General features: G+C 76.0%; 43 protein-coding genes (1 of these 43 running past the window's edge). 16 read left to right on the plus strand and 27 right to left on the minus strand.

Features of this window, described 5'->3' with window-relative positions:
* Positions 1–59: 59 nt before the first annotated feature.
* The 8 genes from AB0O40_RS06780 to AB0O40_RS06815 form a co-directional block, all read right to left on the minus strand.
* Positions 60–1,253 (minus strand): alkaline phosphatase family protein, encoded by a 1,194-nt coding sequence (locus tag AB0O40_RS06780; protein WP_365036391.1) that lies wholly within the window; start codon positions 1,251–1,253, stop codon positions 60–62.
* Between the two features lie 85 nt (positions 1,254–1,338).
* Positions 1,339–2,385: a galactokinase gene (locus AB0O40_RS06785; protein ID WP_365036393.1), complete on the minus strand. Its 1,047-nt coding sequence runs from the start codon at positions 2,383–2,385 to the stop codon at positions 1,339–1,341.
* A complete protein-coding gene (locus tag AB0O40_RS06790) occupies positions 2,382–4,271 on the minus strand; it encodes a class I SAM-dependent methyltransferase (protein ID WP_365036395.1) in 1,890 nt (629 codons plus the stop codon). Before AB0O40_RS06790 ends, AB0O40_RS06785 begins: the two co-directional genes overlap by 4 nt.
* Positions 4,268–5,452 (minus strand): nucleotide disphospho-sugar-binding domain-containing protein, encoded by a 1,185-nt coding sequence (locus tag AB0O40_RS06795; protein WP_365036397.1) that lies wholly within the window; start codon positions 5,450–5,452, stop codon positions 4,268–4,270. The genes AB0O40_RS06790 and AB0O40_RS06795 overlap by 4 nt, the downstream gene beginning before the upstream one ends.
* A complete protein-coding gene (locus AB0O40_RS06800) occupies positions 5,449–6,306 on the minus strand; it encodes an alpha/beta hydrolase (RefSeq protein WP_365036399.1) in 858 nt (285 codons plus the stop codon). The genes AB0O40_RS06795 and AB0O40_RS06800 overlap by 4 nt, the downstream gene beginning before the upstream one ends.
* A gap of 13 nt (positions 6,307–6,319) precedes the next feature.
* On the minus strand, positions 6,320–6,673 hold the full coding sequence (locus AB0O40_RS06805; RefSeq protein WP_365036401.1) for an acyl carrier protein: 354 nt from the start codon (positions 6,671–6,673) through the stop codon (positions 6,320–6,322).
* A complete protein-coding gene (locus tag AB0O40_RS06810; RefSeq protein ID WP_365036403.1) occupies positions 6,663–11,495 on the minus strand; it encodes a beta-ketoacyl synthase N-terminal-like domain-containing protein in 4,833 nt (1,610 codons plus the stop codon). Before AB0O40_RS06810 ends, AB0O40_RS06805 begins: the two co-directional genes overlap by 11 nt.
* Positions 11,488–18,339, minus strand: a complete 6,852-nt coding sequence (locus AB0O40_RS06815) for an SDR family NAD(P)-dependent oxidoreductase (RefSeq protein ID WP_365036405.1) — start codon at positions 18,337–18,339, stop codon at positions 11,488–11,490. The genes AB0O40_RS06810 and AB0O40_RS06815 overlap by 8 nt, the downstream gene beginning before the upstream one ends.
* 547 nt (positions 18,340–18,886) lie before the next feature.
* Between AB0O40_RS06815 and AB0O40_RS06820 the strand changes: the two genes are divergently transcribed.
* Together AB0O40_RS06820 and AB0O40_RS06825 are read left to right on the plus strand one after the other, a co-directional pair.
* The gene (locus AB0O40_RS06820; RefSeq protein WP_365036407.1) at positions 18,887–19,780 is read left to right on the plus strand and encodes a LysR family transcriptional regulator; all 894 of its coding nucleotides are present in this window, start codon (positions 18,887–18,889) and stop codon (positions 19,778–19,780) included.
* 164 nt (positions 19,781–19,944) lie between these two features.
* Entirely contained in the window at positions 19,945–21,108 is a 1,164-nt protein-coding gene (locus AB0O40_RS06825; RefSeq protein ID WP_365036409.1) for an Ig domain-containing protein, read from the plus strand.
* Between the two features lie 20 nt (positions 21,109–21,128).
* Here AB0O40_RS06825 and AB0O40_RS06830 read toward each other — a convergent pair whose 3' ends face one another.
* Together AB0O40_RS06830 and AB0O40_RS06835 are read right to left on the minus strand one after the other, a co-directional pair.
* Positions 21,129–21,725 carry an NAD(P)-binding domain-containing protein gene (locus tag AB0O40_RS06830; RefSeq protein WP_365036411.1) on the minus strand — a complete coding sequence of 199 codons (597 nt, stop codon included), beginning with the start codon at positions 21,723–21,725 and terminating at the stop codon, positions 21,129–21,131.
* A 42-nt stretch (positions 21,726–21,767) separates the two neighbouring features.
* On the minus strand, positions 21,768–22,607 hold the full coding sequence (locus AB0O40_RS06835; RefSeq protein WP_365036413.1) for an inositol monophosphatase family protein: 840 nt from the start codon (positions 22,605–22,607) through the stop codon (positions 21,768–21,770).
* A 158-nt stretch (positions 22,608–22,765) separates the two neighbouring features.
* On the opposite strand from AB0O40_RS06835, the gene AB0O40_RS06840 reads away from it, so the two are divergent.
* The 6 genes from AB0O40_RS06840 to AB0O40_RS06865 all read left to right on the plus strand — a co-directional run bounded on the left by AB0O40_RS06840 (position 22,766) and on the right by AB0O40_RS06865 (position 28,764).
* A complete protein-coding gene (locus AB0O40_RS06840; RefSeq protein ID WP_365036415.1) occupies positions 22,766–23,671 on the plus strand; it encodes a LysR family transcriptional regulator in 906 nt (301 codons plus the stop codon).
* Positions 23,672–23,807: 136 nt separating this feature from the next.
* Entirely contained in the window at positions 23,808–24,542 is a 735-nt protein-coding gene (locus AB0O40_RS06845) for a hypothetical protein (RefSeq protein ID WP_365036417.1), read from the plus strand.
* Between the two features lie 157 nt (positions 24,543–24,699).
* Positions 24,700–25,575 carry an alpha/beta hydrolase gene (locus AB0O40_RS06850; protein ID WP_365036418.1) on the plus strand — a complete coding sequence of 292 codons (876 nt, stop codon included), beginning with the start codon at positions 24,700–24,702 and terminating at the stop codon, positions 25,573–25,575.
* Positions 25,576–25,709: 134 nt separating this feature from the next.
* Positions 25,710–26,804 carry an ATP-binding cassette domain-containing protein gene (locus AB0O40_RS06855; protein ID WP_365036420.1) on the plus strand — a complete coding sequence of 365 codons (1,095 nt, stop codon included), beginning with the start codon at positions 25,710–25,712 and terminating at the stop codon, positions 26,802–26,804.
* On the plus strand, positions 26,801–27,469 hold the full coding sequence (locus AB0O40_RS06860; RefSeq protein ID WP_365036422.1) for an ABC transporter: 669 nt from the start codon (positions 26,801–26,803) through the stop codon (positions 27,467–27,469). The genes AB0O40_RS06855 and AB0O40_RS06860 overlap by 4 nt, the downstream gene beginning before the upstream one ends.
* A gap of 395 nt (positions 27,470–27,864) precedes the next feature.
* A complete protein-coding gene (locus AB0O40_RS06865; RefSeq protein WP_365036424.1) occupies positions 27,865–28,764 on the plus strand; it encodes an SGNH/GDSL hydrolase family protein in 900 nt (299 codons plus the stop codon).
* 49 nt (positions 28,765–28,813) lie between these two features.
* Here the strand turns inward: AB0O40_RS06865 and AB0O40_RS06870 are convergent, their stop codons facing one another.
* Positions 28,814–29,320, minus strand: coding sequence for an NUDIX domain-containing protein (locus AB0O40_RS06870; RefSeq protein WP_365036426.1), 507 nt, complete (start codon positions 29,318–29,320; stop codon positions 28,814–28,816).
* 162 nt (positions 29,321–29,482) lie between these two features.
* Between AB0O40_RS06870 and AB0O40_RS06875 the strand changes: the two genes are divergently transcribed.
* Together AB0O40_RS06875 and AB0O40_RS06880 are read left to right on the plus strand one after the other, a co-directional pair.
* On the plus strand, positions 29,483–30,838 hold the full coding sequence (locus tag AB0O40_RS06875; RefSeq protein ID WP_365036427.1) for an AMP-binding protein: 1,356 nt from the start codon (positions 29,483–29,485) through the stop codon (positions 30,836–30,838).
* Positions 30,839–30,954: 116 nt separating this feature from the next.
* Positions 30,955–32,355 carry a M1 family metallopeptidase gene (locus AB0O40_RS06880; protein ID WP_365036429.1) on the plus strand — a complete coding sequence of 467 codons (1,401 nt, stop codon included), beginning with the start codon at positions 30,955–30,957 and terminating at the stop codon, positions 32,353–32,355.
* A 174-nt stretch (positions 32,356–32,529) separates the two neighbouring features.
* Here AB0O40_RS06880 and AB0O40_RS06885 read toward each other — a convergent pair whose 3' ends face one another.
* The 5 genes from AB0O40_RS06885 to AB0O40_RS06905 form a co-directional block, all read right to left on the minus strand.
* A complete protein-coding gene (locus AB0O40_RS06885; RefSeq protein WP_365036431.1) occupies positions 32,530–34,203 on the minus strand; it encodes a VCBS repeat-containing protein in 1,674 nt (557 codons plus the stop codon).
* A gap of 350 nt (positions 34,204–34,553) precedes the next feature.
* Positions 34,554–34,922 (minus strand): hypothetical protein, encoded by a 369-nt coding sequence (locus AB0O40_RS06890; RefSeq protein WP_365036433.1) that lies wholly within the window; start codon positions 34,920–34,922, stop codon positions 34,554–34,556.
* Positions 34,923–34,994: 72 nt separating this feature from the next.
* A complete protein-coding gene (locus tag AB0O40_RS06895; RefSeq protein WP_365036435.1) occupies positions 34,995–36,281 on the minus strand; it encodes an LCP family protein in 1,287 nt (428 codons plus the stop codon).
* Between the two features lie 135 nt (positions 36,282–36,416).
* A complete protein-coding gene (gene alc / locus AB0O40_RS06900) occupies positions 36,417–37,586 on the minus strand; it encodes an allantoicase (RefSeq protein WP_365036436.1) in 1,170 nt (389 codons plus the stop codon).
* Between the two features lie 149 nt (positions 37,587–37,735).
* Entirely contained in the window at positions 37,736–38,152 is a 417-nt protein-coding gene (locus AB0O40_RS06905; protein WP_365036438.1) for a VOC family protein, read from the minus strand.
* A 253-nt stretch (positions 38,153–38,405) separates the two neighbouring features.
* On the opposite strand from AB0O40_RS06905, the gene AB0O40_RS06910 reads away from it, so the two are divergent.
* Together AB0O40_RS06910 and AB0O40_RS06915 are read left to right on the plus strand one after the other, a co-directional pair.
* Positions 38,406–38,948 carry an FABP family protein gene (locus AB0O40_RS06910; protein WP_365036440.1) on the plus strand — a complete coding sequence of 181 codons (543 nt, stop codon included), beginning with the start codon at positions 38,406–38,408 and terminating at the stop codon, positions 38,946–38,948.
* A gap of 199 nt (positions 38,949–39,147) precedes the next feature.
* Positions 39,148–39,501: a YrdB family protein gene (locus AB0O40_RS06915; protein ID WP_365036442.1), complete on the plus strand. Its 354-nt coding sequence runs from the start codon at positions 39,148–39,150 to the stop codon at positions 39,499–39,501.
* Positions 39,502–39,522: 21 nt separating this feature from the next.
* On the opposite strand, the gene AB0O40_RS06920 is transcribed toward AB0O40_RS06915, so the two are convergent.
* From AB0O40_RS06920 to AB0O40_RS06930, 3 genes are all read right to left on the minus strand, one after another.
* The gene (locus AB0O40_RS06920; RefSeq protein ID WP_365036444.1) at positions 39,523–40,308 is read right to left on the minus strand and encodes an SDR family NAD(P)-dependent oxidoreductase; all 786 of its coding nucleotides are present in this window, start codon (positions 40,306–40,308) and stop codon (positions 39,523–39,525) included.
* A 76-nt stretch (positions 40,309–40,384) separates the two neighbouring features.
* Entirely contained in the window at positions 40,385–41,068 is a 684-nt protein-coding gene (locus AB0O40_RS06925; protein WP_365036445.1) for an NAD(P)H-binding protein, read from the minus strand.
* A gap of 140 nt (positions 41,069–41,208) precedes the next feature.
* Positions 41,209–42,939 (minus strand): protein kinase, encoded by a 1,731-nt coding sequence (locus AB0O40_RS06930; protein ID WP_365036447.1) that lies wholly within the window; start codon positions 42,937–42,939, stop codon positions 41,209–41,211.
* Between the two features lie 285 nt (positions 42,940–43,224).
* On the opposite strand from AB0O40_RS06930, the gene AB0O40_RS06935 reads away from it, so the two are divergent.
* A complete protein-coding gene (locus tag AB0O40_RS06935; protein ID WP_365036448.1) occupies positions 43,225–45,096 on the plus strand; it encodes a M1 family aminopeptidase in 1,872 nt (623 codons plus the stop codon).
* A 96-nt stretch (positions 45,097–45,192) separates the two neighbouring features.
* Here the strand turns inward: AB0O40_RS06935 and AB0O40_RS06940 are convergent, their stop codons facing one another.
* From AB0O40_RS06940 to AB0O40_RS06965, 6 genes are all read right to left on the minus strand, one after another.
* Entirely contained in the window at positions 45,193–48,591 is a 3,399-nt protein-coding gene (locus tag AB0O40_RS06940) for a molybdopterin-dependent oxidoreductase (protein WP_365036450.1), read from the minus strand.
* A gap of 82 nt (positions 48,592–48,673) precedes the next feature.
* The gene (locus AB0O40_RS06945; protein ID WP_365036452.1) at positions 48,674–49,933 is read right to left on the minus strand and encodes an MFS transporter; all 1,260 of its coding nucleotides are present in this window, start codon (positions 49,931–49,933) and stop codon (positions 48,674–48,676) included.
* The gene (locus AB0O40_RS06950) at positions 49,930–51,159 is read right to left on the minus strand and encodes an ATP-grasp domain-containing protein (RefSeq protein ID WP_365036454.1); all 1,230 of its coding nucleotides are present in this window, start codon (positions 51,157–51,159) and stop codon (positions 49,930–49,932) included. Before AB0O40_RS06950 ends, AB0O40_RS06945 begins: the two co-directional genes overlap by 4 nt.
* A gap of 53 nt (positions 51,160–51,212) precedes the next feature.
* The gene (locus AB0O40_RS06955; RefSeq protein WP_365036456.1) at positions 51,213–52,325 is read right to left on the minus strand and encodes a peptidogalycan biosysnthesis protein; all 1,113 of its coding nucleotides are present in this window, start codon (positions 52,323–52,325) and stop codon (positions 51,213–51,215) included.
* A 115-nt stretch (positions 52,326–52,440) separates the two neighbouring features.
* The gene (locus AB0O40_RS06960) at positions 52,441–53,334 is read right to left on the minus strand and encodes a homocysteine S-methyltransferase family protein (RefSeq protein ID WP_365036458.1); all 894 of its coding nucleotides are present in this window, start codon (positions 53,332–53,334) and stop codon (positions 52,441–52,443) included.
* Positions 53,331–54,134, minus strand: coding sequence for a hypothetical protein (locus tag AB0O40_RS06965; protein WP_365036460.1), 804 nt, complete (start codon positions 54,132–54,134; stop codon positions 53,331–53,333). The genes AB0O40_RS06960 and AB0O40_RS06965 overlap by 4 nt, the downstream gene beginning before the upstream one ends.
* Positions 54,135–54,519: 385 nt before the next feature.
* Here AB0O40_RS06965 and AB0O40_RS06970 point away from each other — a divergent pair, with 385 nt between their 5' ends.
* Complete coding sequence (locus tag AB0O40_RS06970; RefSeq protein ID WP_365036462.1) at positions 54,520–55,029, plus strand: hypothetical protein; 510 nt, start codon at positions 54,520–54,522, stop codon at positions 55,027–55,029.
* A 5-nt stretch (positions 55,030–55,034) separates the two neighbouring features.
* On the opposite strand, the gene AB0O40_RS06975 is transcribed toward AB0O40_RS06970, so the two are convergent.
* Complete coding sequence (locus AB0O40_RS06975) at positions 55,035–55,430, minus strand: cupin domain-containing protein (RefSeq protein WP_365036464.1); 396 nt, start codon at positions 55,428–55,430, stop codon at positions 55,035–55,037.
* Between the two features lie 52 nt (positions 55,431–55,482).
* Here AB0O40_RS06975 and AB0O40_RS06980 point away from each other — a divergent pair, with 52 nt between their 5' ends.
* Positions 55,483–56,481 carry a helix-turn-helix domain-containing protein gene (locus AB0O40_RS06980; protein WP_365036466.1) on the plus strand — a complete coding sequence of 333 codons (999 nt, stop codon included), beginning with the start codon at positions 55,483–55,485 and terminating at the stop codon, positions 56,479–56,481.
* Between the two features lie 44 nt (positions 56,482–56,525).
* Here the strand turns inward: AB0O40_RS06980 and AB0O40_RS06985 are convergent, their stop codons facing one another.
* Positions 56,526–56,933: a MarR family winged helix-turn-helix transcriptional regulator gene (locus tag AB0O40_RS06985; protein ID WP_365036553.1), complete on the minus strand. Its 408-nt coding sequence runs from the start codon at positions 56,931–56,933 to the stop codon at positions 56,526–56,528.
* A gap of 227 nt (positions 56,934–57,160) precedes the next feature.
* On the opposite strand from AB0O40_RS06985, the gene AB0O40_RS06990 reads away from it, so the two are divergent.
* Positions 57,161–57,671, plus strand: partial view of an NADP-dependent oxidoreductase gene (locus AB0O40_RS06990; protein WP_365036468.1) — the 5' portion only. The gene runs 419 nt beyond the window's last position; only the first 511 of its 930 coding nucleotides appear in the window; its start codon is at positions 57,161–57,163; its stop codon lies off the right edge, out of view.

Genomic DNA, 57,671 nt, shown 5'->3' on the forward strand with positions numbered 1-57,671 from the left:
GCCCCGGGGCGGGGGCGGGGGGGTGGGGCCCGCCCCACTGGGCCTGGACTCGGTCCGGTTCAGAACCAGTTGACGGTGAGGTTGAAGGTGGTGGAGGCGGTGCGGGCGGCGGCGTCGGTGACCGTGACGGTGACCTGGACGGTGCCCGATCCCCAGGGTTTGCCGGTGATGCGGCCGGTGGCGGGGTCGATCGACATGCCCCAGGGCAGGCCGGTGGCCGCGTACCGCAGCGGTGCGGTGCCGCCGGTCGCGGTCACCTGGACCGTGCAGGACTGGTTGAACTTGCAGGCCTGGGGCCCCGGATCGGCCACCTTCGGATCCCCCGACGGCGGCTCGGTACCGCCACCCGTGCCGAAGACCTCGGTGATGGGCGTGGCGGTGGCGGCGTTGCCCGCGTGGCCGGTGCCGTACAGGTCCTCGAGGGTGCGTAGCAGGCTGTAGTGGTTGTAGGCGGTGGCGTACGTCCCCTGTTTGACGTCGGCGCCGTGGAAGACGGTGGCGATCTGGTTGGAGCCGAGGTAGTTGTCCTCGTCCCAGGTCACCACGAGCAGGCTGTGGTGGGTCTTCGCCCACTGGGCGTAGCCGTCGAGGTTGGTCTTGAGCCAGGTGTCGCCACTGCCCACCGCGCAGTCGTGCATGTCGTTGCACAGGTTCGGCACGACGAAGGAGACGTTCGGCAGGGCGGTGAAGTCGTTCTTGGGGAACTGCGCCCAGGTCTTGCCGGTGGTGAGCGGCACGTTCTTGAAGGCGAACCAGGGATTGTGCTTCTGGGCGTACTTGCCGCTGCTGCAGGTCGTGGACCCCTCCGCGGGAAGGTCCTCGTTGTAGCTGGCGAAGGTCTTGCCGGCGGCGATGACCTCCTGGCCCAGGTTGGCGGCCGTCATCGACTGGGCGGTGAAGCAGCCGTCGCCGGTGATCCCCTGGGTGCCGCCGGAGAAGAGGTTGAAGTAGTTGGGCTGGCTGGGGTGGGTCAGCGCCTTCATGCCCGTCAGGCTCGCGCCGCCGGCGGCCAGTTGGTTGACGTAGGGAGCGGCGGAGTTGCCGATGACCTCCCCGTACTGCTTGTTCTCGAAGACCACGACCACGACGTGGTCGTAGGCGGGCAGGGCGGCTGCGGCCGGGCGCAGGCCGGGCGCCCCGGCGGGCCCGGAGGCCATGGAGGCGCCCGAGGCGACCAGCGATGCGGCGGTGACCAGGCCGAGGGCGGCGAGTGCGCCGACGGCCTTCCTGGCCCGTGGGCCGGGGGTTCTCATGACGGTGTTCCCTTCGTCGCGGATGGGCGGACGGGCGGATGGGCGGATCGGATGGGCGGACGGGCCGTGGAGGTGCGGGCGGGGGTCAGTCCTCGCGCCGGGCGGCCCCGGTCACGGCGATGTTCAGGAACCGCGGGACCGGGCGGCACCGGGACCGGAACTCCTGGGCCACGGCGGCCCGGACGGCGCTCCGGCGGGGCGCGGGCAGCAGCAGCAGCACGCTTCCCGGCGGCCCGTCCCCGGGCGGCCAGACGCTCACCGCGCCGGCCCGGCGGGCGCTCTCCACCGCCCGGGCCAGGTCCGGGCCCCGGTCCGCCGGCTCGCCCCGGACGGCCATCAGGACCAGCCGGGTACCGGAGCCCGCCGGGTCGAACGGGACGTGCCGGCGGCCGCCGTCGGTGTGCAGCAGCGCGGTGCCGGGGCGGGCCCAGAGCACCGCCTCGCGCAGCGCCCGGTCGTCCCGGGGCGCGACCGCGGCCAGGATCCGGGCCACGGTGGCCCGCGGTACCGGCCCGGCGCCCGGCGCGTGCGCGTCGAGGGCGGCCAGGGCCACCGCGCAGTCGGCCGGTTCCGTCAGGGAGAGTCCGGCGGCCGCGGTCAGGGTGCCGTGCACGTGCAGGTCGGTGCCGCCGCGGCCGTGACCGGCCGCGGCCAGCGCCCGCAGCACGGCGTACGGGCGCCGGGCCCAGTCCGGTACCTCCGCCCCAGGTGCCCCCGTCAGGGCCAGGGCGCAGCTCTGCGCGGGGTGGCCGAGCGAGCTGAGCCGTACCGTGCCGTCGGTACGGGGCGCCGCGGCGGCGGCCACCGGCCAGCCCGCGGCGGCCACCAGGCCGGGGGAACCAAGGTGGAAGGCGTGCGGGGCGCTCCACACCGCGGTGGGCGCCCGCCCGTGGGCGGCTTCCAGGGCGTACGCCACCAGCCGGAAGAGCGGGTCCGCGGTGGCCCGCCGGGCGAGCGAGGACGGGTCGGCGGGGGCGGGCGGGGCAGCGGGTGGCATGGCGGGCGGGGCGGGGGCGGTGGCCGCGGACCCGCGTGGAGCCGTCCCCGCGGCCGCCGGCCCGGCCGGGGGCGTCGTACCGGTGGCCGTCCCGCCGGGGGCGGTGGTGCCGCCGGCCGCCCGGGCCGCGGTCACGGCCGGACCTCCGGCGGGGCGGCGGGGGCCTTGCGGGCGATCAGCCGGTAGGCGTTGCCGCTGTCGGTCCGGCGGGCGACGGCGCTGCGTACGGTGTCCAGGACCGCCGCGGCGGCGAAGCAGGGCAGGGCCGCCGCGCGGAGCGCCTGGCGGGTGCCGCGGCGGAGCCGGCCGGGCCGGCCACCGGCCGCGGCGAGGGCCCAGGGGCTGTCCGGGTCGGGGGCGAGGCGGTTGACGGTCAGGGCCACCGCGCCGACGAAGTCGTTGCGCTGGTGGGCCCGGCCGTGTTCCACCGCGATGACGTCGAAGCCGGCCTCGGCCAGCGCCCGGCGGAGGTTGGCGGCCGGGATGAGGTGCTGGTGCTGGGGCTGGAACCAGGGCAGCCAGCGGCCGCCGAGCAGCCGGGCCGCCCGCGAGGTGGGATCGGGCAGTTCGATCAGCAGGTGCCCGCCCGGGGCCAGCGCGGTGGCGGCCGCCTCGATCTCGGCGAACGGGTCCCGGGTGTGTTCGAGGTAGTGGTACATGCTCACGGCCTCGTACTGGCCGGCCAGCTTGGCCGCCAGTTCGGGGAACTGGCCGCGGTGGCCGGTGGTGACCCAGCCGCGCCGCTCGGCGGCCGTGACGCCGTCGCCCATGTCGAGCCCGTCGAAGCGGGTGGTGGGCCAGGTGTCCCGGGCCACCGAGCAGAAGTGGCCGTGCCCGGTCCCCACGTCCAGCCAACTGGCCGGGCTGGCATACGGTTTCAGCATCTCGGCGCGGGCCCGGTACGAGTCCCCGAGCCGGCCGAAGACCAGGCCGGCGCCCTCGCCGCCGCGACCGTCGTAGAAGTCGCGGTAGTAGAAGTCCAGTCCGTCCGGGGTGAGTCGGGGGTTCTGGAAGACGTGTCCGCAGGACCGGCACTGCTCGAGCGTGAAGCGGCCGGGCTTGCCCTGGAGGAGGTCGGGCACCCGCACCCGGACCTCCAGTTCCTCCGCGGCGCACCACGGGCAGTCGGCGCGGCGCGGTTCGAAGAACCGGTCGGTGCCGGCCGCCAGGTCGGCGGCGTACTCGGCGGTCCGGGCCGGGTCGGTGCCCAGGGCCGCCCGGACGGCGGCGGCGACGCGCACCCCGACGGCGGTGTGCAGGCCGGTGCGCAGCGAGCGGTACGGGCGGGCCGCGGTGGCCCGGCCCAGCCCGGCCGGGTGCAGGGGCCCGCCGGCGAGGACGAGGTAGGGCTGGGCCCAGTAGAGGGCGGCGGCCGCGGCCCCCCAGCGGCCGTGCCGGAGGGCTCCGGCGGCCAGCAGGGCCAGTCCGGCGAGCTGGGCGGCGGTCAGGGGGCCGGCGGGGAGTCCTTGGGCGAGCAGTTCGGCCACCCGGTGGTCCGGTGCGGGCGGCGGTGCGGTCAGGCCGGGGGCGACGGCCAGGTCGGTGTCCCCGGCGGCGTACTCCTTCAACGTGGCGGTCAGTGCCAGCAGTTCGGCGGTCTCCCGAGGGGTGTCGGGGTCCACCCCGGCCCGGTCCAGGACGTCCTCGGTGACCAGCAGCGCGTATCCGGCGCCGTGTCCGGGGGCCAGCCGGTCCGCCCGGTAGCGGGCCGGGTCGACGAGCCGCAGCAGGCCCAGCGCCCGCTCCGGGTCGAGGTTCCGGGGCAGCAGTTCCAGGACGCCCAGGCCGGCGTGGTCGGCGTGGGCGAGTGCCGCGGCCAGGGTCGCCTCGTCGACCCGTACGCCCGCCGCGGTGATCAGCCTGCGCGGGGCGGCGGGTGCCGGGGCTCCGGTGGTGGGCCGGGGCCCGGGGGCGGGCAGCACCGGCAGGGCGCCCAGGCGGCGCCGGGCGCGGAGGGTGCCGGCGGCGAGTGCGGTGAAGGCCGCGGCGGAGAGCAGGCGGCCGTGCGGTGCGGGTGTCATGCCAGTTTCTCCAACCGGTCGGCCGCGGCGGCGGCGCCGCCGGCCGCGGCGAAGGAGGCCTGGATCCGTCGGGCGGAGCGGCGGTGGCCGGGGTCGTCGAGGACGGCGGTGACCGCCTCGTACAGGTCCTGCGGGCGGGTGCGGCCGAACCGCAGCCGGACGCCCGCCCCGGCCGCGACCACCTGCTCGGCGACGATCGGCTGGTCGTCGCGGATCGGGGCGACGGCCAGCGGGAGGCCGTGTGCGAGGGTTTCGCACACCGTGTTGTGGCCGCCGTGGCTGACCACCGCGTCGAGGTGCGGCAGCAGGGCGAGTTGGGGCACGGCGGGCCGGAGCAGCAGGTGTCCGGGGACCGGTCCGGTGAGTGCGGCCGGTGCGGCCAGCACGAACTGGGTGCGGCGGCGCAGCCGTTCGGCCGCGCCCAGTACGGCGGCGTAGAAGCGGCTGCCCGCCTCCTGGTTGAGGGTGCCCAGCGAGACCAGGACCCGGCTGCGGTCCGGGTCCAGCCGCTGCCAGGGGAACTCCGCCGCCCGCCCGGGCCGGCCGCCGAGGGCGGGTCCGACGAAGGCGAAGTGGTCGGAGAACTGTCCCTGTGTGCCGATCAGTTCGGGGGTGGAGTAGACGATCACCAGGTGCGGGGAGAACCGCGGGTCCGGGCCGTCGGGGGCCTCTCCCAGGTCCGCGAGCAGGGTCGTGATCTGTTCCGTGACCCACTCCGCCACCTTGGGGAATCCGGCGAACGGCCGGGTGAACTCCGCCGAGGTGGTGGCCGAGGTGGCCCAGGGGATACCGGCCCGCCGGGCGGCCACCGGACCGGCCAGCGCCTGCTGGTCGGCGACGAGCACGTCCGGTGCGTAGGCGGCGACGGCCCGTTCGACGCCGGGCAGCATCGCGTGCGCCAGCGGTACCAGTGCCCGGCTCCACAGGAAGTGCAGCGCCGCCACGCCCCGCAGGTCCCGCCAGCGGTCGTGCAGGGCGGGGTAGTCGGTGGCCTCCTCACCCTGGCCGGGGCCGTGATCGCCGGCCGGGAAGAGCCGGGCCCGGGTGGGCAGCAGGTCGGTCAGGACCTCCGGCGGTCCGGTCCAGGCGGTCTGGTGCCCCCGGGCGGCCAGTTCGGCCGCGACCGCGAGGGTCGGGTTGACGTGGCCCGCCAGCGGCGGGACCACGAAGAGAAACCTCATGGCACCAGCACCCCCCGCTCGGCGGTCCGGGCCGCCTGCCGGACCGTGTCCAGGTGGCCCAGGACGGCGGCCCGGAGCACCCCGCTGGTCTCCTTGAGCACGTCGTGTCCGAGCCCCGGCAGCACCCGCAGCCGTGCGTCGGGGGCGTGCCGGACCAGTTCCCGGGCGCCGGGGAGCAGTTCGGAGTGTTCGCCGCAGACGGTCAGGACCGGGCAGTGCAGCCGGGCGTACTCCGCCGGTCCGAAGGTGCGGGCGGCCGCTATGTCGTCGATGAGGCTGGTGTGGTTGAGCAGGGCGTCCGCCACGGCGGTCAGCCGGGCCGCCTTGCGCAGCCGCAGCCCGGCGAGTTCGGCGGAGACCGGGCTGTCCTCGAGGCTGAGGGCGGCCACCGACAGGGTGTCGACCATGTTCTCCACCCAGGCCCCGCTCAACGGCGGTTCCAGCAGGGTCAGTCCGGCCACCAGCTCGGGCCGGGCCAGGGCGGTGTGCAGGGCCAGGGTGCCGCCGTAGCTGTTGCCCACCAGGTGCACCGGCCGGCCGGCCAGGCCCAGGGCCGCGAGGAGGGCGGCCAGGTCGGCGACCGCGGTGCGGGTGTCGTAGCCGGTCGGCGGTCGTTCGCTCAGGCCGTGGCCCCGCAGGTCGTACAGGACCACCTCGTGCCCGGCGCGGGCGACGGGGACGGCGAGCGGGCAGTAGAAGCTGGACAGGTTGTCCACGACCAGGCCGTGCAGGAAGACGACCGCCGGGCCGGGCGGACCGGCCGGGTCGTCCCGGTGCTCCCGGTCCGGGTCGGGGAGGGCGGCGGGCAGGCGCTGGACGTGCCAGCGCAGGGAGTTGGCGAGGATGTCGGTCACGGCGGGTCCCGGGTCAGGCCGCGGAGGCGGGGCGCGGGCGGGCGGCCTGGGCGAGGGCGGTGCGGGTGACCCGGTCGATGTGGGCGACCAGGTCGCCGACGGACATCGCGAGGATCTGCTCCATGTCATTCTCGGCGAGGAAGCCCATCAGGTCCGCCGCCGCGCCGTAGCGCTGGTGCAGCCGCTCGGCGAGGGCGACGAACTCGATGCTCTCCAGGGCCAGGTCGTCGTTGAAGGTCGTCTCCATCGTCACCTCGTCCGCCAGCAGGAACTCCTCGCCGACGACGTCGGCGAGCATGCGGGTGATCTCTGCGAGCGTGCCGGACGCCGTCCGGTGCGCGTCGGTTGAAGTCGCGTCAGATTCCATGACCGGTCTCCGTGGGGGTCGGGAGGCAGCGGGTGTCGGGGGTGCGGGGCGGGGCGTCCGTCCGGGCGACCACGTGGGTGACCGGCGGCGCGCCGGGCCGGGGCGGGGCGTGGAGCAGGCAGGTGCGGACCGGGTGGCGGTGGCCCGTGGGTGCGGTGACGTACAGTCCGTCGGCCTCGGGACCGGCGGTGACCGTCCACTCCCGGGGGCGGCCGCGCAGCCCGGTGCCGGCCGCCTTGGCGGCGGCCTCCTTCGCGCACCAGAGGGTGGTGAGCGCGACGGGCAGGCCGGTGCCGGCCCGGGCCGCGAGCCGTTCGGCGAGCAGGGCCTCGTCCGGGGTGAGGGCGATCCGGCGCAGTGCGTCGGGGTCCTCGGTCACGGTCTCCACGTCGATTCCCACGTCCGTGTCCGGGTGCGCGAGGGCGACGGCGAGGTGGTCCTTGTGCGCGATCGAGAGCCGGAGGCCGGCCGCCAGGCCGCCGGGCACCGGCCGGCCGGTGGCGTCGCCGGTGACGGTCACCTCGGCCGGGAAGACCGGGCCGGCCCCGGCGTCCCACAGCAGCTCGCGCAGAGCGTCCTTCGCGGCGATCCGGCCGAGCAGCCAGGCGGAGCGGGCCCGCGGGCCCAGCCGCTCGTATGCGGCGCGCTCGGCCGTGCCGAGGTAGCGGCGCATCACCAGCTCCTGCGAGGCGGGGTCGGTCCAGCGGCGGACGGCCGTGCACCAGCCGCCCGGCTGCGGTTCGCCGATCCCGCAGACCTCGGGGGTGAACTTCATGGGCCAGACCCGCTCGTCGGCGGCGAAGCGGCGGTAGGTCCAGTCCTCCAGACGCGCCCGGACCGTGCCGTCCGCGGACCGCAGCTCGACCTCGCCGCGGACCGAGGCCGGGCCGACCTCGTGGATCCGGGCGGTCGCGGCCAGCAGCTCCCCGGGGCGCGGCGGCGGCCCGTACAGCCGGATCCGTCCCAGCACCGCGGGGAACACCAGCCGGTCCCGGTCCAGTTTCAACTGCATCCAGTGGCCCAGGAGTTGACCGGCTGCGTCGAGCAGGGCGCCGGGGGCGGGCAGGGCCCGCAGCACCCCGCGCAGGCCGTCCTCGGCGACCGTGGTCACCTCGTGGACGCCGGCGAAGCGGGGGCCGTGGAACATCCACCGGTCGCGGTACAGCGCCTCGGCGCTGACCGGCGCGGGCGCCTCACCGGTCAGCGGGGCCGGGTCGGGCGGCGGCGCGGCGGCCTGGTGGGCGGCGGCGAGCAGCACGGTGACGGTGGCGCAGTCCCCGATGCGCACCCGGACCCGGCCGCCCGGCTCGGGCCGTGCGCCGATCCGGACCTCGACGGCCGGGGCCACCGGTAGCCAGCGCAGGGCCCGCATGTCCTCGTACCCGACGACCACCGCGGGCGTGCCGGGCGGCAGGGTCCGCAGCGCGGCCTCGGCCGCCAGCTCCAGCATGGTCGTCATCGGCACCACGGGGAACCGGTCGGCGTCGTGCGGCCAGTCCTGGGGCTGGAGGTAGACGCAGTGGTCGGCGACCGCGGGCAGCGTCTCCAGGGAGAGCGTCCGGGTCTCCTCGTACGGTGCTCCGGCCGGACCGGACGGCACCGGCGGCGCGGCCGCGGCGGCGGGCCCGGGGAGGCCGTCCGGTAGCGGGCGCGGCGCCGGTGGCCGCCGCCAGGCTCCGGCGACGGTGGCCACCGCGTCCCGGGCCTCGTCGAGTACGGCCGCCAGCGCGGTCCGCAGGGCCGCCGGCAGGTCGTCGGCGGGGGCCAGGTCCGGGTCGCCGGCCCCGGCGGTGTACGCCGGGGCCGTCGCCCGGCCGCCGGTGGCCGTCGGGCCGCCGGCCGGGACCGGGCCCGGGCCGAGGGACCGGGCCGCCGCGCCGAGGCGGACGAGCGGGGATCCGAGGTCCAGCGCTCGGGCCCGGTCGCCGGCGGGCGGCGGGGCCGGGCGCGCGGGGGCGTGCGCCGGCCCGGCGGCGGGGTCCGCGGGCCGGGGCCCGGCCGTGGGTGGATCCGGCCGCCGGGCGGCCACCGGCTCGTCCGGTCGGGGGCCGGGTACGGGATCGGTGATCCGGGTCCAGTCGGGGGCCAGCCCCTCGGTCCACAGGGCCGCGGCCAGGCGGCGCAGCCCGGCCAGGCCGTCCGTGCGGGGTACCGAGGCGTTCACCGCCAGGTGTTCCCGGCCGCGCAGGGTGTCCTCGACGAACCCGGTCAGGGAGCCCGGCCCGGCCGTCACGAAGGCGCGGACCCCGGCCCGTTCGTACAGCCGCAGGGCCAGGGTGCGGAAGTCCACCGGTTCGAGCAGGTGCCGCAGGACCAGTCGGCGCACGCCCTCCGGGTCCTCGGGGTACGGCTCCCCTGTGGTGGCCGACCACACCGGCAGCTCGGCCGGGCGCAGCGGCAACCGACCGAAGGCGGCCTTCACTTGCCCGAGGTACGGCTCCCACATCGGGGTGTGGAAGCCGGAGCGGAAGGGCAGTTCCTGGCCCAGCACGCCGTCGCCGCGCAGCCGCGCCAGCACCTCGGCCACCTGCTCCGGAGCCCCGCACACCACCGACTGGTGGGGGCAGTTGTCGTGGCTGACCACCACCCGATCCAGGCCGTGCAGGGCGCGGGCGGCGCGCTCGGCCCCGCAGCCGAGGGCCGCGTACACCAGGTCGGGCACCTTGAGGGAGTCCGGTTCCAGCGCGCCCAGGAAGGAGTCCACGGCCTGCTCCGGGTACATCCCGGCCACCACCATGGCCGCCCACTCCCCCAGGCTGTGGCCGGCCAGCAGGTCCGGCCGGATGCCGAGGGCGGGCAGGGCGCGGGCGTAGAAGCGGCCCACGGCGATCGCGTCCAGGGCCCGCTCGATCAGCCCCGGTCCGCCACCGAGGACCGGGCGGGGCAGGCCCAGCCGGTCGGCGGCGTCGGCCACCAGGGGTGCGAACTCCGGTTCCAGGCCGGGGAAGAGGAAGGCGATCCGGCCGGGTGCCGCGGCGTGCGGGCCGAGGAGCGGCCGCGGGGTGAACCACACCCCGCCCCGGCCCCGCCAGGGCAGCCCCCGCTCCACCACCCGGGCGGCCAGCGCCAGTCGTTGGGGAGTGGGGCCGACCACCGCCAGCCGGTACGGTCCGTCGCCGGCGGGCGAGGCCGGCGCCGGCCCGGCGCCCGGCCGGCCGACCGCCGCCGGACTCGCCGCTGCGGCCCCGCCGGCCCGGGCCTGTGCCAGCTGCCCGGCCAGTTCGCGCGGGCCCTCCGCGCTCAGCCGGAGCACGGCCTCCGGGCCCGGCACCGGTCCGGACTCGGGCGCCGGCAGGAAGCGGCGCCCCGGGGACCCGCCCGCGGTCCGCGGGCGCCCCGCGGCCGTGCGCCCGGACCGGCGCCCGGCACCGGGTGCGGCCCCGGCCCCGGGGGCTTCCTCCAGGATGACGTGCGCGTTGATCCCGCCGAAGCCGAAGGCGTTCACCCCGGCCCGGCGGGGCGCGCGGTCCGTCCGGTCCCAGGGGGCGGGGGTGGTGACCGGCCGCATCCGGGTGCCGGCGAAGCCGGCGTGCGGTTCCTCCAGGTGGAGGGTGGGCGGCAGGACGCCCTCGTGCACCGCCAGCGCGGCCTTGATCAGCCCGGCCATCCCGGAGGCCTGCATCGCGTGGCCGACCATGGACTTGACCGAGCCCAGCGCGATGTCCGGCCCGGCGGGTCCGGGACCGCCGAACACCCGCCCCAGGGTGGCAAGTTCGGCGGCGTCGCCGACGGGGGTGCCGGTGCCGTGCGCCTCCAGCAGACCCAGCGCACCGGGGCTCCCGGGGTCCAGGCCCGCATCCCGCCAGGCCCGTTCGAGGGCCCGTACCTGCCCGTCGACCAGCGGGCTCATCAGGCTCGCCGCGCGGCCGTCCCCGGCCACGCCCACCCCGCGGAGCACGGCGTAGATCCGGTCGCCGTCGCGCTCGGCGTCGGCGAGGCGCTTGAGCAGCACCACACCGGTCCCCTCCGAGAGCAGCGTGCCGTCGGCCCGCCGGTCGAAGGGGCGGATGTGCTCGCTGGGGCTCAGGGCCCGCAGTTGGGTGAACACGCTCCAGAGGGTGGCGATGTGGCAGTGGTGCACCGCCCCGGCGACGACCAGGTCGCAGCGTCCGGCGGCGAGCAGGCCCACGGCCTGGTCGACGGCGAGCAGCGAGGAGGCGCAGGCCGCGTCCAGGGTGTAGGCGGGTCCCTGGAAGTCCAGCCGGTTGGCGATCCGGGCGGCGGTGAAGCTGGGCACCAGGCCGATGGAGGCGTCCGGGCGTTCCGGCCCCAGGGCCTCCTGGAAGAGGGTCCGGACGGCGGTGATCCGCTCCTCGCCCAGTTCCGGGGCGAGTTCGCGCAGACTGGTCGCCAACTGATGCGCTGTGCGTACGCGTTGGTCCAGTCGGGCGGTGGCAGTGCCCATGAAGCCGCCGCGGCCCAGGATCACCCCGATCCGGGACCGGTCGGCCGGCAGCCGCTCCTCGCCGCCCGCGTCGGCCAGGGCCTGGGCGGTGGCGTGCAGGGCGAGCAGCTGGTCCGGCTCGGCGCCGTCCGCGGCACTCGGCATGATCCCGAACCGGGTCGGGTCGAAGGCGGCCAGTCCGTCGACGAACCCGCCCCGGCGGCAGTAGAAGCGGTCGCTGCGGGCCGGGCCCCCGGCCGCGGCCGGGTCGTAGTAGACCTGCGGGTCCCAGCGTCCGGGCGGGACCTCGCCGATGGCGTCGACGCCGCCGAAGACGTTCCGCCGGTAGGCCGCCAGGTCCGCGGCGCCGGGGAAGAGGGCGCCCATGCCCACGATCGCCGCGTCGCCGGGGCGCGGTCCCGAGCGCGGTTCAGCCATCGGAGCGGCCCTCCCCGCTCAACGGGCCGCCGGCGGCCGGGTCGGGGTCGGGGGCCAGCAGGACGACCTGGGTGTCGCGGCCGTGGGCGAGTTCGGCGAGGAAGGCCGCGGCGCCGGCCTCGGGCCGGATCATCGGGATGCCCCGCCGGACGTACTCCCGTTCCAGCTCGGGGGTGATCATGCCGCCGGAGTCGGCGGCCCAGGGCCCCCAGTCCAGGGCCAGCACCCGGCCGGTGCCGTCGGCCGCGGCCCAGGCGTGGGCCAGGGTGTCCAGCGCCTCGTTGGCGGCGGCGTAGTCGGCCTGGCCGCGGTTGCCGAGCACGCCCGCGATGCTGCCGAAGAGGACGAGGAAGCCGGGGGCGGGGAGCGGGCCGTGGTCGGCGGCGGCCGCGGCCAGGTGCCGGGCCCCGTCGACCTTGGTGGCGAACACCTCGGCGAAGGCCTCGGGCCGCTTGTCGGCCAGCAGCCCGTCGCGCAGCAGTCCGGCGCCGTGCACGATGCCGTCGAGCCGGCCGTGCCGGGCGCGGATGTCCGCGACCACGGCCGCCACCTCCGCCTCCCGGGTGACGTCCGCACGGTGGTACCGCACCCCGGCCGCGGCCTCCGTCAGCGCGGCGAGGGTGGCCCGCACCTCCCGGGCGGCCAGCACCCGCCCGGCGGCGGCCTCGATCTCGGCGGGGGTGCGCATGCCCTGCGCGATCAGCGCGGCCCGCAGGGCGATCCGGTCGGTGGCGTGGGCGAGGGCGGGGTCCTCGGGCCCGTCGGGGGCCGGGGTCCGGCCCAGCAGCTCGATGTGGCAGCCGGTGGCGCGGGCCAGGGCGAGGGCGGTCCGCGCGGTGATGCCGCGCGCGCCGCCGGTGAAGAGCACCACGGAGTCCGGCCCCGGGAGGGCGCCGGCCGGAGGCTCCCCGTACGACGTGGCCGGCGGGGTCTCGACGGTGCGCAGGATCCGGCGCTCGCCGTCGCGGTGGCCGACCGCGACCGGGCCCTCGGTGCGCAGTTCGGCCAGCAGCCGGGCCGCGATCAGCTCGGGGCGGTCCTTGGGATCGCAGTCGACGGTCCGCACGGCCGTGTGCGGGTACTCCTTGGCCGCGCTGAGCGCGAACCCGCGCAGCCCGGCACCGGGCAGCGGGTCGGGGGTGCCGGTGCCGTCCCGGCCGAAGGAGCCGCCGGCGCCGGTGGCCAGCAGCAGCCAGCGGACACCGCCGGTCAGCGCGCGCCACAGGCCCGGGAAGGTGCCGGGGAGCAGCGGGCCGGAGGCGGTCCGCAGGGCACCGAGGTCGATCAGGCCGTCCGCGCCGTCGAGGCCTTCGGCGGCGGCGAGCCGGCCGGGGTCGACGGTGCTCACCAGCGCCCGTTCGTTCTCCAGCAGGGCCACCAGGGCGGGGGCCACCCCGATCTCGTCCTCGACCACCACGAACCGGGTGCCGGCCAGGCCGGCTTCCGGGCCGGCCGGGCGGGCCGGTCCGGCCGGCGCGGGCTCGACCACCAGCCGCCGCAGCGGGCGGAGGGCCGGGGCGGCCGGTTCCGCGGGCGGCGCCGCCGGCTGCGGCGCGGTCCGGGCGCGGCTGGTGATCCAGTCGACCACGCCCCGGAGGGTCTTGATGCGGGACAGTTCCTCGACGGCCGCGGCGGTGGTGCCGTCGGCCGTGTCGGGGAGGCCGATCCGGTCGGCCAGCGCGCCGATGATCTCCACGCGCTTGATGGAGTCCACCGAGAGGTCCGCCTCCAGGTCCAGGTCGGGGTCCAGCATCTCCGTGGGGTAGCCGGTCCGGAGGTGGACGATCTCCAGCACGGCCGCCATGACCTCGGCGGGGGTGGTCGGTCGTGCGGCGGCGGGGGGCTCGGCGGCCGGTTCCGTGCCGGCCGGGGTACCGGTCCCGACGGCCGGCGTGGGCACGGGCTCCGCCATCTCCTGCGCCACCGGGCCGGGTTGGGCGGGCGCGCCGGTCCCGAGGTAGCCCATCAGGACGTCCCGCTGGGCGCGCACCAGCTCGCGGGCGCCGGTCAGGTAGGCGAGCACCGCCGCCTCGCGGGTGTCGGCGGCCGGCTCCGCGGCGGCGGCGGGTGGGGCGGCGATCCGGCGGGCCGGCCGCAGGCCGCCGGGGACCGGCTCGCCCTCGGCGGTCCGGACGAGGTGGCCGTCGACCAGCCAGCCGGGCCGCCGCGGCGGCTGCTCCGGCAGTGCCCGGGTGCGGCCCTCGAACAGCGGCCCGAGGTCCATCGGCACGCCGGCCACGGCCAGTTCGGCCAGGGCGGTGAGCAGCCGGGGCAGCCCCGGCTCGCCCGGCACGTCGCAGGCGACGGCGGTGTGCGGCCGGTCCCCCAGGATGCGGTGGACCAGGCCGGTGAGGACCCGTCCGGGGCCGGCCTCCACGAAGGTCCGGACACCGGCCGCGTACATGGCCTCGATCTGGTCGACGAAGCGCACCGGCTCGGCGACCTGGCGGGCCAGCAACTCCCGTACGGCGGCCGGATCGTCGGGGTAGGGGCGGGCGGTGGTGTTGGAGAAGACCGGGACGGCGGACCCCACCAGCGCCGTCCCGGTCAGCTCGGCCGCGAGGCGGTCGGCCGCGCCGGCCACCACCTCGCTGTGGAAGGCGCAGGCCACCGGGATCCGTTCGGCTCCCAGGCCCTGCGCGCGCAGGTCCCGTACGGCCGCCTCGACGGCGGGGGTGGGTCCGGAGACCACGCACTGGCGGGGCGCGTTGTGGTTGGCGATCACGCAGCCGGTGCGGCGGGCGGTCTCCTCGACCAGCGCCGGTTCGGCCTGGACCGCGGCCATCGCGCCGGGGTCGGTGCCGGCCGCGGCGAGGATCGCCCCGGCCCGGGCGGTGCTGAGCCGCAGCAGGGTGTCCGTGTCGTAGACGCCCGCGGCCCAGAGGGCGGTGAGTTCGCCGTAGGAGTGTCCGGCGGTGCAGTCGGGCCGGATCCCGAGGGAGGTGAGCAGGTGGTGCAGGGCGGCGCCGGTCAGGCCGAGGGCGGGCTGGGCGATCCGGGTGTCGGTGACGGCGGCCCGGCGGGCGGTGCGTTCCTCGGCGGTGAAGGCGGCCGGCGGGAAGAGGGCCCCGGTCACGGCCGGCGGCGCGGTGTCGAGGTAGCGCTGCCGCAGCTGCGGGAAGGCGACGAACAAGTCGCCGAGCATGCCGGGGCGTTGGCTGCCCTGCCCGGGGAAGAGGAAGGCGATCCGGCCCGGTCCGGCCTGCTCCTCGCGCAGGTGGACCCCGTCGCCGGGGGTGCCGGCGCGGGCCTGGGCGAGCCGGGCGGCGAGCTGGTCCAGGTCCCCGGCCACCAGGGCGGCCTGGACCGGTCCGGGACCGGTGGGCGCGGAACTCCGCCCGGACGGCGCGGGGTCGGTCTCGGGTCGGGCCGCGGTCTCGGCCGCCAGGTCGCGCAGGGTCCAGGGCCGGCCGGCCGCGTCGTTGGCCGCGAGCCGGCCGGCCAGCCGGTCCATGGCCCGCTCCGCGGCGGCCCGGTCCGGGCCGGTGAAGCAGAACAGCTCGGCGGGCCACTGCTCCAGGCCGTGCGCGGGCTCCGGGCCGGAGCCGTGGGCGGCCAGCACCGCGTGGTAGTTGGTGCCGCCGAAGCCGAAGGCGCTCACCCCGGCGATCCTGCGCTCGGGGGGTGCGGTCCAGGGTCGGGCCTCGGTGTCGAAGGCGAAGGGGCTGCTCTCCGCCCGCCAGTCGGGGTGCGGGCGCTCCAACTGGCGGGTCGGCGGCCGGACTCCCGCGTGCAGGGCGCGGGCGGTCTTGATCAGTCCGGCCAGCCCGGCCGCGCATTTGGTGTGGCCGATCTGGGACTTCACCGATCCCAGGGTGCAGGCCCCCGGCCCGGCCTTCTCGAACAGTGCGGTCAGGACGCCGAGTTCGGTGCCGTCGCCGACCACGGTGCCGGTGCCGTGCGCCTCGACGAGGCCGACCCGGGCGGGGGCGATCCCGGCCTTCCGGTACGCCCGGTCCAGGGCCCGGCGCTGCCCTTCCGGCCGGGGTGCGGTCAGGCCCAGGGAGCGGCCGTCGCTGGCCGCGCCGACCGCCTTGACCACGGCGTAGACGCGGTCGCCGTCGCGTTCGGCGTCCTCCAGGCGCTTGAGGACCAGGGCGGCCACGCCCTCGCCGAGGGCGATGCCGTCCGCGGCGGCGTCGAAGGGCCGGCAGCGGCCGGTGGGTGACAGGGCCCGCACCGAGGCGAACATCAGGTAGTCGTTGATGCCGTTGTGCACGTCGGCGCCACCGCACAGCACCATGTCGCTGTCGCCGTCGCGCAGTTGGCGGCAGGCCAGGTCGAGGGCGGCCAGTGAGGAGGCGCAGGCGGCGTCCACGGTGCAGTTCGCGCCGCCCAGGTCCAGCCGGTTGGCGATCCGGCCCGCGATGACGTTGGCGAGGACCCCGGGGAAGGAGTCCTCGGTGAGGTGCGGCAGTTGGGCGTCGAGTCCGGGCGGGAGCGCGCCGAGGTAGCCGGGGTGCAGGGCGCGCAGGCCGTAGGCGCCGGCGAGTTCGGTGCCGGCCTCGGCGCCGAAGACCACGGAGGTCCGGCCACGGTCGAAGTGGCGGCCGGGCCCGTACCCGGCGTCGGCGAGGGCCCGGGCGGCGATCTCCAGGGAGAGCAGCTGCACCGGTTCGATGCCGGCGAGGGAGGCCGGCGGGATGCCGTGGGCCAGGGCGTCGAAGGGCACCGGCGGCAGGAAGCCGCCCCAGCGCGAGGGCGTGCGCTCGCCGGCGCGGGCCGGGTCGGGGTCGTAGTAGACGGCGGGGTCCCAGCGGTCCGCGGGCACCTCGGTCACCGCGTCCGCCCCGCTCAGCACCTGGGCCCAGTACGCCGCGAGGTCTCCGGACCCGGGGTAGGCGCAGGCCATCCCGACCACGGCGACGTCCAGCGGGCGGCCGGGAGCGGGCGGCGGCGCGAACTGCCGGGCCCGCCGCTCCAGCAGGGCGTGCGCGTCCGCGGTGACCTCGTGGTGCAGGGCCGCCAGGGTGGTGGGCCGGCTGCGCAGGGCGGCGGCCTGGCCGAGCATGTACAGCCCCTCGCGGCGCTGTTCGGCGGCGGGCACGGGGACCGGGGCGGCGCCGTCGGCGTGCCGCAGCCCCTTGCTGGCGATCCGCAACCGTCCGAGGTTGAGCCGTTCCAGCTCCTCCCACACCTCGCGGGGTTCCGCGCCGCTCTCCTCCAGGGTGCGGCGCTGCGCCTCGAAGGCCTCGGCGTAGGGGGTCGGGGCGCAGCGGGTGACGTGGCCGGGGGCGGTCTGGAGGGTGACGGTGCCGGCGCAGTCGAGGGCGGCCTCCTGGAAGCCCGGCAGCACGGCGCCGGCCGTCACCGCCTCCTCGGTGAAGAGGTAGGCGGTCCCCATCAGGACCCCGATCCGGGCCCCGCGCGCCGAGAGCGGCGCGGCCGCCGCGGCGGCCATGGCGGCGGAGCGGGCGTCGTGGATGCCGCCGGCGAAGAGCACGTCCAGTGCCGCGGGGTCCTCGCAGGCCAGCAGCCGCTCGATCTGCTCCTCCCAGAGGGGGAAGGAGGCCCGGGGCCCGATGTGGCCCCCGCACTCCAGGCCTTCGAGGACGAAGCGGCGGGCGCCTTCGGCGAGGTAGCGCTCCAGCAGACCGGGTGAGGGGACGTGCAGGTGGGTGCGGGTGCCGGCGGCCTCCAGCGGGGCGGCCTGGGCGGGTGAGCCGCCGGCGATCACCGCGTACGGCGGGCGGGCCGCGGCGACCTCGGCGAGCTGTTCGGCGCGCAGCGCCGGCGGGGCGAAGCCGAGCAGGCCGACCCCCCAGGGGCGGTCCCCGAGCAGCCGGGTGGTCTCCGCCAGCAGCTCGCGCACCTCCTCGCCGGTCATCACGGCCAGCGCCAGGTAGGGCACGGCGCCCGCGCCGGCCACGGCGGCGGCGAAGGCGGCCCGGTCGCTGACCCGGGTCATCGGGCCCTGGGCCACCGGCAGCGGCCCGTCCGCGGCGGGACGCAGCGCCGCCGCGCGGACCGCGGCGGCCAGGTGGTCGGTGACGGACCGGCGCACGGCCTGCACCAGGGCGCCGGTCGTGCGGTGCCGGGCGGCCAGCCGGGCCGCGAAGGCGCCGTCCTGGCCCACCGGGAGCGGCTGGGCGTGCAGGCCCCGGGCGCCGAGCCGGTGCGCGATGCCGGGCCGGTGCAGCTGCGGGTCCAGGTCCGGGCGCCGGTAGACGCGGTGGCCGTCGGCGACGACGGTCTCGCTGCCGTCCATCGCCCGCAGGGCCGCGAGCACCGGCCCGGGCAGCTCCGCCGCCCCTTCGGTGGTCAGGGCGAGCTGGGTGTCGAGCAGCACTCCCGCGGCGCCGCCGGCGACGGCGGCGGCCGCGGTGTGCGGGCCGATCCCGCCGTACGCGAGGACCGGTACGCCCGGTTCGGCCGGCCCGAGCAGCTGCTGGAGCAGGACGAAGGTCGTGGTGGCGCCGACCCGGCCGCCGGCCTCGTGGCCCTTGGCCACCAGGGCCGTGGCCCCCGCGGCGACCGCCCCGGCGGCCTCGCCGGGGTCCACCACCTCGGCCCACACCCGGCGCCGGCCGCCCGCGGACCAGGAGGCGGTACGGGGGTGCAGGGCGGGGTCGGCCAGCAGGACGGTGTCCACCGCGGGGGGCAGGTCCTGCGGACCGAGGGGGCAGCCGGCGGGTACCCGGACGCCGAAGGTCCGCCCGGGCAGCGCGGCGGCGGTGTCGGCGAGGGCGCGGCGGGCGGCCGGGGCGTCGCGGCCGAGGTCGAGCAGGCCGAGGGCGCCGGCCCGTTCGGCGGCGACGACGACCTGGGGCCGGGGCTCTTCGAAGGGTCCGAGCGCGACGACGAGGTCGCGTTCGCGGGGGGACGGAAGCGGCTGGGGGGTCACGGGCGCTCCTCCGGGATGCGTCGTGGCTGCTTGCGTGTGCCGTGCGGTGCGGGGCCTGCGGGGCGTACGGCGGGCCGGACGGTTGCGCGGTGCCGGGGCGGGGCGGGCGGGCCGGGTGGTGCGGACGGTGTCGGCGGACGGGGCCGCACCGGGGGCGGGCGGCCGGCCCGGACCGCAGCGGGCGGGCGCCGTTCAGGCAGGTGAACGACGGCCGGACCGGGCGGACCGGCCCGACGATCCGGGCCGGGGGCAGATCGTGCGGGGAGCGCCGTGCACTGTCAACGGCCGTCCGGACGGTTTTGGCCGGGTCCGGACGTGGCCGGCGGGCCACGGAATCCGCAGCGGTGGAGCGGTGCCCGGGGCTCCGGCCTGCGCGGTCGCCCGTGGTCGGGGGCCCCTCGCGGGGCGTCCGGGGGGCCGGTGGCCGGGACCGTTCATGCCGGGCCGGTATGGCTTGCTGCCCGGTCGGCATGCGTGACCGGGAGGCCGCCCAGAGTTCAGACGTCTGCCTCTTACACACCAACCCCGTGGAGGTTACCGTCCGTTCATGACCCCCACTCTCGCGCAGCTGCGGTACCTGGTCGCCGTCGCGGACTACCGGTCCATCACGAGCGCGGCGGCAGCGGTCTTCGTGGCCCAGTCGGCCCTGTCGCGGGCCGTGCAGGCCATGGAGCGCGATCTGGGGGTGGAGCTGCTGGCCCGCAACAGCCGCGGGGTGGAACTGACGCCCCAGGGCGCCCGGGTGGTACGGCTGGCACGGACGGTGCTGGACGCGGTGGAGGCGATCGAGGACATCGGGGTCTGCCACGCCGGCAGTCCGCCGGCCGCGCTGCAGCTGGCGACCACCCCGACCCTGGCCTGGGACCTGGTACCCGACCTGGTCGAGGCGTTCACCGCCCGGCACCCCGGGATCGAGGTCCGGCTGCACCAACTGGGCAGCCGGGAGGCCCTGGTGGAGGCGATCAGCAACGGCGAGCCCGAACTGGGCCTGGTGGACCTGCCGGTGGACAAGGAGCTCTCCGCACATCCCCTCCAGGAGCGGGAGGTGGTGCTGATCTCTCCGCTCGGCACCCGGCTGCCCGACCCGGTGCCCTTCCGCAGCCTGGAGGGGATCCCGATGGTCCTGCCGACGCCCGGAACCGGGCGGCGCACCGAACTCGAGGCGATGTTCGGCGCGTTCGGGGTGCGGCCGGTGCCGGCCCTGGAGACCGACGAACGGCTGGCCTGGGTGACGGGCGTGATCGCCGGGCGGGGCTCGCTGATCTGGTACCGGGACGTGGTGCCGCGGGCCTTCGGCCAGCGGGCCCAGGTCCGGTCGTTCACCCCGCCGCTGCTGCGCCCGGTGGGAGTGGTCCACGCCCGGCGCCCGCTGAGCCGCCCGGGACGGGCCTTCCTCAGCCACGTACGGCAGAACTCGCCGGTTCGGGAGCCCAGTCGGTGAGGCCCGCGCGCACAAGGTGACCCGGGGGGGGCGGCCACGGTGGCGCTTCCAGGCCCGTGCCGTCGATGCGTCGGGCGGGCGATGCCCGCGCGGCGCCGGGGCCATGCCCAACGCGCGGGTGGCCGCGCCTTGGACTTTGCGGGCGGCCTCGTCACATTGTCCGCATGCCTCTCCTCCTCGCCTTCCGCAGGGCCGCCGCGACCACCGCGGCCGCCCTCTCCCTGGGCCTCTGCGCCGCCCCCGCCTCGGCCGCGTCGCCGACCCCGCTGGCGGCCGAGCGCCACTGCACCCTGCCCGCCGGGCTCACCGAGTTCAGCGGGATGGGGGCGAGCGTCCGCCACCCCGGGGTCTTCTACGCGGTCAACGACAGCGGGAACACCAACCAGGTCTTCGCCGTGGACTGCACCACGGCCACCGGCCGGCTCCGGGCGACCCTCACCCTGGCCGGCACCGCCAACACCGACTGGGAGGCGCTGGCCGTCGGCCGGGACGCCACCGGGCGGCCGGTCGTGCTGGCCGGCGACATCGGGGACAACCTCGGCGCCCGCGCGGAGATCCAGGTCCACGCCTTCCCCGAGCCGGACACCCTCGCGGACGCCACCGTCACGCCCGTGACCTACCGCTTCGCGTACTCCGACGGCCGGCACGACGCCGAATCGCTGCTCGCCGACCCGGTCACCGGCCGGATCTTCGTCGCCAGCAAGCTGATCGGGGCGGCCGGGAAGCTGTACCAGGCCCCGTTGCCGCCGGTGGCCGGGCAGGTCAACACCCTCACCCCGGTCCGGCCGGGCCCGGTCTTCGCCACCGACGGGGCGTACGCGCCCACCGGGACCTCGTACGCACTGCGCAGCGGGGGCCCGCTGGGCGCCAACACGGCCTACGTGTACGACGGTTCCGGGACCAAGTTGGCCGAGGTGCCGCTGCCCGCCCAGCCGCAGGGCGAGACGGTCACCTACGCGGACTGCGAGACCCTGCTGGTCGGTTCGGAGAACGACACGCAGGTGTGGCGGGTACCGCTGCCGGCCGCGGCGGCACCGGGCTGCGGGACGACGGAGCCGCCGTCGGGGGATCCGAAGGTGGCCGATCCGGGGCCCCAGGCATGCAAGTTCAACCAGTCCTGCACGGTCCAGGTCACCGCCACCGGCGGCACCGCACCGCTGCGGTACGCGGCCACCGGCCTGCCCTGGGGCATGTCGATCGACCCCGCCACCGGCCGCATCACCGGCAAGCCCTGGGGATCGGGCACCGTCCAGGTCACCGTCGCGGTCACCGACGCCGCCGCCCGCACCGCCTCCACCACCTTCAACCTCACCGTCAACTGGTTCTGAACGGCTCGGTGGAAGGGCGGTCAGCCCGCGATGGAGATCGCGAAGGGGGTGAACCCGCTGGACCGGATGACGTGCGGCACGAACAGGACCGCGGCCTCCGTGGCGCGGGCGGTCCGGATCCCGCCCAGGTCCCTGATCCACTCCGGCCGCCAGCCGAGGTCGGTGAGGAGTTCCAGGACGGTCCCCTTGGCCTCCGGGTCCTCGCCGGAGAGGAACGCGGTCGGCGGCTGGGAGAGGGTGGCGGGCGCGGTCATCACCGGGAAGAGCATGGTGTTGAGCGTCTTGACGACACGCGTGGCGGGGAGCGCTTCCTGGAGCTGTTCGGCGAGGCTCGAGCCGGGGTGGACCAGGTCGGCCGGCAGTCCGTCCGGGCCGTCGGTGGTGGCGTTGGACACGTCGACGAGGATCTTGTCCCGGAGTTCTTCGCGGAGCGCGGCGAGCCGGTCCAGCGAGCCCGCCCCCGGGGTGGCGTTGATGACGATCCGGGCCCCGCGGACGGCCTCGGCGGCGGCGCCGGGCGTGCGGTCCGCGACGGTCACCTGGTGGCCCGCCCGGGTGAGGGCGGCGGCCAGGTTGCCGCCGACGCGGCCGTTCCCGAGAACTGCGATCGTGGTCATGGCTGATGTGGTCCTTCCGTACGTGCGGGTGGGGATGCGCGGTCAGCGCGAGAGGGTGGCGACGGCAGCGGCGTGCACGCCGGGCGCGGCGGCCAGGAAGCTGCCGCTCTGCGGGGTCCAGGGGCGGCCCTGGGCGTCGGAGATCCGGCCGCCGGCCTCGGTGACCAGCAGGGATCCGGGGAGCAGATCCGCCCGGGCGCCGGCGAACTGCCAGAAGGCGTCGACCCGGCCGGCGGCCACGTCCAGGAGGTGCAGGGTCGCCGGCACGGCCGCCCGGACGACGAGCGCGTCGAAGAGCATCGCGGTGATCGCCGCTCCGACCCGGCGCACGACCGCCTCGTCCTCGTCCGGCCGGGCCTGGCTGGTGGCCACGATGCCCAGGCCGAGGTCCGCGGTCGGGGAGACGTGCAGCGGCCGGCCGTCGAGGTGGGCACCCGCGCCGGCGAGCGCGGTGTAGGTCTGGCCGGTCAGCGGCAGGTGCACGGCGGTGAGCACCGGCCGGTTCTCCCGCACGAGGGTGGCGGTGACCGCCCACTCCGGCAGCCCGTGCAGGTGGTTGACGTTGCCCTCGGCCGGGTCCACGACCCACCACTCGCCGGGCGGCAGCGCCCCGCCGTCCAGCTCCTCCGCCACCCAGCCGGCCTCCGGGCGCAGCCGCGTCAGACGGGGCCGCAGGATGTCGAGGGCCGCGTCGTCGTTGGCGGCGAGCGCGTCCATCAGCTCTTCGCGGCTCCGGTAGCGGACCACCTCGCCGAAGCGCTCGCGCAGCGCCGTGCCCGCCTCGCGGACGGCGCTCGCGGTCCGGGCGAGCAGGTCGGCGTCGGCGCTCTCGGTGGCGGCGGCGATGTCGGTGGTGGCGGCGGTCTGCAGCGGTGCGGACATGGCGGTGCTCCCGTCTGAGGTGGCCGAGGGGGCCTGAGGGGGTGTGGTGCGGCCCGTGGCGGGCCGAACTGCGCAGTGCTTCCTGCGCTTTCGCCTCAACGGTAGGCAGCCCGACGATTAACTTCAAATGCATGTCAGGCACGTCTAGAGTGACTGCCATGCAATTGGATTTGAACCTGCTCGCCGCGCTCGACGCACTGCTGGAGGAGGGCAGCGTGACCGGGGCGGCCGCCCGCCTGCACGTCACCGCGCCCGCGATGAGCCGGAGCCTGGGCCGGATCCGGCGCACGACCGGGGACCAGATCCTGGTGCGCACCGGCCGCACGATGACCCCCACGCCGTACGCGATCGCCGTACGCGCCCAGGTGCACGAGCTGCTGCAGCAGGTCCAGGGGGTACTGGCGCCGAGCCGCGAGCTCGATCTGGCCACACTGGAGCGCACCTTCACCCTCCGCTGGCACGACTCCCTGGTCGCCCTGGGCGGCCCCGCGCTGCTCTCGACCGTGCGCGCGCAGGCGCCGGGGGTGCGGTTGCGCTTCGTCGCGGAGTCCAGCACCGACGGCCCCGGTCTGCGGCGCGGCGAGGTCGATCTGGAGGCGAACGCCAACCGCCCGAGCGCACCGGACATCCGCGCCGAGAAGGTCGGCGAGACCGGCCTGGTCATCGTCGTCCGGCCGGGTCACCCCCTCACCCGCGGCGGGGGCGTCAGCGTGGCGCAGTACGCCGCCGCCGAGCACGTCGTCGTCTCGCGCCGCGGCAACCTCGGCAACCGCCTCGACGACGCCCTGGCCCGGCTCGGCCTGTCCCGGCGCGTGGTGGCGACCGCACCCACGGAGGCGGCCGCGTTGCAGTTCGCGCGCGGCTCCGACCTCCTGCTCAGCCTCCCCGAGGCCACCACCAGGCCGGCGGTCGCCGACCTCGGCATGGCCGTACTGCCGCTGCCGCTCGAACTGCCGTCGGCGCCGGTGTACCTGTCGTGGCATCAGCGCTACGACACCGACCACGCCCACGCCTGGCTGCGCGGCCTGGCGCGCTCCGCGCTGACCGTGCCCGGAGCGGCGTAGCCGGGCCGGGCGGCGCGCGGGGTGAGCCGTCGAGGGTGCGCGGGTACGGGGTGACGTGACGTCAGATATGTTCCCTCACCTCGTCGTTAGCCGGTCTTTGTCATGATCGGGATCTGCCGACAGGGGGACACCGATCATGATTTCCGAACCCGAGCTCAGCTCGCCGTACGCCGACCCGGACCGGGCCTACCGGCGGCCCGAGGAGGTGCCGGACCTGCCGCCGGGTCCGCCGCCCGGGCTGCGGGGCGTCCGGGTGCGGTGGGCGCTGGGGGGCGCGCTGGTGTCGGCGGCGCTGGCCGCGGGCGTCCTGGCGGTCACCGGCGTGGGCCGGGAGGACCGGCCGGACCTCTCCTACGTCCTCCCGCACGACATGTGCGAGCGGCTGACGGTCCCCGCGCTGGAGCGGGTCTCGCAGACGCGGAAGTGGTCCGCGGGCTCGCGCACCGACGAGGACCCGGCGCTCGCAAGCGGCCTGTGCACCCGCGACAAGGAGATCGCGGACCGGCGCCGGCCCTGGCGCTCCTGGACGGTGGAGACCCGCCTCGAACTCCACCGGCGCGTCGACCCGGCCACGGAGTTCAGGGCCCGGGCGGTCACGGCCCGGGGCCTGGAGCACGTCACCGAGGAGGCCGTCTCCGGGCTGGGGCAGCAGGCCGTGATGCTCAGCTCCCCGGCCATGGAGGGACGCATCCTGCGGGTCCTCGACGGCGGCGCCGTCTTCGAGCTCTCGGTCCTGACCAGCACGACCGGCGAGGCCCCCTTCCTCTTCTCACCGGACCCGGCCGACCTCCCCGAACCCGACTGGACCGCCGTCCAGGCCGCCATGATCGAGGACATGCAGGGGATGCTCGCCGCCACCCACGAGAAGTGACGCGGCGGGGTCAGGGCCGCCCGGCGGCCGCGGCGCGGCCGTTGCCGGCCGGCGACCCCGCCCGGCCCGGGCCGGATTCTTTTTCCGCGGGCACCGATGAGTTTCCGGTGGGGGTGCGGTCCTATCCGTGACAGCACGACGAAGCGAGGAGAGCACGATGACCGAGACCGTGACCCGCACCCTGGCGTCCACCGGCGCCACCATCACGTACGACGTCCGGGGCGCCGCGGCCGGCAGCGAGGCCCGCCCGGCGCTGCTGCTGATCGGCTCCCCCATGGACGCCACCGGCTTCACCACGCTGGCCTCGCACTTCCCCGACCGCACCGTGGTCACGTACGACCCGCGCGGCGCGGGGCGCAGCGTCCGCACCGACGGGGTCGCGGAGCACCTTCCGGTCGAGCACGCGGAGGACCTGCGGCGGGTCATCGAGGCCGTCGGCCTCGGCCCGGTCGAGATCTTCGCCAGCAGCGGCGGCGCGGTCAACGCCCTCGCCCTGGTCGCCGCCCACCCGGAGCTGGTGTCGACCCTCGTGGCGCACGAACCGCCGGTCGTCCCGGTCCTGCCGGACGCCGAGGTGGTCGGGGCGCTCTGCACCGACATCCACGCCACGTACCTGCGCGCCGGCAGCGGACGGGCGATGGCCAAGTTCTTCGAGGCGCTCGGGGTCCGCGGCGAGTTCCCGGCGGACTGGCTCTCCCGGCCCGCGCCGGACCCGGCGGCCTTCGGCCTGCCGGCCGAGGACGACGGCACCCGCGGCGACCCGCTGCTGGGACAGAACATGCGCGGCTGCACCGGGTACCGCCCCGACGCCGAGGCGCTGCGGGCCGCGGGCACCCGGATCGTGCCGGCGGTGGGCAAGGAGTCCGAGGGGCAGTTCCCGGCCCGCGCCGCGGTGGCCCTCGCCGGGGAACTGGGCCGGGAGCCGGCCGTCTTCCCGGGCGACCACGGCGGCTTCCTCGGCGGCGAGTACGGCCAGCACGGCGAGCCGGAGGCCTTCGCCCAGACCCTGCGGGCGGTCCTGGACCAGGCCTGACCGACCGTACCGGCCCGTCCGGGCGGCGGGGCGGGCGGCGGGCCGGGCGGCGGGCCGGAACCGGTTGTCGGTGGCGGGAGTTACGTTGGGGGAGATCGGGGTTCCGGGGGCCGGGGTCGAGGGGGGTGGTCGGCATGACGCTGCGGTTGCACGGGGTCGGGCGGCGGTACGGGCTGCGCGGCGCCTGGGTGCTGCGCGGGGTCGACCTCGACCTGCCGGGCGGCACGCTCGCGCGGATCACCGGTGCCAACGGCAGCGGCAAGTCCACCCTCTCCCGCCTGCTGGCCGGCATCGACGCACCGACCCGGGGCCGGATCACCGGCCGGCCGGCGACGGCGTACGTCCCCGAGCGCTTCCCCGGTCAACTGCCCTTCACCGCACGGGAGTACCTGGCCCACCTCGCGCGGGTGCACGGATCCGCCGCGGGTCCGGCGGCCGGCTCCGGACCGGAGTGGCTGGAGCGCCTCGGTGCCGGCCGGTACGCCGACGTCCCCCTGCGGGAGCTGTCCAAGGGCACCAGCCAGAAGGTCGCGCTGGCCCAGGCCTTCCTGGCCCGGCCGGGGCTGCTGGTGCTGGACGAGGCGTGGTCGGGCCTGGACCGGGCGGCGCGCGGGACGGTCGACCAGGCGGTGCGCGAGCGGCTGGCCGACGGGGGTTCGGTGGTCTTCGTCGACCACACGCCCGGCGGACTCGCCGCCGACCCGCACCTGGTCATCGACGTCGCGGACGCCGCCGTGACGCTGTCCGACGGCGGTGCGGCGGCCGACCGGACGGGCCCGTGGACGACCGTGACGGCCCGGCACCCGGACGGCGCGGCGGCGCCCGTCCCGCCCCTGCCCGGCGCACCCCGCGTCGTGCTGCACGGGGACGCACACCGCTTCCACGTACCGGACCGCCACTCGGACGGGCTGCTCAGAGCCCTGCTGTCGACGGATCCGGCCTGGCACATCTGCCGGGTGGCGGCGGACGAGGCCGGCCGGGAGAGCGCGGGCGGCGCGGGCCGCGACGCCAAGGCCCTGGCGGGTGCGGGCGCCGGGAGCGGCGCCGCCGCGACCGGCGGCGGCGAGGCCCGGACGGGTGCCGGGCGGGGGGCCGCGACGGCCGGTGACCCCGCACCGGCCGCGCACCGGCTCCCGGACACCGGCACCGGCACCGGCACCGGCACCGGCACCGGCAGCGACGTGGCCCCCGACTCCGACCCCGACTCCAAGAGGAGGTACGGCCGGTGACCGCGCTCTTCCGCTACTACGCCGCGCTGCTGGTGCGGTCCTACCGGTGGGGGCCGGCCGTGCTGGCGTACTCCGCCTTCCTCGTCGTCGGGCTGCAGTCCGGGCAGCCGGTGCTGGACGGTTTCGGGTACGCCGCGGCGCCGCTGGTGCCGGTCTCGGCCTGGCTGGTGCGGGCCGCGCTCACGGCCGAGCCGGCCGCCGCCCGGCACGTCCTCGCCGCCGCCGTCGGGACCCGCCGGGTCCACCTGGCCGGGCTGCTGGCCGGCGGGGCCGCCTCGGTGGTGCTCGCGCTGGCCGGCACGGCCCTGACCGCCCTCTTCTCCGATGCCCGGTCCGGGGACCACCGGACGGCGGTCCCGATGGGCGGCGCGCTGTGCGCCGGCCTGCTGACGGCCCTGAGCTGCGTCCTGGTCGGCTCGGCCCTCGGCGCGCTGACCAACCGCCCGCTGCTGCGCAGCCCCGCCTGGGCGATACCCACCACGGCCGCCGGCGCCCTGATGCTCCTGGTCCTGGGCTCCTCCCCGGCCAACGCCGCCGTGTCCGGCCTGGTCACCGGCTCCCCGCACGGCGTGGTCCACATCCCCTGGCTCCCCCTCACCGGCGCGGCCGCCCTGGCCGCCGCCGCGGCGGCGATCGCCTGCACGGTGGCACCCCGGCGGGACTGACCCTGGGCGGCGGACCACGTAGCGGGCGGGCACGAGCCGGGCGTGGGGGCGGCGAGCGGGGGACGGCCGCCAGGCAGGGCGCCGGCAGCGACGGAGAAGCGGTGCGCGGCCGCCCGGCCGACACCCGGACAGCCGGACCGGCTCTGGCCCACCTGGACCAACTCGACCGCGGATCCACCGGACTTGGTGCCGTACGCCTTGACCGTCCGGTCGGCCGACCTCATATTACGAGCCAGTAAGACCAGCCAGTAAGACCAGCCAGTAACTGCGCGCAGTGCCCCCGTGGTGCCGGCGGCGGGCGGACGGGCCCGTCCGCCGCCGGTCACGCACGCCTCGCGGCCGTACCCGGGCCGGACACCGAGGCGCGTCCCATCCCCCACCCGAGAGGCACCGCCATGCGTTCGCGTACCCGTACCGTCCGGTCGAGCCGCCGCACCCGCGTCCTCGGCCTGCTCTGCGCCACCTCCGCGCTGGCCGCGACCGGCCTGGCGTCGGGGCCGGCCCTGGCCGCCGGCGCCGACCTCCCGGACGCCGTGGCCCGCTACGTCGCGCTCGGCGACTCGTACGCCTCGGCGGCCGGCGTGCCGGACCAGGTCGACACCGCCTGCGCCCGCTCCGGCCGCAACTACCCCGCCCTGCTGACCGCGGCGCTGGAGCCGGCCGCGCACCGGGACGTCAGCTGCGGCGGGGCGACCACGGTCCACATGACCACCTCTCAGAACCCCACCGCGCCGCCGCAGTTCGCCGCCCTGACCGGCGACACCGACCTGGTCACGCTCACCATCGGCGGCAACGACGTCGGCTTCGCCGACATCATCACCCGCTGCATCGTGCTCGGCGCGTTCAACATGTCCGGCTCCCCCTGCAAGACCAGCTACACCTGGACCGGGACCGACAAGCTGGCCGCGACCATCGACGCCGCCGCCCCCAAGATCGCCGCCACCCTCGACGGCATCCGGCAGCGCGCCCCGCACGCCCGGATCCTGGTCACCGGCTACCCCGCGATCATCCCGGCCGACGGCACCAACTGCCCCTCGGTCGCCAGCATCGCCCGCGGCGACGCCCCCTGGCTGCGCGACACCCACGAACGGCTCAACAAGATGATCGCCGGCCAGGCCGACGCGCACGGCGCCGTCTACGTCGACACGTACGCCAAGTCCGTCGGCCACGACGTCTGCAAGCCGGCCGGCACCCGCTGGATGGAACCCCTGGGCTCCAGCGCCGCCGCCCCCTTCCACCCGAACGCGGCCGGCGAGGCGGCCATGGCCGCAGCCACCCTCGCCGCCCTCGACTGACCCGCCCCGCCCCCGGCCCGCCTCCCTCCCGGAGGCGGGCCCCCGCCCGTCAGCCCCCGCCCAACCCGGGACCCCGTACGGCCCGCGCGATCAGATCGTGGATCAGGTACTCCCCCGGCGCCCGGTTCTCCTTCAGCCGCTCCAGGTCGTCCGGCCCGAACCAGCCGTAGCCGGAGTGCTTGGACCACTCCAGGGCCGGCCGGTCCAGATCGCCCTCCACTTCCACGAGGTAGTCGGCCTCGTGCCGCAGACCCGCCCCGTCGTCCCCGGTCCAGGTGGCGGTGCCCAGGAAGCGCCGGACGTGCCGCAGCCGCCAGCCGGTCTCCTCCCGCACCTCGCGGGCGAGCGCGTCGAGCAGGCCCTCGCCCGGCTCCACGTGTCCGCCGACGACGTCCCAGCAGTCGGGGAAGAGCCGGCGCCCGCCACTCCTCCGCTGCGCGAACGCGGCCCGGCCCGCCCGGTCGAGGATCACGGCCCCCACCGCCCACACCTCCCCGTCCCGAACCACCGGCACCTCGACCCCGCACCCCACCGTGTACCCCGGCTCAGCCTCCATCCCGCCACCCTAGGGGCCGGGGCCACATCGAGCCCGGCCTGGACGCATTAGAGGTTCTGCCGAAGGGGCGGACCGGCCGTGGTGGGGTCCGGGGGTTGTCCCCGGGGCGGGTGGGACGTTGGATCGGGGGGATCCGGATGGTGGTACTGCGGGGGGTTGTTCATGCTGGACGGGTGTACGGGGTGGCCGGAGGGGTTCGTCGACCGGTACTGGGCGGCGGGGCACTGGCGGGGGAACACGCTGGACAACCTGCTGCGCGGGTGGGCCCAGGAGTACGGGCCGCGCACCGCGCTGGTGCACGGCGCGACCAGGCTCTCGTACGCGCAGCTGAACCGGCGGGTGGACCGGATGGCGGCCGGCTTCCGGGGGCGCGGGCTGCGGCCCGGGATGCGGGTGGTCGTGCAGCTGCCGAACGTCCCGGAGTTCGTGGTGACCGTGTTCGCCCTGATGCGGGCCGGTGCGGTGCCGGTGGTCCTGCCGGTCACCGAGCCGGGCCGGGTGGCCGGGACGGTGCGGCTCGCCCAGGCCGTGGGGTACGTCGCCCCCGCCGCGTACCGGGGCGTCGACCACACCGCGCTGGCCGCGGACATCGCCGCCCGCTGGCCGTTCCTGCGGCGGGTGTTCACGCTCGAGGAGCCGGGCACCGAGTCGCCGTACGGGGGGCTGACGACCGACCCGTCGAACTGCCAGTACTCGCCGCTGGGGAACCTCGACGCGGCGCCCTACAAGGCGCTCGCCCTGAGCGCCGCCGAGGTGGCGTTCCTGCTGCCGGCCGGCGGGACCGACGAGGCGCCCCTGCTCGTGCCCCGCACCCATGACGACTACGCCTACCAGGCGCGGGCCGCGGCCGAGTCGGTGGCGCTCACCGGGGCGGACGTCTACCTCGCCGCGCTGCCGGCCGCCTCCGACCTGGTCCTCGGGTGTCCGGGGATCGCCGGCACCCTCTCGGTGGGCGGCACGGTGGTATTGACGGACAGTCAGGATAACGCCCAACTGGTCGAGTTGATCCGTACCGAGCGCGTCACCGTCACCGCGGTCCGGCCCGCGACGGCCGTGCACTGGCTCGATGCGACGGCGGCGGACCCGGGCGCGCTCGACACCCTGCGGGTGGTGCAGCTGACCGGCGGGGAGCCGATCGAGGCGGGGCTCGCCGAACGGCTCGCGGCCCGCCTGGGCGGCCGCCTCCAGCAGGTCTTCGCCCCGCCGGCGGGCCCGCGTACCCTCACCCGGCTCGGCGACCCGGACGGCCGGGTGCTCGGCACCCAGGGCCGGCCGCTCTCCCCGGACGACGAACTGCGCCTCGTCGGGCCGGACGGCGCGGACGTGCCCGAGGGCGGGAGCGGTGAACTCCTCGCCCGCGGCCCGTACGTGCCGCGCGGCTACTACCGCGCGCCGGAGCAGGACGCTCGGGCCTTCACCCCCACCGGATACCTGCGGACCGGCCGGCTCGCCCGTCGCACCCCGGACGGCGACCTGGTCCTCGCCGGCCGCGTCGACGCAGCGGCGGATCCCGCCTGACCGACCGGAACACCTCCGTGACCGGCCGGGAGTCCTGACCCACCGGGACACCCCCCGACCGGCCCGGACGACGGAACGAGCGCGTCCGGACGTACGGGTGTTCTACCGTGCCCGGCATGATGTCTCTCAGGTATGGAAAGGCCGCGCTGGTCGCGTTCGCGGCCCTGCTGCTGGCCGTTCCGCAGGCCACGGCGCAGGACCGGGCACCGGACCGGGGGCTGTCCGCGCCCGCCGCGGCGATCCGGACCCCGGACCGCCCCGCGTACCAGGTCGCGCTGCGGGCCGACGCCGACGGCTCGCACTGGACCGGCCGCGAGACCGTGTCCTTCCGCAACTCCGCCCGCACACCGCTGCGTTCGGTGGACGTGCGGCTGTGGGGCAACGCCCCCGACGGCTGCGGGACGCCCGGCAAGCCGTCCGCGGTGCGGGTGAGCCGGGTCCGGGGCGGCACCCCGCACCCGCGGACCGTCGGCTGCACCGCGCTGCGGATCGACCTGACCGCTCCGCTGGCGCCCGGGGCGCGCGCCGCGGTCTCCTTCGACCTCGCGCTCACCGTCCCGGACCGGACCGCCCGCTTCGGCCGGGAGGGCGCACACCGCTACCTCGGCAACGCGCTGCCCGTCCTGTCGGTACGCGACGCGCAGGGCCGGCACCTGGACCCGGACGTCGGCTTCGGCGAGAGCTACTACACCCTGGCCGGGGATTTCCGGGTGGTCCTCGACCACCCGACCGCGCTGGTGGTGCCCGCCTCGGGCACCACCACCCGGCGCCCGGGCGCGGCCGGCCGCACCGTCAGCACCAGCATCGCGCGCGGGGTCCGGGACTTCGCCTGGGCCGCGGGCCCCTTCCGCACCAAGCGGCTGACCTCCCCCGGCGGCATCCGCGTCAACGCGTACTGGACCGCCGGCACGCCCGCCGCGGGCATCGCGCAGACGCTCAAGGACGCCCCCGCCTCGGTCGACGAGTTCGGCCGGCGGTTCGGCCGCTACCCGTACGGCGAGCTCGACCTCGTCATGAGCGACCGCTTCGACACCTTCGGGAGCATGGAGTACCCCGGGTTCGTCCTGCTGTGGACCCTGCCGGAGGGCTCCCCCGCGGCCCACGAGATCGCCCACCAGTGGTTCTACGGCATCGTCGGGAACGACGAGTACGCCGCGCCCTGGCTGGACGAGTCCTTCGCCCAGTACGCCAACGAGCTCTACTACCGGCTGCCCACCGAGACCTGCTGGAAGGACGCCGGGATCTGGCCCAGCGACACCGCGGCGATCACCCGGCCGATGGGCTACTACGCGGCCGGCCGCCGCTCGGAGTACGTCCAGGTCGTCTACCTGCGCGGCTCCTGCGCCCTGCACGACCTCCGGCGCACCCTGGGCGCACCGGCGATGGAGCGGATGCTGCGCGGCTACGTCCGGGACCACTGGCAGGGCGTGGCCACCACCGCGGACTTCAAGCGCGCGGCGCAGGCCGCCACGACGAAGGACCTCGGCCCCTTCTGGACGCGGCACCGGATCCGCTGACCCCGCTCGGACCCGCCGTCGACGCCGCCCCTCCGCGGTGGGGACGGGGAGGGACGGCGGGCCCGGGGCGGGAGGTGGGGACGGCGAACGGGGGCGGGTGCGCAGGTGCGCACCCGCCCCCGTTGAAGGACGGTCAGATCGCCGTACGGGTTGCCTCCGCCGGCCGGTCCGGGCTCAGTTGAACTGCCGGTACACCGACGCGCTCCAGCCCTTCTCGACCACGCTCCGGCCCGCGAAGGCCTTCGATCCGGTGAGTCCGGTGGACCGGTGCAGCCACAGCGTGCCGGCGGCGTCCCGGGCCAGCAGGTCCGCCCGGCCGTCGCCGTTGAGGTCACCCGGCGCGGCCAGGGTGTCGTACGCCTTCCAGCCGCCGCCGACCGACTCCCGCGCGGAGAACGGCGCGTCGGCACGGCCGGTGCCCCGGTAGCGGAACAGCTGCCCGGCGGCGTCGGTGGCGACCAGGTCGGCGCGGCCGTCACCGGACATGTCCCCGGCGCCCACGATCTGGCGGTAACCGCCCCAGCCGGGGCCCACCTTGACCGGCTTGGCGAACTCGGTCGGGCTCCCGGTGCCGGCGCGCAGCCACAGGGTGCCCCGGGAGTCGCGGGTGAGCAGGTCGCCCTTGCCGTCGCCGGTCAGGTCGCCGGGGCCGACGACCGTCCGGGTGCCGGCGAAGGAGCCCTTGACGGCCTTGCCGGTGAGGAGTTCGGTGAGGGCGGAGCCGTTCCAGGAGTACCGGGTGGGCCGGTTGTCGGCGGTCACCGCGGCCGCGCTGACCAGCGTCCGGCCGGCCGGCAGCTTCTTGTCGAGGGCCGGGTGGACGGGCAGGAAGTGGCCGTCGGTGAGACCGGTGTACTCGCGGACGGCTCCGGAGGCGTCGACCGCGTCGACGCCGTGCTTGCCGTAGACGGGGGTGACACCGGAGTTGACGAACACGTCGGCGGTGTTCCACGGCGGGATGACGCTGGTCGGCGCGCCGAAGCGCAGGCGCGGCTCGAAGGCGCCGTGGCCCTTGCCCGGGTAGAAGTAGAGGACCCCCTCGGGGGTGACGGCCAGCAGGCCGGCCTTGTTCCTGCCGAAGTTGTCGGACGCGATGATCTTGCTGTAGGCATTCCAGCCACCGCCTACGAGGGTGCGCGCCTTGAACGGGGCGGCGGCCCGGCCGGTGCCCTCGTAGTAGTACAGCCGGCCGTCGGGGCTCTTGGCGATGAGGTCGGCACGGCCGTCGGCGTCGAGGTCGTTGGCCCCGACGAGCTGGTCGTACTGGCCCCAGCCGGTGCCGACCCGGACCGCGGCCGCGAAGGGGTTGCCGGTGGCGGATCCGGTGGTCCGGTAGAGGTAGAGGGTGCCGGCCGGGGTGCGGGCGAGCAGGTCGCCCCGGCCGTCGCCGGTGACGTCGTTGACCGCGACCAGCTTGTCGTACCTCTGCCAGCCGGTGCCGGTCCAGGTCGGGGCCTGGCTGCTGTGGGCACCGGCCTGGCTCATCGCGAGGTGGCCGTCGGCGGACCAGAGCAGCAGCTCGGTCCCGCCGCCGCCGCGGACGTCACCGAGGGCGAGGACGTCCCGGGCGGACCGGGTGCCCTCGCCGTGCAGGGCGTAGGTGTAGCCCTTCGAGGAGCCGTCCGTCTCGGTGAGCGCGCGGGCGGTGCCCCACGGGGTGCGGATCAGCAGGTCGCCCCGGCGGTCCTGGTTCAGGTCGGCGCGGGGCCCGAGCGCCGCACCGGCGGCGGTCGTGCCGGCCGGGCGGGCCAGGGCGGTGGCGGGGCCGGCCGACAGCATGGTGCCTGCGATGACGGCGAGGGCGGTGCAGGCCGCGTGGCGGCGCAGGCGCTGGGAACGCGAAGACAAGGAGATCCCCCCGGATCGATCGGATGGAGCGCGGGGCGGAGGGCGGTCCGCGTCGTCACGGGGTACGACTGGGGCGCGTACCGGCCGGTGGGCGGCCCTCCACCGGCGGGTGCGCTCGGTTCGGTACCGGGGAACCTAACAGGATCTTGACCGGATCCGCGAGGTGAATCTGATCTTCCGGCGGACCTCGGAGGCCGGCCGGCGGGACAACCCGCGCCGATCGGCGGAAATGCCCGTGCCGGCCGGGGGGAAGGCCGTGGTCGGCCGCCGGAAGAGCCGCGGCCGGCGGTCCTGGTTCAGGTCCGCTCGGGGCCCGAGGACTTCAGCGGTGGCGGTCGCCGGCGGGGCCGCTACGCCTTCGCTCCGCCGTCGCGGCGGACGGTGACGCCGCCGATGAGGCCCCAGGCGTTGATCCGGACCGTGGGGCCGCCGGGGGTGGTGGGGCCTTCGTCGGTCACGTTGCCGAGGCTGAGGCCGGTGACCTCGACGCGGACGTCCGGGCGGACCCGGAGCGTGACCCCGCCGATCAGGCTCAGCTTGGTGATCTTCAGCTCGGTGCCGTCCGGGATGTCCACGTCCCGCAGGTCGACGTCGGCGCCGCCGATGAGCGAGGCCGTCAGGGTCCGCTCCTGCAGGGTGGCGCCGTGCAGGCGGTGGCCGCCGATGAGGCTGACCTTGACGTCGGTCCTGCGGTTGCCGTCACCGTCTTCAGTCGTCATGGGCGACCACGATAGGGGCTCGCCCGGCGGCGCTCCAGACCGCCGGACGAACCTTCTTGAGGGGTGATCGGGTCACATGCCGGGGCAGGCCAGCCGGGAGCCGGGGACCGGGGCGCCCTCGACGACGTTCCGGTCGTAGACCACCTTCCGGACCTGCACCGGGGCGGCGCCGACCGCGACGTCGAAGCCGTCGTCGTGTCCCGCGACGGGGACCAGTCGGGCGCCGGGCAGCGCCGCGGCGAGGGTGCTCGCGCCCTCCTCGGCGCCGGGCGCGTACCGGATGACCGGCGGGCCGGCCGGGCGGGAGGTGGGGGCCGGGGTCGCGGTCACCGGGAAGCCGCCGGCCCGCAGCGCGGCGGCCACGGCCGGCTCGTCGGCCCGCACCCGGATCGCGGAGGGCTGGGCGGGGGCGGCGTCGTCGGCGGTGATCCGCGGGTCGCCGGTGACCGGCCGGTCGGCGGCCAGCGCCGCCCACAGGGCGTCGGACCGGCTCTGGTGCCAGACCAGCGTGGAGCCGACCCCCGGCACCCGGCGGTCGAACTCCGACATGGGGACGGTGACGAACTCCGTCTGCTCCGGCCGCAGCGAGCCGAGCGCCCAGCCGATCCGGACCAGGTCCTCCAGGGTGGTCCCCGGGTCGGTGCGGACCGAGCGGAGGAGGGCGCGGGCGGTCCGGGCGGTGCTCAGAGGTCCGGCCAGTGCGCCCTGGGCCCGCAGCCGGCCGAGCAGGTTGGCGACGAACCGCTGCTGGCGCCGGACCCGGCCGAGGTCGCCGGGGTGCGCGCTGACGTGCCGGGCCCGGACGTAGTAGAGGCTGTTCCGCCCGTCGGTGTCGTGCACCCCCGGGGCGATGTCCAGGCCGGAGTTCTCGTCCTTCATGGGCTTGTCGGCGCAGATCGTGGCGCCGCCGAGGGCGTCGACGGCCTTCTCGAAACCGGCGAAGTCGGTCTGCAGGTAGTGGTCCACGTGCAGTCCGGTGACCTTCTCGACGGTACGGACGGTCAGTTCCCGGCCGCCGGCGGCAAAGGCGCCGTTGATCTTGCCCTGCGGGGCCGGGGTGGTCCCGGTGGCGTACTCGACCAGGGAGTCGCGGGGCACCGACACGACGCTCGCCCGGCGTTCGTCGGCGGAGAGGTGCACCAGCATCATCACGTCGGTGCAGTTGCAGCCCTTGCCGCCGACGTGCAGCCGGTTGATCTCCGCCCGGGAGAGGCCGGCGCGGCTGTCGATGCCGACGACCAGGATGTTGGTGCCCCGGTCGGTGCCCGGGGCCCGGGCGGGCCGGGCCTGCGCGGCCAGCACCGGGGTGGCGGTGACCACGGCGGCCAGCAGGGCCAGGGAGACGGTGGCCTTGCGCATCATGGACTCCCGGAGCGATGCGCGCCCGGCCGGGCGCGGGGGCGGGTACGGCAGTCCTGTGTAGCCGACCGGGATCGGTGCGGCGGGGTACCACCCCGGTGGCGGCCGGCTTCGGGCCGCCGCGGGTGACCCCCGTTACCCCGCCTGGCGGACCGCCCGCCGGGTCCGGTCGGTCAGTTCGGCGGTGCCGGCCGGGGTGAGGCCGCCGTGCAGGCGGAGCCGGGCCAGGCCGCCGTCCGGGTAGACGTCCAGCCGGGCGTGGGTGGCGGTGGCCGGGGCGGCCAGCGGGAAGCGGTGCAGGGTGTCGGGCTCCAGGGCGGTGCGGGGCAGCACCTGCGTCCACTCCGCGTCCGCGTGCTCGCGCACGGAGAGGGACACCCAGCCGGCCGCGTTCCCCTTCAGGTAGGCGGTGTCCACCTCCACCGCGCGGATCTCGCTCTGCGCGGCGAGCCGGTACTCGATCCAGTCGTTGCCCTTGTCCCGGCGGCGGCGGGTCTCCCAGCCGTCGTCCTGCTGGTGCGAGAGACCGGGCATGATCGTGTTGGCGGGCGACGAGTAGAAGCCGTCGGAGGCGTCCGTTACGCTGCCGCCGTTGGCGACGCAGGCCACGTCGAAGCCGCCGAGCAGGGCCAGCCACCCAGGGTCGGGCAGCACCTCGCCGTGCACCCGCAGCCGCGCTATGCCGCCGTCCGGGTGCTGGTTGACCCGTACGTGCGTGTAGCGGCGGCCGGAGTCGACGGTGAAGCCGTTGGCGGCGTGGCCCCGGACGGGGGTGCGCGGCACGATCTCCTCCCAGGCGTCCTCGGCGGCCAGCAACTCGGCGACGGAGGGGGTGCCTTCGAAGGCCGCGGCCGCGATGCTCACCTGCTGGGGGAAGTTGCCGCGGAAGTGGGCGGTGTCGACGACGATCCCCCGGATGATCCCCGGGGCGCCGAGCCGGACCAGCGCCCAGTCGTGGTCGGCGTCCGCCGGGAACGGGTCGTCCGCGCCGGTGCCGCGGCGGCGCCGGGTCTCCCAGCCGTCCATGGTCTTGCCCTTGTGGCCGTAGGCGTGGACGTCGAAGACGGCCGGGGCGCGGGTCAGCAGCCGCTCCCGCTCGGCGAAGGACTCGTCCGCGGCGCCGACCACCCCCGCACCGAGCCGCCGGTCGGCCAGGTCGGTCAGCCGGCTGAAGCTGAACTCCCCGCCCCGGTAGTCGGCGTACGGGTCCCCGCCCTGATAGGGCGCGGCATAGGCGTCGTCGAGCGCAGCGGGGACGGGGCGGTGAGCGGCTGCGGTCTGCGGGACGGTGCGGTGGGTGGACATGGCCGGTGAACGCCTTCCGGTGGGCGGGACAGGGGAGTTGGGGTGCGCAACCCACTCTCGCCGCGCCCGATTGCTCGCGTCCATCGATTGTTTTCGACGTGACCTTTCAGCAGTGCTGAACGGTCGGGGGCAGGGGCCGGTCCGGGGCGTCAGAACTGGGGGAAGGGGAGGTTGAGCTGCCAGGAGACGCCGAAGCGGTCGTTGACCCAGCCGAAGCGGGTGCTGAAGCCGTACTCGCCCAGGGGCATCAGCGCCTGGCCGCCCTCGGCCAGGGCCTCGTAGCGGCGGGTCAGTTCGGCGTCGTCGGCGCACTGCACGAAGAGCGAGAGGGCCGGGGTGAAGCCGAAGGCGTGCGAGACGGGGCTGTCGATGCACATGATCTGCTGGCCCGCCAGGGCGAAGGTGGCGAGCCGGACGGTGCCTTCGGTGCCCTCCTCACCGGCCCCGTAGCGGGTGATGTCCAGGACCTCCGCGTCGTCGAAGAGGGTGAGGTAGAAGGTCATCGCCTCCTCCGCCCGGCCTTCGAACATGAGGAACGGGGTGATCTGCTGCGGCGTCAGGCCCATCGGTCCGGCTCCCGGGGTAGGCGGGCCGGCCCACCGGGACCGGCTCTCGGACGCCGAGGCTAGAACAGCCCGGCGCCGGCCCGAGCGGTACGACGCGCCGCGGGCGGGGAGCGAGCGGACGGACGGGCCCGCGGGGCGGGCGGGCGGACGGGGCGAGTGGGGGGCGGGGTGGCCGCCGGGCCGCCGGGCAGGGCCCACAATGGGGTGCCGGACGGGCCCCGCCGGGGCCGCGGCGGACAGGGAAGGCCCCACCGTGCTCGATCCGGCGCAGGAGAACCCGTACCCCGACACCCACGTCCTGGGCGAGGGGCCCGAGCCGCACCCGCAGCTGAAGCCGGTCCTGGAACTGCTGGGCCGCTGGCGGGGCGAGGGCCGGGGCGAGTACCCGACCCTGGAGGAGGGGTTCCGCTACCGGCAGGAGATCGTCTTCAGCCATGACGGCCGGCCCTTCCTGCGCTACGAGTCGCGGGCCTGGCTGGTCGACGCCGCCGGCTCGGCGCTGCGGCCCTCGGGGCGGGAGAGCGGCTGGTGGCGGGTGCTGCCGGACGCCTCCCTGGAGGTGGTCCTGGCCCATCCGACCGGCATCGTGGAGACGTACACCGGCCGGGTCACGGACGACGGCGTCGAGCTGGCCACCGACCACGTGGCGGGCACCCCCCGCGCCAAGGAGGTCACCGGCATGCGCCGCCGGTACCGGCTGGTAGAGGGCTCGCTGACGATCCGTCAGGAGATGGCCGCCATGGGCCTGGACTACCACCACCACCTGGCCGCGGAGCTGTCGAGGCTGACGGACTGACCGGAGCGCGGGAGCGCCGGCCGCACCGGGCCGACGGCCTGACCCGGCGGTCCGGTGCACCGACCGGCCCCGCCGCCGGACCGGACCAGCGGTCCGGCGGTCGGCCTCATCGCCTCACAGATCGGCCTGTTCACGCCGGTGGTCGGCCTGATCTAATGCACCAGCCGTTCGGTTCCCGTCGCGAGAGGCCCGCCGACTGATGCTGCCCACCCCGCTCCACGTCGTCAACGAGGGCCTGGCCTTCTTCATGGAGCTGGCCGGCCTCGCCCTGCTGGCGTGGTGGGGGTGGTCCACCGGCGGGAACACCGTCCTGCGGATCCTGCTGGCAGTGGGCGCGCCCGCCCTCGCGGCCACGGTCTGGGGCCTGTTCGCGGCGCCCAAGGCCACCTTCGCCGTCCCGCTCGCCGCCGTCCTGCTGGTCAAGGCCCTCTTCTTCGGCTCCGCCACGGCCGCCCTCTACGCCCTCGGCCGCACCCAACCCGCCCTCGTCTTCGCCTTGGTGGCCGTCACCAACACCACCCTCGCCGAACTCGACCGCTGGCACCGGAAGTAGTCCCGGCCCGGTGCAGGGCCGTCACTGGGCCAGGTAGCCGCCGTCGACCGGGAGGACGGTGCCGGTGATGAAGGAGGCGGCGTCGGAGGCGAGGAAGGCGATGGCGCGGGCCACTTCCTCGGGCTCGCCCAGGCGTCCCACGGGGTGCAGGGTGGTGATGTGGTCCAGGTACTCGGGGCCGCCGGGCTCGTCCGCCAGCCGCCGGACCCGTTCGGTGCGGATGGTGCCGGGGGCGACCGCGTTGACGCGGATCCCCCGCCCGGCCCACTCCACGGCGAGGTGCTTGGTGAGCCCGGAGGCCACGAACTTGGCCGGCCCGTAGGCGGCTTGACGGGCCTGGCCGGCCAGGCCGGAGATCGAGGAGACGCACACCACCGACCCGCCGCCCTCCTGGCCGGCCATCTGAGCGATGGCGTACTTGCAGGAGAGGAACATCCCGCGGCCGTCCACCGCCATCACCCGGTCCCAGTCCTCGGCACTGGTCTCGAGCAGGTCCGACAGGGGCAGGATCCCGGCGTTGGCGACCAGCACGTCCAGCCCGCCGCCCGCCGTCACGGCCGCGCCGGTCATCCGCTCGGCGTCCTCGGGCCGCGAGACGTCCCCGGTCACCACCGCCACCTCGTACGGGTCGCCCCGGTCGGCGCAGTCCCGGCGCAGCGCGGTCAGCCCCGCGGTGTCCAGGTCCGCGGCGGTGACCCGGGCACCGAGCCGGGCGAAGAGGGCCGCGGTGGCCCGTCCGATGCCGCTGGCCGCGCCCGTCACCAGGCACGACCTGCCGGTCAGATCGACCAGTCCGCCAGCCTGCACGGCGCACCGCCTCCGCTCGCCCGGACCGGGTCCCTCCCGGCCACCGGCCTCCCCAACGAGCGCCGGCCGGCCCCGGTTACGCCCCGGGCGCCGCCGGCTCCGGGGCGAGGGCCAGGAAGTCGTCGTGGGTGTGGACCCGGACTCCGGGCCGGTCCTCGCCCAGTGCGGCGATCATGGCGGCGGCCAGCCGGCCCGCGGGCACCGGCCGGTAGGGGCGGGCGGGCCCGGCCAGCAGCGGGGCCAGCACGGTGGCGGCGGAGCTCCCCAGCCCCTCGCCCCGCCGGCGGGAGGGCCGGTGGCCGAGGATGAAGGAGGGCCGGAAGAACTCCGTCTGTGGGTAACCCAGGGCCGTCACCGCCGCCTCCATGTCGCCCTTGACCCGCAGGTAGAAGGCCCGGGAGCCGGACCCGGCGCCGACCGAGGAGACCACGGCGATCCGCTCGGCACCGGCCTCCCGGGCCAGTTCGGCCACCCGCACGGTGTGGTGCTGGTCCACCTCGCGGAAGGCCTCCTGCGAGCCCGCCTGCCGGATGGTGGTGCCCAGCGCGCCGTACACGTCCCGCTCACCGGCCTCCGGCAGGTCCTCGGCGCCGAGCTTGGCGAAGTCCACCACCCGGGCGTCCAGCCGGGGGTGTTCGAGACCGAGGGGGCGCCGGGCCAGGACGGTGACGCGGTCGTAGCGGGGCTCGCGCAGCAGCCGCGCCAGCAGTTGTCCGCCGACCAGTCCGGTGGCTCCGACCAGGAGCGCGCTACGGGTCACGGGGGTCCTTTCCGCCGCCGGCGGCCGGCCCGCCGGAATGTCCGCAGGATGCCACATCCGCACGGGCCTCCCCGTCGGCGGACGACCGGCGGCGGACCGGTCCGGCCCGCCGCCGCCCGGAGCCGCCGGAGCGGGACGTCTCAGGGCCGCCGGGTCAGCGCGTCGGGCGCGCCGGCCGACTGGGCGCCCTCCGACTGGAGCGCCATCCGGCCGGGTGCGGTGAGCTTGACGACGTAGAGGTTGCCGCGCGGGCACTCGAAGGTGGCGGACTGGTCGGTGGGGTGGCTGGTGGCGGCCTTCAGGACCAGCGAGTCGGGGCCGGACTGGCGCAGTTCGAGGGCTTCGGTGCAGCCGAGGTTGCGGCCGCTGCCGACCTCCTTGACGTCGCTGACCTGCTTGCCGACGATCTGGCCCACGGCGCCGTCGTGCAGGGTGACGGTGACGGCGAACGGTCCCGTCCGGGCCCGGGTGAGGCCGTCCGCGTCCGGGGTGCCGGGGCCGGTTCCGGTCCAGGTGCCGAGCCAGCCGGCGGCCAGCGCCCCCGAGGGTGCCGGGGCGGGGCTGGTCCGGCTGGTGGCGGGGGTGCCCGAGGAGCCCGTCCCGGCGGCCCGGTCCTTGTCGTCGTCACCCTCGCCGCCCCAGGGCAGCAGGGCGATCAGGGCGCCGGTGACGGCGAGTACGGCCACCGCGACGACGACGGCGGTCAGGCGGCTCCGGCGGCCGCCGCGCCCGTCGCCGCCCGGTGCGGTACCGGGGACCGGCGTGGCGCCAGGCGCCGGGCCGTAGGGCGTGGGGGTGGCCGGCCCCGGTCCGTAGGGCGTCGGAGCGTACGGCGAAGGAGTGAAGGCCCCCGGGCCGGCGGTGGCTACCGGCACGGGTGACGGCGGGGTGCCGGGGGCGGTGGGCGGGTACGGCTGACCGGGCGCGTACGGGTGCCCGGCCGCCGGGGGCGCCCCGGCCGCGGTGGAGCCTTCGAGCAGCCGGGCCAGGTCGGCCGCCCGCCGCCCGGTGTCCGCGCGCAGGTCCCCGGGCAGCAAGGCGGTCCACTCGTCCTCCGGACCGGGTCCCAGCCGCTCGCGCAGTTCCTCGGCGGTCGGGCGCCGGCCCGGCTCCTTGGCCAGGCAGTCCCGTACCAGCGCTGCGAGTTCCGCCGGCACCCCGTCGAGGCGGGGGTCCTCGTGGACGATCCGGTAGAGGAGCGCGGGGAGTTCGAGCTCCTCCCCCGCGTCCTGGAAGGGTCCCCGGCCGGTGGCGGCGTACACCAGGACGGCGGCCAGCGAGAACACGTCGGCCGGGGCCTCGGCCACCGCGCCGGTGGCCTGCTCGGGGGCGAGGTAGCCGGGGGTGCCGATGAGGGTGCCGGTCTGGGTGCGGCGCGGGTCGCGGACCGCCCGGGCGATGCCGAAGTCGATGAGGAAGGGGCGCTCCGGTCCCAGCAGGACGTTGGCGGGCTTGATGTCCCGGTGCACCACGCCGGCGGCGCGTACGGTGACCAGCGCGGCCGAGAGCTCCCGGGCGAGGGCGCGGACGGCGCCGGCCCCGAGCGGTCCGTGCCGGCGCACCCAGTCGCCGAGGGAGGGGGCGGCGACGTACTCGGTGGCGAGCCACTGGGGCACCGCGCCGGGCGGGCTGAAGTCCACCACGGAGACCGTCCACGGGCAGCGCACCCGGTCGTTGGTGCGGATCTCGCGGGCGAAGCGCTCGGCGAAGCCGGGCTCCTGGCTCAGGTCGCGGTGGACCGTCTTGAGGGCCAGCGGCCGCCCGGAGGCCGTGCGGGCCAGGAACACCTCCCCCATCCCGCCCTCGCCGAGCCGGCCCAGCAGCGGGTACCCGCCTATCTCACCCGGGTCGCCCGGTCTCAGCTCTTCCACTGACTCCCCCTGCATGAAGGATGGTTGAGATCGCCACTCTACGGTCCGGTCATGACAGGGCGGGGCGCCCGCGGGCCCGAACACTTTACTCGCCCTGGATGGCATGTACCGGTCACGTCTGCGAGGCTGCCGGGGGCCTTGCGCCGGCACCCGCCGGACGCAGGGTCCGCATCTCACCTCCGCCATCGCGCCAGCGATGCGCACAGCCCCCGGCGTCCCCCGGCTCACCCGGCCGGCGGACGCCACCGAGCAGGCCGTATCCCGGCCCCCTCAAAGGAGTTCCGAGTGAGATCCACCCCCCACCGGGCCCTCGCCGCCACCGCAAGTACGGTGGCAGCGCTGGCCGTCGCACTGATCCCGGCGCTCCCGGCCACGGCCGCGGCGCCCGCCCGCACCACCGCCCCGAGCGCCGCCGCGGCCTGCACGCCGACCCAGGTGGTCGGCAACGGCGGCTTCGAGAGCGGCACGTCGCCCTGGACCCAGTCGCAGGCCGGCCTGATCACCAACCGCGCCGGCCAGAGCGCCCACGGCGGCAGCTACTTCGCCTGGCTGGACGGTGTCGGCAGCACCCACACCGACACCCTCTCCCAGAGCGTGGCGATCCCCGCCGGGTGCAGCACCGCCAAACTGACCTTCTGGCTGCACGTCGACACCACCGAGACCACCTCCTCGGTCCAGTACGACAAGCTCACGGCGAAGATCGGCAGCAGTACGCTCGCGACCTACTCGAACCTGGACAAGAACACCGGCTACCTCCAGAAGACGATCGACGTCTCGTCCTTCATCGGGCAGACCGTCACCCTCGCCTTCACCGGCACGGAGGACTCCAGCCTCAAGACGAACTTCGTCCTCGACGACGTCGCCCTGGACACCTCCGGCGGCACGGTCCCGCCCGGCGACTCCACCCGGACGCCGTCCGCCCCCTCCTACACCGTCAACCTCAGCAGCGACGCCAGCGGCTTCGGCTGGACCGGTCACGAGAGCGCGACCTTCACCAACGCCTCGGCCACCGCGCTCACCGAGGTCTACCTGCGGCTGTGGGACAACTACCACGGCACCTGCTCGGCGATGCCGATCACGGTCACCAACGTCACCGGCGGCACCGCCGGCCCGCTCTCGGTCAACTGCACCGCGCTGCGGATCGACCTGCCGGCCCCGCTGACCCAGGGCCAGTCCGCCACCATCGGCTTCGACCTCGGGATCACCGTGCCCAGCGGCGCGGACCGGTTCGGCCACGACGGCGCCTTCAGCAACATCGGCAACGCGCTGCCGGTGCTGGCCGTCCGGGACGGCGCGGGCTGGCACCTGGACCCGTACACCAACAACGGCGAGTCCTTCTACTCGCTGGCCGCCGACTTCAAGGTGACCCTGGACCACCCCACCAGCCTGCTGGTGCCGGCCACCGGGACCTCCACGGACACCCCCGGCACCAGCGGCCGCACCGTCACCACCGCGACCGCCGCCAAGGTCCGTGACTTCGCCTGGGGCGCCGGCCCGTTCAGCAAGATCTCGGGCACCTCGGCCGGCGGTACCCCGATCAACATCTACTCGGTCTCCGGGATCAGCTCCGCCGACTCCCAGTCGATGCTGGCCACCGCCAAGAGCGCGGTGGACGCGCACGCGGCCCGCTTCGGGGCGTACCCGTACGGCGAGTTGGACGCGATCATCGACAACAACTACTGGTTCGGCGGCATGGAGTACCCCGGCTTCGTGCTCGACCTGGTGAGCACCACCGCGCTGACCCACGAGATCGGCCACCAGTGGTGGTACGGGATCGTCGGCGACGACGAGTACAACTCCCCCTGGCTGGACGAGTCCTTCACCGACTACGCCACCGACCTGGCGCTGAACAAGACCGGCACGAACTGCTGGAACAGCGTCTCCTGGGCCTCGTCGGCGGAGAAGATCACCAACTCGATGGCCTACTGGGACGCGCACTCCTCCCGGTACTCCACGGTCGTCTACAACTACGGCAAGTGCGCCCTGCACGACCTGCGCCGGGTGCTCGGCGACACCGCGATGACCAAGCTCCTCAAGGACTACGCGGCGGCGCACTGGTACGGCGTCTCGACCACGGCCGAGTTCAAGGCCGCGGCCCAGGCGGCCACCACCACCGACCTCACCTCCTTCTGGACCACCCACCGCATCGACGGCTGACCCCGGGTACCCCCTGAGGGCGCACCGCGTGCACACGAGGCCCCGGCTCCGGCCGGGGTCTCCGTGCGTCCGGGTGTACGTCCGGTACCCCGCCGGTCAGGCGTCCAGCGAGAGGTCCGAGGTCGGCACCGCCTGGCAGGTGAGGACCGTACCGGCGGGCAGGTCCTGGGACGGTACGACCAGATGGCCCGCGCTGCCGGCCAGCACCGGGCAGGCGCAGCTCTCGCACTGGCCGACCCGGCAGCCGCTGGCCATCGGTACGCCGGCGGACTCCCCGAGGGCGAGCAGCGTGCCGTCGCCCTTGCGCCAGCGGGCGGTGCGCCCGCTGCGGGCGAAGGTGACCGTGAAGTCGGCGTCCTCGGGCACCACCACCTCCTGCGGCGGGGTGTGGAAGGTCTCGCTGAAGACCTCGAACCGGGGCACGCCCCGGGCGGTCAGCCCGTCGGTGAGGGATTCGAGCATGGGCGCGGGACCGCAGAGGTAGAAGCGGGCGCGGCGTTCGATCAGGCCCGGGTCGATGTCCGCGGCGGTGATCCGTCCGGTGCGCGCGCCGGCCTGCCCGGTGCCCGGCTCCGTGTAGTGGTCGACGGTGCGCAGCACCGGGATCGCCTCGGCCAGGGCCCGGATCCGGTCCCGGAAGGGGTGGTCGTCGGGGTTCCGGTTGCCGTGGTGCAGGACGACCTCGGGGACGGTGCCGCCGGTGGCGGCGAGGGTTTCCAGGTAGCCGAGGAAGGGGGTGATGCCGATGCCGCCGGCCAGCAGGACCACGGGGTGCGGGGTGTCGGCGGGGATGCAGAACACCCCGGCGGGCCGGGTGAGGTGGAGCCGGTCGCCGGTCCGCAGGTCCGTGTGGACCCGGGTGGAGAAGGCGCCGCCCGGCAGGTGCCGGACCGCGAGCCGGTACCCGGTGCGGCCCGGTTCGACGGCGGGGCCGGTGAGGGAGTAGCTGCGGCCGTCCGCCGGGTCCTGGAGGGTGCCGTCGGGGTGCTCGGCGCGCAGGGTCAGGTGCTGGCCGGGCCGGTGGTCGGGCAGCGGGCCGCCGTCGCAGGGTGCGAGGAGGAGTTCGCGGACCCCCGGGCCGGCCTCGCGCAGGGCGGTGACGGTGAAGGGGCGGGTGCCGGACCAGGAGCCGTCGGCCGGGGCCGGGCGGACCTCGCAGGCGGCGGCGCGCAGCGGTACGGAGCCGCTGAGCGGGTCGCTGTCGGTGTGGTCGACCAGCCGGTTGAAGTTGCCGCCGGCCGGGCCGGTGGGGTCGCCGCCGGGCAGCGCGAGGTCGGGGGCCGCCTCCCACCAGCCGTACTCGGCGACCACCACCGACGGGTGCAGGGAGTCGTCGAAGCGGGCCCGCATGGTGATGGAGCCGAGCCGGGTGGCCAGTTGGACCCGGTCGCCCTCGCGGATGCCGCGGGCGGCGGCGGTCTCCGGGTGCAGGTCGGCGGAGGGTTCGGGGGCGCGGCGGCGCAGCGAGGCGACCGAGCGGTGCTGGCTGTGGACGAAGGTGCCGTGCTTGGCGCAGGTCAGCACCAGCGGGAAGGCGTCGGTGGTGGCGGTGGGGTCGCGGTGTTCGGGCACCGGCGGGTAGCCGTGGTCCAGCAGGCGCTCGGAGTAGAGCTCCACCCGCCGGGTGGGGGTGCGGAAGCCGGTCACGGTGCCCGGTGCGGCGTCCTCGGCGGGCGCCGCGTACCGGCGCGATCCGTCCGGGCCGGGTATCCGTACGCCGCCCGGCCGGGCGCGCAGGTCGGCGGCGGTCAGGCCGAGCGGGGCGAGCTGCCAGTCCCAGGCGGCCTCGATGTCCCCGTCGAAGAAGTGCCGGCCCAGGCCGAGGCGGACGGCGAGGTCGAAGACCACCTCGGTGTCGCTGCGGGAGTCGCCGCGCGGCTCGATGATCCGGGGGCGCAGCTGGACGTGTTCCTGGGCGCGCCGGCCGCTCTCGAAGCCGAAGCGCAGGGCCTCGTGTTCGTACGCGCTGTTCACCGGCAGGACGATGTCGGCGGTGGCGCTGGTCGGGTTGGCGAAGAGGTCGAGGTGGACCTGGAAGTCGAGGGCGCGCAGGGCCCGGGCGGTGCGGTCGGAGCCGGGCTGGGCGACGACCAGGTTGGCTCCGAAGCCGACGAGGGCGCGCACCGGGTAGGGCCGGCCGGTCTCGATGGCCGTGCACAGGTCCCCGGCGTTGACGTAGCCGGCGGCGGGCGGGCCGAGCGGGTGCTTGTCCAGGCCCAGGGCCTTGGCCCGTTGGGCGGGGTCGGCCAGCTCCGGCGGGTTGGCGGGCCGGTAGGGCGGGGCGGGGGCCAGGAGGTTGCCGCCGGGGGCGTCGTAGCAGCCGGTCAGGGCGTAGAGGGTGGCCAGGGCGCGCTCGGTCTGGGTGGCGTTGGCGCTCTGGCCCACCCCGGTCCAGCCGTAGTACGTGACGGCGGGCGCGGCGGCGATCTCGGCGGCCAGGGCGCGGATCTCCGGCTCGGGGATCCAGGTCGTGGCGGCGACCCGGGCGGGCGGCCAGGCCGCGCAGGCGCGGGCGTAGTGCGCGAAGGCCGGTTCGCAGTCCAGGGTGCTGCCGTCGCGGAGGGTGACCGGCCGGGGGCCGCGCAGGGCGAGCCGGCCGGGCCGGTGGGCGGCCAGGGCGGTGTCGTGGGGCTCGGGGCGGCCCCGCTCGTCGTCGAAGACGACGAAGTGGCCGCCGGGGGCCTCGCCGGGCAGCTCGTCGGCGCGCAGGAAGCGGCCGGTGTCGGGGCGGACCAGCAGCGGGCCGTTGGTCCAGGAACGGACGAACTCCTCGTCGAAGCCGCCGCCCTCGATCAGCAGGTGGGCCAGGCCCAGGGCGAGTGCGGCGTCGGTGCCGGGCCGGACCCGCAGCCAGTGGTCGGCGCCCAGGGCGCTGGTGGAGCGGCGCGGGTCGACCACGGCGAGCCGGGTGCCGGTGGTGCGGGCGGCGGCCAGCGCGGCGGACTGGGCGAGCCAGGTCTTGGCGGGGTTGAAGCCCCACAGCAGGGCGAGGCCGGCGCGGGCGTAGTCGGGCGGCGGAAGGGGCGTGCCGAAGGTGAAGCTGTGGGCGGTGTCCTTGTGCCAGTTGCAGATCTCGGCGCTGTAGACGGTGTTGGGGCTGCCGAAGAGGCGGACCAGCCGTTCGATCCATTCGACGGCGTCCGAGACCATCGTCCCGGAGGGGGTGGCCACGCCGAAGGCCACGGCCTCCGAGCCGCTCTCGGCGGCGATCGCGGTGAGCCGGGCGGCGATCTCGTCCAGCGCCTCGTCCCAGGTGATCGGCGTCCAGCCCGGATCGGGGTCGGTCTTGGGCCGGGTCCGGCGCAGGGGGGTGGTCAGGCGCCCGGTGCTGTGGGCGATCTCGGGGGCCGCCCGGCCCTTGGGGCACATGGCGGATCCGGTGGGGTGCTCCGGATCGGGCCGGACGCCGGTCAGCCGGCCGTCCTCGACGGTGTAGAGCGCACCGCAGCGGGACTTGCACAGCGTGCAGTACGCCCGCTTCTCCTCGACCGTCATCCCGAGCCTCCCGATGGACGTGGCGACGCCGTCACGTCCATTGGACGCCCGGTGCCGCGCGGGTGCACCGGGCACAAGGTCCTCAGCCCGCGGGCCGGGCGTCCTCTTCCTGCACCGCCGGCTCGGCCGAGGGCACCGGGATCCGCGCGAGCAGGGCGCTGAGCCCGGTGCCCAGCAGGGCGACGGCGGCGAAGACGGTCCAGAAGCCGCCCGGCGAGGCGACCAGCAGCCAGGAGCCGGTGACCGGGACCAGCACCGAGGCGACGGACCAGGAGGACTGGTAGACCGACATGCAGGCGGCCTCGGTGCCGCGGGGCGCCAGGTCGGCCGCGTGGCCGTCGCTGGCCGGGGCGATCACGATCTCGCCCAGGGTGTAGACGGTCATCGCGGCCAGGGCGAGCACCAGCAGGACGGCCGGGGCGTCCTCGCGCAGCGGGGTGAGCAGCGCGAAGCCGAGGCCGGCCGCGGCGTACAGGAGCCCGCCCAGCAGCATCATCCGGGGGGCCGGCCGGTCGGCGGTGCGCCGGACCAGCGTCTGCTGGAAGAGCACGACCAGGCCGCCGTTGACGGCGAGGACGGTGCCGGCCGCCCAGCCGGCCAGGTCGGTGTGGTCGACCAGGTAGAGGCCGGTGAACATCGAGACCACCGTGGCGCACACGGTGAAGCAGGTCTTGGCGGCGGTCAGCAGCGCGAAGCCGGGCCGGCGGAGCACGTCGAGAGCGCCGCCGGCGCCGGCGGCAGCCTCCTTGCGCCCGGTGGCCGGGGCCGCGGCGGCCCGGCCGCGTAGCCGGAGCAGCACCAGGGTGGTGACGGCGAAGCTGGCGGCGTTGACCAGCACGATCACCCGCAGCCCGGTGGCGCTCTGGGCCGAGGCGAGGACGCCGCCGACCAGCGAGCCCAGGCACAGGCCGATGTTGCGGGCCCAGCCGACGGTGCTGAAGGCCCGCCGGGCCGCCGGGCCCTTGGCCAGGCCGGCGATGCTCGCGCCGAGGGAGACCCAGACGGCCTTGTCCAGGACCGCGGAGAGCACCAGCGCGCCGATCGCCACCGGGGCCGGCAGGGCCACCGCGTACAGCACGAACAGCGGGGTCCGCAGGGCGTTGCCGGCGGTCAGGGCGCGCATCGGGCCGTACGACTGCACCAGGCGTCCCAGCGGTGCGCTGGCCGCGATCAGCACCAGGTTCGCGGCCGTGAGCGCGCCGCCGACGGTGCCGACGGACAGGTGCTGCACCCGCACGAAGTACAGCAGCGCGAACGGCATGAACATGCCCGAGCCCAGCGCGTCGACGACCATCGCCGACACGAAGAGCCGGGGCAGCGGCCCCTCCCCCGGGCGGCTCACGCCCCGGGCACCCGGGTCATGCCCAGGACGTCCAGCAGCCGGTCGTCGGCCTCGGCGAGCTGGCCGAGCAGTGCCGCGCGGTCCGGTCCGGCGCCCAGCACGTAGCCGGCCCGCCACCAGTTCGCGTCCACGCTGCCCAGGGTCGTGCCGGGCGGCAGCAGCCGCTCGGCGTGCGAGACCAGCGGCAGTCCGTGCCGGACCGGCGCCATGGTGGGGGCGTCCGCGATGGTGCCGGTGGCGGCGACGAACCGGACCGCGGCCACCTGCGGGGTCCGCTGCGTGCGGGGGCGTACCGGGTCCTCGTCGCCCAGCGCGAGCGCGAGGGCGGCGTCGTACAGGTCGAGCCCGGTGGCCCGCTCGAGCACGTCGCTGATCAGCCCGCCGGCGGGGCGGAAGGCCGCCTCGATGAGGTGCCAGCGCTCGCCGTCGTGCTTGGCCTCCAGGTGCAGCACCGCGCTGTCGACGTCCAGGGCGGCGACCACGGTCTCGACGAACCGGGTGGCGGAGGGGCCCAGTTCGGCCTGGACCGCGGGGTCGATCACGTGCCGGGTCTCGACGAAGCACGGCGGGGCGGTGCAGGTCTTCTCGGTGATGCCGACGAAGAGGGTGCGGCCGTCGCGGACCACGGCTTCGAGGGAGACCTCGGGGCCCGGCACGTACTGCTCCACCAGGGCCTGCGGCTGGCCGGTGGTGTTCATGACGGCCGCGACGGCCTCGGCCAGCCGGGCCGGGTCGGCGACCCGCCGGATGCCGAGGCTGGCGGCGCCGTCCACGGGCTTGACGATGACCTCGCCGGAGGGCGAGGCGGCCAGCAGGGCGGCGGCCTCGGCGGCGTCCGAGGTGAGCACGAAGGGGAGTCCGGCGCCGGTGCCGGCGAGCCGGCGGCGCACGTCGGCCTTGTGGGCCAGCTCCTCGGCGACCGAGGCGCCGGCACCCGGCAGGCCCCACTCCTTCGCGAGCCGGGCGGCGACCCGGGTGCCCCAGTCGGTGAGGGCGACGATGCCGTCGACCCGGCCGGCCAGCCCGTCGAGCAGGTGCAGGTCGGGTCCCGGGTCCTGGTGGTCGGTCAGCCGCCAGGCGTGGTTCTCGGTGGCGAGGCGGTCGTAGCGGGAGTAGGCGGTCTCGTCCACGAGGACGGTGTCGACGCCCCGGCGCTCCGCCGCGGCGAAGAACCGTTCGCGCAGCGGTCCGATGCCGATGATCAGGACGGTGGGCCGTGTGTTCAAGGTACGGGATCCTTCGGAGAGGGCAGGGCGGGAGGTGCGGGGGCCGGGCGCGGTCAGGCGCCGGCGGCGAGGGCCGCGTCGGTGCGCCGCAGCAGGGCCGCGTGCGCGGTGGCGGCCGGTGGTACGGCGCTCAGCAGCGGCTGCGCCACCGCGCCCCGGCGGAGCTTGGGAGTGCCGTTGCCGGGGCCGAGCAGCAGCCGGGTGGCGCCGGTGGCGCGGGCCAGTCGCATCGGCAGGTGGTAGGCGGCGTGGAAGTACGCGCCGATCTCCTCGCTGCCGGGGCCGAGTCCGACCATGCGCAGCAGGACGTCCCGGGTGCCGAGGGCGAGGGTGGCGCTGGCGACGGCCCGGCCGTCCCGGTCCCGGACCAGGGCGACGGCGAACCGGGCGCCCAGGGAGGTGCGCAGGCGTTCGTTGAGGCGGCGCAGCCGGGCCGGGTCGCCCGGGATGCCGTGCTTCTCGTCGGCGTACGCCTCCAGCCGTGCCACCTCCTCCTGGAGGTCCGCGGTGACCTCCTCGCCGCGGTGCAGTTCGGCGGTGGCGCCGGCCGCTTCGAGGGAGGCCAGTTCGCGCCGGAGCTGGCGGCGCCGGTCCCCGGGGAAGCGGGCGAGGTAGCCGGCCTCGTCGGTGCCGATGTCCTCGATCCGGTAGTAGCGGTCGGTGACGCCGGTGTGCCAGCCGCGCTCGCGCAGCACCGGCAGGACGGGGTGGTCCGCTTCGAGGTGGAGGAAGGTGAGCAGCCGGCCGGCGGCCCGGGCGTGCTCCTCGAGCGCGGTCACCAGGGCGGCCGCGTCGAAGGGGGCGGCGGCCGGCTCCGCCCCGGCGCCGCCGGCCCGGTAGACGGACGGTCCGTATCCGAGGGCGCAGACGTTGAGTTGGCGGGTGCCCTCGGCGCGGCCGGCGGCCAGCTCCGCTGCCGGCTGCGTCACGTCGCGCCCGCTGCCGGCCGCGATGTCGGTGCAGTTCATCCGGGGGAAGCCGGTGTGGTCGTCCTGGGCCCGGACGGCGCAGGCCGCGCCGGCCGCCGGGACCTCGAGGAAGTGCACGCCGTCCGCGGGCCACCGGTTGGCCGTCAGCCAGCCGGCCGAGGCCCTGGGGTCGGCCGGCTCGGTGCTCCAGTAACCGGCGGACAGCCCGGCCGTGCCGGCGTGTTCCCTGAGCGTCACGACGACACCCCTCCCCGTGTTGTGCGCGTCCGGCCCCGTACCGCTCCCCCGGCGGGGCCCTGCCCGTCGGGGGCAGCGTATTGCAGACGGGGCGGCCTGCCCGAGCCGCCTCGGGTCACGAGGCGGCCCCGACCGGCAGGCCGGCCAGTGCCCCGATGTGCGCGGGGCCGGTGCCGCAGCAGCCGCCGACGAAGGCCAGTTCGTACTCCGCGGACCAGCGGCGCGCGAGGCCGGCGAAGGCCTCGGGGGTCAGGGCCGGGGGCAGGGAGTGGGCGCTGTGCTCCCACTCGTCGAGCGCGGCCCGGTCCTCCAGGTTCGGGTAGACCCCCACCGCCGCGCCCAGGCCGCCGAGTTGGTCCAGGGCGCGCGGCACGGCCGCGTGCGGGAAGCAGTTGGCGGACACGGCGGCGGCGCCGGCCTCGACGCAGGCGCGTGCGGCCTCCCGCAGCGAGTCGCCGTCGGGCAGCTGCGCGGCGCCGGTGACCACGAAGCTGACCCAGGCCGTCAGACCGCGTTCGACGGCGGCCTCGACGGCGATGACCGCCTCGCGGCGGGTGCACTGGGTCTCGACCAGGACGAGATCGGTCTCCGAGTCCGCGAGCACCCCCGCCATCCAGCGGTGTTCGCGGCGCAGGGCGTCGTCGTCGGGGGTCAGGGACGGGGTGTAGCAGTCCTCGACGGGTGCCACCGAGGCGGCGACCAGGGCGTGCGGGGTGCCGGCCGCCGCCCGGGCGGCGACCGCGCAGTCCACGGCGCGCCGGACGTAGCCCGGCCGGTCGGCCTCGGCCACGCCCATGCGGGCCAGTGCCCGGGTGTTGGTGCGGAAGGTGTTCGCGGTGAGCACGTCGCTGCCGCTGCGCAGGAAGCCGGTGTGGACGCCGAGCAGCGCGGCCACCCCGGCCTCGTCGCGCAGCGCGGCGCTGGTGAGCCAGGGCTCGGCGATGGCGATGCCCGCCTCCTGCAGCCCGGTGCCGGTGCCGCCGTCGAGGATCCTCGGAGGCCGACTCATTCCCACTCCCCACCGTCCGCGGCCGCCGGCCGCACTGCGAGTGCCGCGCTCTGCGCGCGGCCCCATTCCAGAAATTCCGCGACCCATTCGGCAGGCATCAGATTGACCTTCTGATCTGCGAAAGGCCGATCCGCGGGCGATATCCAGTCCGCGTCGCCGCGCACCGGCACGGAACCGTCCGTCCGCATTATGTGGGGCCCGTAGTAGAACCAGCAAATTTGCCCCGCGAATTCATTGAGCACCGCCCGGTGCACCGCGGGCGAGAACATCCGCAGGTGCGAGTACGCCACCGAGAGTTCCCCGCGCAGATTGAAAGGGGCCCGGGCGAGATAGTGCCCGAAGTAGTCGTGGGTGGCGCGCAGGACGTCGTTGTGCAGCGCCTTGGCACCGTCGATCTCGGCGTCCGAGATCAGCAGCAGCGGGTTGTCCGGATCCTCGTACCCGGCGGGGCCGTGCCCCGCCTCGGTCGGGTACACGTACAGGTCCTCGCCCGCGTCCAGGGCGTCGCAGAGCTCCCGGGACGTCACGTACGGCTGGCCGGGCGCACGGTACATGCGCACCTTGACGCCCTGCTCGGTCATGCAGGCGAGCTGCGCCCGGGCCTCGTCGGCCATGCGCAGGTACTGGGCCCGGACCGCCGGGTCGGTCGGCCGGTGGTCCTGCTCGTGGAATCGGGCGGCGATCTTTCGGACCAGCTCCTCCGGGATATCCGGGAAGGATAATCCGGCGTGGATCCGCACACGCCTCCTCTCGGTGCCGCGCAGGTACGCGCGCGCCACCTCTTGAACGTCGACGACCATACAGAAACCCCCCGTGGGTGTCCGCCGGAAACCGTTGTATTCATACAGCCGTTACAAATCACATCATGATCGCCGGGTGCCCCGGATTCAAGTCGCACATGTACGGCATACCGGATGAATGGGGACGAAAAAATACCTCGACATACCGTCCGGAATACGCTAACCCCTGTCCGGATCCAGTGAATCTGGATTTCGATTCACCGATCATTCACAAATGGACCGGCGGCCGCCGGAGGAAGATGTGCGTCCGCTACTCCGGGAAGTCCCCGATCCCCTCTGGCGGGCGCGCGCGGCGGTCGGGCACCATCGTCCCGGCCCGGCCGGCAGGCACGGCCGGGCCCGCACTCCCGCCCCATCCCGCACGGTGATCAGCAGGAGGCTCCCCATGAAGCTCCGCTCGGCCCTCAGCGCCCTGGTCCTCGCCACGGGCACGCTCCTGACCCCCGGCGTCGGCGTGCTCGCCGGCGCCACCGGCGCCCAGGCCGCCACCAAGATCAGCCACGCCACCGCCACCTCGATGTTCCGCAGCTCCGGGATCACCTGGTCCTCGTCCGGAGGCTGTTCGGACCGGAACAACGCCACCTGCACGTCCTTCGAGCAGCTCAACCTGGCCACCGCGCAGGGCGCCCAGACCCTCAAGAGCGCCAGCGGCTGCGCGCTCAACCTCACCGGCGGCACCGAGACCGGGCACGCCTCGGGCACCTACTCGCACTGGAACGGCTACAAGCTCGACATGGCCAAGTACGCCTGCGTGGGCGGCTACATCAAGAACACCTTCACGTACATCGGACTGCGCGGCGACGGCGCCCCGCAGTGGCGGTCCGGCGCCGGCAACGTCTACGCCGACGAGGGCAGCCACTGGGACGTCCTCTTCTACAACTGCGGCGGCTGCTGAGCCGCCTACCTCCCGAGCGCGTGCCCGGTCGTCGCGTCCACGTGGTCCGGGACCTCCTCGTGGCGGTCGCCCACGCTGGACGTCCCGGACCGCTCGAACATCAGGATCTGCGCCCCCTCGGGGGCGGAGGGCCGGTGCTCGGTGCCGCGCGGCACCGTGAACACCGCCCCCTTGGGCAGCAGTACGGTCCGCTCCCCGGCCGGTTCGCGGAGCGCGATGGTCAACTCGCCCTCGAGGACCAGGAAGAACTCGTCGGTGTCGTCGTGCGCGTGCCACAGGTGCTCGCCCCGCACCTTGGCGACCCGCACGTCGTAGTCGTTCACGCGCGTCACGATGTGCGGGCTCCACAGAGCGTCGAAGGAGGTCAGGGCGGTGTCGAGGAAGATCGGTTCGTTGGTCACGGACCCATGGTCGGCGGCGGCGGGCGGGTGGCACGAGTGCTAGGAATTGCACATGCCGCAAGGATCCTCGCACCCAGCACCGCCCGCCGACGGCCCGCACCGGGTCGTCGTGATCGTGGACGAGAACTCCAACCCCTTCGAACTCGGCTGCGCGACCGAGGTCTTCGGACTGCGCCGGCCGGAGATCGGCCGCGACCTGTACTCCTTCCGGCTCTGCTCCCCGGAGCCGAGCACCGTGATGCGGGACGGCTTCTTCACGCTCGGCGGTGTGGCCGGGCTCGAAGCGGCCGAGACGGCGGACACGCTGATCGTGCCCAACCGGCCCGACACGGAGGTGCCGCGGCGCCGGGAGGTGCTGGACGCGATCCGGCGGGCGCACGCGCGGGGTGCCCGGCTGCTCGGCTTCTGCAGCGGCGCCTTCACGCTGGCCGAGGCCGGGGTACTGGACGGCCGCCGGGCCACCGCGCACTGGCAGTGGGCGGACGCCTTCCGGGCCCGGTTCCCGGCGGTCCGGCTGGAGACGGACGTGCTGTTCGTGGACGACGGGGACATCCTGACGGCGGCCGGCAGCGCCGCGGCCCTCGACCTCGGGCTGTACGTGGTCCGGCGCGACCACGGCGCGGAGATCGCGGGCGCGGTCAGCCGGCGGCTGGTCTTCGCCGCCCACCGGGACGGCGGACAGCGGCAGTTCCTCGAACGACCGCTGCCCGAGGCGCCGGACGAATCCCTGGGCCCGGTGCTCGCCTGGGCCCGGGAGCGGCTGTCCGAACCACTGACGGTGGCGGAGCTCGCGGCTCGCGCCGCGGTCAGCCCCGCGACCCTGCACCGGCGCTTCCGGGCACAGCTGGGCACCACCCCGCTGGCCTGGCTCACCGCGGAGCGGCTGACGACGGCCTGCCGGCTGATCGAGCGCGGCGAGAGCCGGCTGGAGGTCGTCGCCCGGGACAGCGGGCTGGGCACGGCCGCGAACCTGCGCGCCCTGATGCGCCGCCGGACCGGCATCACACCCTCGGCGTACCGGGCCCGGTTCGGGCCGGGGTCGGCGGGCTGAGGGCGGTCGGTCCGGTCAGCGGCGCGGGCCGGGGCGCGGCCCGCTCAGCCCGCGGCGCCGCCGGAACGCTCGCCGAAGACGGCCGTCAGCAGCCGCAGCAGCTCCTCGCGGTCCTCGCCGGAGAGGGCGCCGAGGCCCGCGCGGGTGGTCGCCATCAGCCCCCGGACCTCCTCGGTGGTGCGCTCGCCCTCGGCGGTGAGCACGACGTTCTTGACCCGCCGGTCGACCGGGCTGGGCTCGCGCCGCACCAGCCCGCGCTTCTCCAGCCGGTCCACCAGGCCCGTGACGTTCGAGGCGTCGCAGGCCAGCACCGCGGCCAGGGAGCGCATCGGGGCCGGTCCGCCGCGCAGCACGCTGAGCGTGTTGGCCTGGCTGGTGGTGAGGCCCACCTGGGCGGTCGCCGCGGCCAGGTCGCCGTAGTGCACCCCGAAGGCGTGCGAGAGCAGGTCCAGCAGCCGGGCGTCGGTGGGCAGCTCCGCCGCGACCGCGGTCGGGGCCGGCGCCTCGGTCGGCGTCTCGGTCGGGGTGCGCTTTTCGGTCATGGCACGAGCATAACCGGGGATGCTTGACATTCTCAATTGTCGAGGTCTACGGTTCATCGCATTGCTTGACCTTCTCAACCATCTATTCACTCAAGCACTGGGGCCCACCCCGCCCCGGCCACCGAAGGAGAACCCCCATGAAGGCCATCACCTACGGCACCTACGGCAGCCCGGACGTCCTGGAGTACCGCACCGACGTCCCCATGCCGAAGCTCGGCGCGGACGCCGTCCTGATCCGCGTCAAGGCGGCCTCGGTGAACCCGGTCGACTGGAAGATCCAGGCCGGTTACCTCGACTCCGCGATGGACACCGTCTTCCCCGTCATCCCGGGCTGGGACGTGGCCGGAGTCGTCGAGCAGGCCGGCGCGGGCGTGACCGAGTTCAAGGCCGGCGACGAGGTCATCGGGTACGTCCGCGAGGACTTCGTCTCCCGCGGCACCTTCGCCGAGTACGTGGCCGCCCCGGTGCGCACCCTGGCCCACAAGCCCGCCGCGCTCAGCTTCGAGCAGGCCTCCGGCCTGCCGCTGGCCGGCCTCACCGCCTACCAGGCCCTGACCCGCCACCTGGAGGTCCGCCCGGGCCAGACCGTGCTGATCCACGCCGCGGCCGGCGGCGTCGGCTCCCTCGCCGTCCAGATAGCCCGCACCC

Origin of the sequence: Streptomyces sp. NPDC089919, assembly GCF_040684615.1 — a bacterium.
Classification (GTDB): domain Bacteria; phylum Actinomycetota; class Actinomycetes; order Streptomycetales; family Streptomycetaceae; genus Streptomyces.

Excerpts from the sequence above, each read along its gene's own strand:
- AB0O40_RS06780 (WP_365036391.1), bottom strand. The coding sequence starts at position 1,253 with ATGAGAACCCCCGGCCCACGGGCCAGGAAGGCCGTCGGCGCACTCGCC.
- AB0O40_RS06790 (WP_365036395.1), bottom strand. The coding sequence starts at position 4,271 with ATGACACCCGCACCGCACGGCCGCCTGCTCTCCGCCGCGGCCTTCACC.
- AB0O40_RS06795 (WP_365036397.1), bottom strand. The coding sequence starts at position 5,452 with ATGAGGTTTCTCTTCGTGGTCCCGCCGCTGGCGGGCCACGTCAACCCG.
- AB0O40_RS06805 (WP_365036401.1), bottom strand. The coding sequence starts at position 6,673 with ATGGAATCTGACGCGACTTCAACCGACGCGCACCGGACGGCGTCCGGC.
- AB0O40_RS06810 (WP_365036403.1), bottom strand. The coding sequence starts at position 11,495 with ATGGCTGAACCGCGCTCGGGACCGCGCCCCGGCGACGCGGCGATCGTG.
- AB0O40_RS06820 (WP_365036407.1), top strand. The coding sequence starts at position 18,887 with ATGACCCCCACTCTCGCGCAGCTGCGGTACCTGGTCGCCGTCGCGGAC.
- AB0O40_RS06825 (WP_365036409.1), top strand. The coding sequence starts at position 19,945 with ATGCCTCTCCTCCTCGCCTTCCGCAGGGCCGCCGCGACCACCGCGGCC.
- AB0O40_RS06830 (WP_365036411.1), bottom strand. The coding sequence starts at position 21,725 with ATGACCACGATCGCAGTTCTCGGGAACGGCCGCGTCGGCGGCAACCTG.
- AB0O40_RS06835 (WP_365036413.1), bottom strand. The coding sequence starts at position 22,607 with ATGTCCGCACCGCTGCAGACCGCCGCCACCACCGACATCGCCGCCGCC.
- AB0O40_RS06840 (WP_365036415.1), top strand. The coding sequence starts at position 22,766 with ATGCAATTGGATTTGAACCTGCTCGCCGCGCTCGACGCACTGCTGGAG.
- AB0O40_RS06845 (WP_365036417.1), top strand. The coding sequence starts at position 23,808 with ATGATTTCCGAACCCGAGCTCAGCTCGCCGTACGCCGACCCGGACCGG.
- AB0O40_RS06850 (WP_365036418.1), top strand. The coding sequence starts at position 24,700 with ATGACCGAGACCGTGACCCGCACCCTGGCGTCCACCGGCGCCACCATC.
- AB0O40_RS06855 (WP_365036420.1), top strand. The coding sequence starts at position 25,710 with ATGACGCTGCGGTTGCACGGGGTCGGGCGGCGGTACGGGCTGCGCGGC.
- AB0O40_RS06865 (WP_365036424.1), top strand. The coding sequence starts at position 27,865 with ATGCGTTCGCGTACCCGTACCGTCCGGTCGAGCCGCCGCACCCGCGTC.
- AB0O40_RS06870 (WP_365036426.1), bottom strand. The coding sequence starts at position 29,320 with ATGGAGGCTGAGCCGGGGTACACGGTGGGGTGCGGGGTCGAGGTGCCG.
- AB0O40_RS06875 (WP_365036427.1), top strand. The coding sequence starts at position 29,483 with ATGCTGGACGGGTGTACGGGGTGGCCGGAGGGGTTCGTCGACCGGTAC.
- AB0O40_RS06880 (WP_365036429.1), top strand. The coding sequence starts at position 30,955 with ATGATGTCTCTCAGGTATGGAAAGGCCGCGCTGGTCGCGTTCGCGGCC.
- AB0O40_RS06890 (WP_365036433.1), bottom strand. The coding sequence starts at position 34,922 with ATGACGACTGAAGACGGTGACGGCAACCGCAGGACCGACGTCAAGGTC.
- AB0O40_RS06895 (WP_365036435.1), bottom strand. The coding sequence starts at position 36,281 with ATGCGCAAGGCCACCGTCTCCCTGGCCCTGCTGGCCGCCGTGGTCACC.
- alc (WP_365036436.1), bottom strand. The coding sequence starts at position 37,586 with ATGTCCACCCACCGCACCGTCCCGCAGACCGCAGCCGCTCACCGCCCC.
- AB0O40_RS06905 (WP_365036438.1), bottom strand. The coding sequence starts at position 38,152 with ATGGGCCTGACGCCGCAGCAGATCACCCCGTTCCTCATGTTCGAAGGC.
- AB0O40_RS06915 (WP_365036442.1), top strand. The coding sequence starts at position 39,148 with ATGCTGCCCACCCCGCTCCACGTCGTCAACGAGGGCCTGGCCTTCTTC.
- AB0O40_RS06940 (WP_365036450.1), bottom strand. The coding sequence starts at position 48,591 with ATGACGGTCGAGGAGAAGCGGGCGTACTGCACGCTGTGCAAGTCCCGC.
- AB0O40_RS06960 (WP_365036458.1), bottom strand. The coding sequence starts at position 53,334 with ATGAGTCGGCCTCCGAGGATCCTCGACGGCGGCACCGGCACCGGGCTG.
- AB0O40_RS06965 (WP_365036460.1), bottom strand. The coding sequence starts at position 54,134 with ATGGTCGTCGACGTTCAAGAGGTGGCGCGCGCGTACCTGCGCGGCACC.
- AB0O40_RS06970 (WP_365036462.1), top strand. The coding sequence starts at position 54,520 with ATGAAGCTCCGCTCGGCCCTCAGCGCCCTGGTCCTCGCCACGGGCACG.
- AB0O40_RS06980 (WP_365036466.1), top strand. The coding sequence starts at position 55,483 with ATGCCGCAAGGATCCTCGCACCCAGCACCGCCCGCCGACGGCCCGCAC.